The sequence below is a fragment of the Microbacterium paludicola genome, from assembly GCF_039529675.1.
In the GTDB taxonomy this organism is placed as follows: domain Bacteria; phylum Actinomycetota; class Actinomycetes; order Actinomycetales; family Microbacteriaceae; genus Microbacterium; species Microbacterium paludicola.
The window spans coordinates 1-54,235 of the sequence record NZ_BAAANG010000006.1; the positions used below are offsets into that span (position 1 = coordinate 1).

Consider the following 54,235-nt stretch of genomic DNA (forward strand, 5'->3'; position numbering starts at 1 on the left):
CACAGCCTGACCACGACACGAAGGATCACACGATCACCGATACACCACGTCCCAGGACTTGACCGCGAGCCGAAGCGACCTACCCCGAGCCGCCCGTCCGTGCGAGCCGGTCATCTTGACTCGCAAGCTCGCTCGATAACCGGGGTGGGGCCCGCGCAAAGGTGCGGCGAACGCACGGAACAAGGGTCGCAAAGGTGCACACGCCGCACGTTTACCCCGCCGGTTGCTGAGTGAGCGCCAGCGAGCCGAAGCGACCGACCCCAAGCGGCTCATCCGTGCGAGCAGGTCATCTCGACTCGCTCCGCTCGCTCGATAACCGGGGTGAGGTCACGGGCCTGTACCCCTGTGTGAGCGAAGCGAACGTGGAGCGAAGCGACCAACGCAGCGCGAAGCGCTGCCGCAACGGAGCGCCAGCGACGGTGCCTCGCTCGCAAGGGCGCCGCTTGCGGCCCCGAAGCGTGCGAGACGCTTCTAAAGGAAACCAACAAGGGCCCGTCCACACCTGGACGGGCCCTTGAGAAGACGATTGAACGCTGGTGCGCTCTGCTTATCGACGCAGACCGAGGCGCTCGATGAGCGAGCGGTAACGGTTGATGTCGACATCCTGGAGGTAGCCCAGGAGGCGGCGGCGCTGGCCGACGAGCAGGAACAGGCCACGACGCGAGTGGTGGTCGTGCTTGTGCTCCTTGAGGTGCTCGGTGAGGTCCTTGATGCGCTGCGTCAGCATCGCGACCTGCACCTCGGGGGATCCGGTGTCACCGGGGTGCGTCGCGTACTCTTCGATGATCGCCTTCTTGACGTCTGCTTCCAGTGCCATAGGTGATCCCCTCTCTCCTCATTGCGCGGCGCCCGACGCCTGATGCGCGAGCTCTCTTTATCCGCGGCCGATCGAACGGCAACCACAAGAGTCTACCAGCGATCCGCGGCCATCCGCACCGTGCGGCGCCCCGGTGCGCGCGGCACCGATTAGGGTCGATCCGTGCAGCACTCCGAGGCAGACGCGTGAGCGAGACCACGACCCGCCGCAGCCACTTCGTCGACCTGCGCCCCCTGCGCGAGAGCCCCGCCTTCGCCCGCCTCTGGGTCGGAACCCTGCTCGGCGGGCTCGGCAGCCAGCTCACGATCACGGCCGTGATGCTGCACATGTACGCGCTGACGGAATCGACCTTCGCGGTGTCGATGATCGCGGTCGCGGGGCTCGTGCCGATGATCGTCGCCGGCCTCTACGGCGGCATGCTCGCCGACCACTTCGATCGCCGCATCGTGGCGCTGACCGCCGCGACGATCGGATGGACGTCGACACTGCTGCTCGCCGTCCTCGCGTGGACCGGGCACATCGATGTGTGGTGGCTGTACGGCCTGTCGATCGTGAACTCCGCGGCGAGCACCGTCGCCGGCGCGACGAAGATGGCGATGACGCCGAAGCTCGTCGGCACGCACCTGATCGCGGCCGCCGCCGCGCTCACCGGCATCACGTCGGGAGTGATGGTGCTTGTCGGGCCGGCGATCGGCGGCGTGCTCGTCGCGCTGTTCAGCTACCCGATCACGTACACGATCGACGCCGTGCTGACCCTGTCGCTGTTCCTCGGCCTGGCGACGCTCCCCCGCCTGCGGCCGGAGGGGCAGACGGAGCGACCCGGTCTCCGGTCGATCGTCGACGGCCTGGCGTTCCTGAAGGTGGCTCCGAACATCCGGATGCAGTTCATCCTCGACGTCGTCGCGATGACCTTCGGCCACCCGATCGCCCTGTTCCCGGCGATCGGCGTCGTGCTGCTCGGCGGCGGCGAGGTGACCTCGGGCCTGCTGATGGCGGCGATCGCCGCCGGTGTGCTGGTGTCGAGCCTGTTCTCGGGGCGGATCGGCACGGTGCGGAGGCAGGGGGTCGGCATCGCGCGCGCGATCCAGGCATTCGGCCTCGCGACCGGCCTGTTCGGGCTCGTCCTGCTCGCCGCGGCGCTGGGGTGGTCGGGCGCGGGACGCATCGACGAAGCGCACCCCGACATCCTGCTCATCGTGCTCGCGTGCGTCTGCCTGGCGTTCACCGGCGCCGCCGACAACATCAGCTCGATCTTCCGGCAGACGATGCTGCAGGCGGCCGTCCCCGACGCGGTGCGCGGCAGGCTGCAGGGGATCTTCATGGTCGTGGTGGCGGGCGGGCCGCGCATCGGCGCGCTCTACACGGGGGTCCTCGCCGGGATCGCGCTGTGGGTGCCGCCGCTGGTCGGCGGCGTAGTGATCATCGCGATCGTCGCGACGATCCTGCGGTTCGCCCACGGCTTCCGCGCGTACGACGCGGAGCATCCGACACCGTAGGCGCCGGACATGCAAGAGGGGCGGGCGCCATCCGGCACCCGCCCCTCTCCCGAAGCGCTTACGCCTGCAGCGCACCCTGCAGGTCGATCGTGATCGTGACGTCCTTGCCGACCAGCACGCCACCCGTCTCGAGCGCGGCGTTCCAGGTCAGGCCGAACTCCTCGCGGTCGATCTTGGTCGAGCCCGTGGCGCCCGCCTTGTAGTTGCCCCACGGGTCGACGCCGAAGCCGCCGAACTCCACCGTGAAGGTGACGGGCTTGGTGATGCCCTTGATGGTCAGGTCGCCGTCGACGAGGAACTCGCCGTCCTGCTCGCGCACGCCGGTCGAGACGAACTCGATCGTGGGGTGGTTCTCGGCGTCGAAGAAGTCCGCCGAGCGGAGGTGCTGGTCGCGACCCTCGTCCTTCGTGTTGATCGAGGCGACGTCGGCCTTGGCCGTCACCTTCGCCTCGAGCGGGTTCTCGGGGGCGACGATGGTGCCCTCGATGACGTGGAAGGCGCCCTTCACCTTGGAGATCATCATGTGGCGGACGGTGAAGCCCACCTCGCTGTGCGCGGGGTCGATGACGTAGGTGCCGGGACGGTAGCCGGGGATCTCGATGGTCATAGCTCTCCTCGAAGGTCGTGCCGTGGGACGGCAGCGGTATACGGATCACAATACGCATTCACGTGCATATATTCCCGATCAGTTCGTGAACGTTGCGGGAACGACGAAGCGCCCTCCCGCCGAGGAGGGCGCTCCGTGTGGTTCGGGGTGCGTCAGGCGACGTCGATCAGGTCGATGATGAAGATCAGCGTCTTGCCGCTGAGGAAGTGACCGGCGCCGGCCGGGCCGTAGGCGAGGTGCGGCGGGATGACCAGCTCGCGGCGGCCGCCGACCTTCATGCCGGGGATGCCGTCCTGCCAGCCCTGGATCAGGCCGCGCAGCGGGAACTGGATGCTCTCGCCGCGGTTCCAGGACGAGTCGAACTCCTCGCCGGTCTCGTACTCGACGCCCGCGTAGTGGACGGTGACGGTGTCGCCGGGCTTCGCCTCGGCGCCGTCGCCCTCGATGATGTCGCGGGTGACGAGCTCGGTGGGCGCGGGGCCCTGGGGTGCGTCGAACTCGGGCTTGGTGCGATCTGCGCTCATGCGTTCAATCGAACCATGAACCCCTCGGCCACGGGGATGAGGTGCCGATGATTACGCCGAGAGCTGAGGTCTCGACCGCAGGACCGCCGCACGTCCGGGAAAGCACTCAGCGCCCGGGCTGCGGCGATGCCTGCGAGTCTTCCGGGCGCTGAGTTGATCTTCATTCAGGATGCGCCTGCCCCGCCGGGGGTGTCAAGACCCCCGGCGCGTCATCCGGATCAGCGGGAGAGCAGCGCCTGGCGGGTGGTCGTGATCCGGGCGAGCAGCACGTGCTCGTCGTGCGCCGCCTGCGGGTCGCGTCCCGAGATAGCGCGCTGCCGGGCGGCGGCGAGCGCGGCCGCATCCCGGATGAACGTCGTCATCAGCTTGCTGCGCCCGCCCGGGAGGGTTGCCGCCCACGCACGCCCGGTGCGGCGTCCCGCGGGGGTCGCGAGCATGTCGACCTCCTGCGGCGTGAACCAGCCGGCCGCCGCGTAGTCGCCGAGTCGCTCGCGGGTCAGGCGCGCCTCCTCGCGGCGCAGCATGACGATCCCCCACACGAACAGCGCGAAGATCGGCACCTGCAGCACGAAGTAGTACCCCAGGAACTCGAAGAGCCCGCCGCCGACGACGAAGGACGCGCCGTTCCAGAGCGCGTGAAGGAGCACGGCGGCGATGTAGCCGACGGCGGCGAGGCCGATCGCCGGTCCCGCCTTCATTCCGCGCCGCGCCGCGAGCCCGAGCGCGAAGCCCGTGCAGGCGGTGAACATCGCGTGCGCGAAGGGCGACAGGATCGCGCGCAGGAAGAACGTGAAGCCGAGGGAGGCGGCGCCGCCCTCGATGGTCGAGATCGCGAAGTACTGGATGTTCTCGGTGAAGGCGAAGCCGGCGCCGATCATGGCGCCGTAGACGACGCCGTCGACGGGCCCGTCGAACGCGCGGCGGCCCATCCAGAACACGAGCAGCAGGCCGAGTCCCTTGAACCCCTCCTCGACGAGGGGCGCCTGGATCACCGCGCTGAAGAAGTCGTTGCGCTCGGGGAGCACGAACGTGAGCGCGAGGTCGAACAGCAGCGTGAACGCGATGGAGGCGATGCCGCCCCATGCGAGCGCGAAGAACACGAGCCCCTTCGGCTCGGGCTCCCACCGGTCGATGAGCACGACCGTGGCGATCACGACCGCATACGGGATGAGCGCGGCGACCAGGCCGACGAGCGACGCGAACGGACCGAGGAACGTCACGAAGTAGGCGATCAGCAGCAGGAGGAGCAGCCCGAGGACGGGCCACAGCCACACCCAGGCGCGCCGCCCGCGGGGCGACGCGACGGGAAGAGCCTGGACAGCGGGAGGCGCCGGAGCGATCGCCGCGCCCATCCCGTAGGTCGGCTGGGCCAGCGCCGTCGGGAACGGCTGCTGGTGAGGTGGCGTCAGGCCGGTCCCGTAGGTCATGAGTCTCTCCCCGCACGTCTCGCGGCGCCGGCGGCGCCGTGATCACGGTCATCATATTGGCCGCGCGCTCCGGCGCCATCGAGGCGACGGCCGGTGCCGGTAGCCTGAGGGCATGCGTTTCGCCCACGTCGTGCTGCCCGGGGGCGACGGCCCCGTCCTCGTCCTCGTCGAGGACGGCGAGGCACTCCCGGTGCACACGCTGGTGCCCGACGGCCCTCGCACGCTCGAGCAGCTGATCGCCGGCGGCGGTCCCCTGCGCGACGCCGTGCGGCATGCGGCCTCGGCCTACCGGGGCGAGCGCACCCCGATCGACGAGGCGACGTTCGCGCCCGCCGTGCTCACGCCGCCGTCGATCATGGCCGTCGGGCTGAACTACGCCGCGCACTCGGGCGAGCTGAACCTCAAGACCGACGACACGCCCACGGTGTTCACGCTGTGGCCGAACTCCCTCGCGCCGCACGAGGGCACCACGTCGTGGTCGCGCTCGCTGAGCGAGGCGGTCGACTACGAGGCCGAGCTGGGCGTCATCATCGGCCGGCCCGCACGCGACGTGACCGAGGACGAGGCGCTCGACTATGTCTTCGGCTACACGGTCGTCAACGACATCACCGCCCGCAACGTGCAGTACTCCGAGTCGCAGTGGTGCCGCGCGAAGTCGTTCGACGGGTTCACGCCGGTGGGCCCGTACGTCGTGACGGCCGACGAGGTGCCCGACCCGCAGGACCTGCACATCTGGACGGTCCTGGACGGGCACACCATGCAGGACGCCTCGACCGGGACGATGGTGAGATCGGTCGCGAAGCTGATCGCGCACCTCTCGCGCGGCATCACCCTGCTTCCGGGCACGCTCATCTCGACGGGCAGCCCCGGCGGATCCGGCTACTCCCGCACACCGCAGGTGCTGATGCGCGACCGCTCCACCGTCACGGTGGGCATCGACGGCATCGGAGAGCTGACCACGCACTGCCGCGTGGTCGCCTGACCCGACGACGACGCGACGAGGCCGCACCCGGATCGGGTGCGGCCTCGCGGTCTGCGGGCGGGCCAGGCGACGCCCACCGGCTGCCGGTCGCGGACGCGGGGCGCGCCCGGCCGCGCGCGGCGTCACGACGAGGTCGTGAGGTCCTCCGGCGAGATGATCGGAATCGCCGCGGTGATCGCCTCGATGCCCGACAGGCGCGCCGGCGAGAGCTGCTTGTCGACCTCCTCGCGGTCCATGAGCCCGGCCTCGACGACGAGGTCGGCGACGTTGCGGTTCGTCAGCAGGGCGGCCTTCGCGAGCGCGGCCGCCGCGGCGTATCCGATGAAGGGGGTGAGGGCCGTGACGACGCCCACCGACGATCCGACCATGGCGCCGAGGCGCTCGCGGTTCGCGGTGATGCCGTCGACGCAGTTCACGCGCAGCGTCCGCATCGCCTGGCGCATCCAGGTGATCGACTGCAGGATCGAGTGGGCGATCACCGGCTCGAAGGCGTTGAGCTGAAGCTGTCCCGCCTCGGCGGCCATGGTGACGGTCATGTCGGCGCCGGCGACCGAGAACGCCACCTGGTTCACGACCTCGGGGATGACCGGGTTCACCTTGCCCGGCATGATGCTCGACCCCGCCTGGCGGGCGGGAAGGTTGATCTCGCCAAAGCCCGCCTGCGGGCCCGAGGACAGCAGCCGCAGGTCGTTGCAGATCTTCGACAGCTTCATCGCGTTGCGCTTGAGGGACGACGAGAACGACATGAACGCGCCCGTGTCGCTCGTCGCCTCGACGAGGTCGGTCGCGGTCGTGAGCGGCAGCCCGGAGATCTCGGAGAGGTGACGTCGCACCGACTCGGCGTAGCCGGGCGCCGCGGTCACGCCCGTGCCGATCGCGGTGGCGCCGAGGTTGATCTCGGTCAGCAGCGACGAGTTCTCGCCGAGCCGCGCGTGGTCCTCGCCGAGCGTCGTCGCGAAGCCGTGGAACTCCTGCCCGAGGGTCATCGGGACGGCATCCTGCAGCTGCGTGCGCCCGACCTTCAGCACGTCGTGGAACTCGTGCGCCTTCGCGAGGAACGACTTGCGGAGGAGATCGAGCTCCTCGAGCAGCGAGACGTGCACGAGCGAGATCCCCATCTTGATCGCCGTCGGGTAGACGTCGTTCGTCGACTGGCTGCGGTTCGTGTGGTCGATCGGCGACAGGAACTCGTAGTCGCCCTTCCGGCGGCCGGCGAGCTCGAGCGCGATGTTGGTGATGACCTCGTTCGCGTTCATGTTGGTCGACGTGCCGGCGCCGCCCTGGATGACGCCCACGACGAACTGATCGTGGAACTCGCCGTCGATCACGCGCTGCGCTGCGCGGTCGATCAGGTCTGCTTTGGCGGGATCCAGCACGCCGATGTCGCGATTCGCGCGTGCCGCGGCCTGTTTGACCATCGCCAGCGCGACGACGAGGTCTGCGTACACCGAGATCGGTCGTTTCGAGATGTCGAAGTTCTCGAGCGCCCGGGCGGTATGGACCCCCCAGTACACGTCGGACGGGATCTCCAGCGACCCCAGCGAATCTGTCTCGATGCGGGTGGTCGAGTCGTCAGCCATCGTTCTCCTTGTGGGTGCGCGGCCATGCCCTCTCGCCATCGAGAGGGCGTCGTTCTCAGCCTAGGCGACGGTCCTCCGCCCGCCCGTCTCACCCGCGAGGCGGCTTGCGGGAGAACCGTTCGAGGCGCTCCTCGGGGCTCAGCGCCGCCATCGTCGCGTACCACTCGGGGCTGAAGTACCCGCCCGCCTCATCGGCCGCCACGGGCACGACGGTGTGCGTGATCGTGTCGTCGTACACGTGGACGAGGTGGAACGACTGACCGGCATCCATCCCGTTGACGCGCTGCGGCGGGCGGGCGACGTCCATCGTGTAGCAGGACGCGGATGCGACGCTGACCGGAACACCCGCGAACGTGCCGCTCATCGAGTAGTGAAGGTGCCCGGCGAGGATCGCGCGCACGTCGGATCCGCTGATCACGTGGGCGAGCGCGTCCTGATCCCGCAGCTCGAGGATGTCGAACAGGGGAACGTGACTCGGCAGCGGCGGATGATGAAGGGCGAGGATGGTGCCGAGCGGTGTCGGCGTCGCCAGAACCTGCCGCAGCCACTCGCGCTGGGCCTCGTCGATCTCGCCGTGGTGCCAGCCGGGAACCGAGCTGTCCAGCGCGACGAGGCGGAGGCCGCCGAGATCCCAGACACCCGTGACCGGCTGCTCGTCGGCCGAGAGGCCGAGCAGGTCGCGGCGCATCTCAGGGCGCTCGTCGTGGTTGCCGGCGACCCACACGATGGGAGCGCCGAGGCGCTCCGCGACCGGTTCGACCAGCTCGCGCAGGCGGAGGTACGCGTCGGGCTCGCCGAGGTCGGTGAGGTCGCCCGTGAACACGAGCGCGTCGGGCCGGATGGCGCCGTCCGCCGCGTGCTGCTCGAGCCGCTCGAGCGTGCGCGCGAGGTTCGCCTCGGTGTCGTACCGCCCGCCGAGCGGCGCGTTGCCCGCCAGCAGGTGGGTGTCGCTCAGATGGACGATCGTCCTGTGGGCGGGAGCGTGCTGGCCGAGCTGCATGATGCCAGCGTACGACCGGCCCCCGACGCGGCCGCCGGGAGGACCCCCGTCAGCCGAGCACGATCAGCAGGATGCCGACGACCACGGCGAAGCCGCACACCGCGAAGCACGCGTACGCGCCGACGAGCGCGAGCCGCTTCTGGCCGTCCGACAGCGGGCTCTTCGCGGCGGCCTTCGCCGCCGCCTTCTCGGCCCTGGCGATCTGCTTCGCGGAGAGGACGGTGATCGCATCCGTGAAGGCGACGGGCGCGACCACGGGAACGCGGCCGCTGCTGGCGAGCAGGCGCAGCCCGAGGGCGTAGAACCCGACGACGACCACCGCACCGATCAGCGCGGCAATGAACACGAGCAGGAAGGCGCCCCAGTCGATGGTCATCGCTCTCCCCCGCTCTTCTGCTGCTTCTTCGCCGCCTTGCGCTGGGCCCTCTCGGCCTGCGCGCGCCGCTGCCTCGGCGTCGGCGGCGGGTTCTCGTCGACCTTCACCGCGAGGCCCGACTCGGCGACCTCGCTCATCGCGTTGCCCGCGTGCACCTCGTTGCGGCGCGAGCGCAGGAACAGGAACACGATCACCGCGATCGCCAGGACCGCGTCGATCGCGACGCCCAGGACGCCGAGCCCGGCCGCCTGGGTCCACACCACGAGCAGGGCGGCGAGCGCGCCGACCGCACCGGCCGCGGGGAGCGTGAGCAGCCAGCCGACGAAGATCCGCCCGACGGTGCGCCAGCGCACCTCCGATCCGCGTCGTCCGAGACCGGATCCGATCACCGATCCGGAGGCGACCTGCGTGGTCGACAGCGCGAAGCCGAGGTGGCTCGAGGCGAGGATCGTGGCGGCCGTCGACGTCTCGGCCGCGAAGCCCTGTGCCGGCTTGACGTCGGTGAGTCCTTTGCCGAGGGTCCGGATGATCCGCCATCCGCCGACGTAGGTGCCGAGCGCGATCGCCGCGGCCGCCGAGAAGACGACCCACAGCTGCGGCTCGTGGTGCTCGGACGACTGCCAGCCCGCCGCGATGAGCGCGAGGGTGATCACGCCCATCGTCTTCTGGGCGTCGTTCGTTCCGTGCGCGAGCGCGACGAGCGAGGACGTGAAGATCTGGCCCCAGCGGAAGCCGTCGCGGCCGTCGGGCTTGCCGTCGTACCGGCGGGTGAGGGAGTACGCCATCTTGGTCGCGAGGAACGCGATGATGCCCGCGGTGAGCGGTGCAAGCAGCGCCGGCAGCACGACCTTCGACATCACGACGCCGAAGTCGATTCCCTGGACGCCGACGCCGACGAGCGTCGCGCCGATCAGGCCGCCGAACAGCGCGTGCGACGAGCTGGAGGGAAGGCCGAGCAGCCAGGTCAGCATGTTCCAGGTGATCGCGCCGATCAGGCCGGCGAAGATCAGCGAGGGGAACACAGCGCCCGAGATCTGCTCCTCGCGGATCATGCCGCCGGAGATGGTCTTGGCGACCTCGGTCGACAGGAAGGCGCCGACGAGATTCAGGATGGCCGCGAGCGCGACCGCGGTCTTCGGCTTGAGTGCGCCGGTGGCGATCGGCGTCGCCATCGCGTTGGCGGTGTCGTGGAAGCCGTTGGTGAAATCGAAGAAGAGCGCGAGTGCGATGACCAGCGCGACGATGAGGGCTGCGGTTTCCACCGTCCGCCTTCCGTGATGCGGGACCCGAAGGCCGAGAAGCGCGAACGAAGAGTTCGCCAGGTGTTCACGATCTGGCAACCAGGCGGTCACCAATCCTCGCACCCCGGGCAGGGGCGGTCAAACCGTCCGTTCCGCCCGCCCCGGCGCGCCGTCCGCCGCCCGTCGGCGCCGCGGCGTGCACGTCAAACACGGATAGCGTTGACGGATGAGCTCTGCTTCGGTCCCGACCGCCCCCCGCCCCGAGAAGCGCCCCGTCGTCCGCTCGCACCACGGCGACACGTTCGAGGACCCGTACGAGTGGCTGCGCGAGAAGGACTCCCCCGAGGTCGTCGCGCACCTCGAGGCGGAGAACGCCCACACCGACGCGGCGCTCGCGCACCTCGAGCCGCTTCGCGAGCGCATCTTCCAGGAGATCAAGGGCCGGGTCCGCGAGACCGACCTGAGCCTGCCGAGCCGCCGCGGGCAGTGGTGGTACTACGGCCGCACGATCGCCGGCAAGCAGTACGGCGTGCAGTGCCGCGCTCCCATCGCCGGTCCGGACGACTGGACCCCGCCCCAGCTGAGCGCCGAGGTGGAGGTGCCCGGCGAGCAGGTGCTGCTCGACTCGAACGCCGAGGCCGAGGGCCACGAGTTCTTCTCCCTCGGATCGTTCGACGTGTCCAAGGACGGCACGCTGATGCTGTGGGCCGTGGACGTCGCGGGTGACGAGCGCTACACGATCCGGATCAAGGACCTGACGACCGGCGAGATCCTGGCCGACGTGATCGAGGGGACCTTCTCGGGCGCGCACTTCCTTCCCGGCGGCACCCACATCGTCTACACGACGGTGGACGACGCCTGGCGTCCCGACCGCGCGTGGCTTCACCCGGTCGGCACCGCGGGGCGGGACGCCGACCGCGAGATCTACCGCGATGACGACGAGCGGTTCTGGGTGGGCGCGGGAGTGACGCGCAGCGACAGGTTCCTCGTCGTCGAGTCCGGGTCGAGCATCACGAGCGAGGTCGCGCTGCTCGACGCGGCGACCGTGGCGAGCGACCCCGACGCGAAGCCGCAGGTCGTCTGGCCGCGTCGCGAGGGCGTCGAGTACGGCGTGGATCATGCCGTCATCGACGGCGAGGACTGGCTGTACATCCTCCACAACGACGGCGCGCTCGACTTCGAGTTGGTGCGCGCCCGGGTCGGCGCGCCCGACGTGGTCGAGACCGTGATCCCGCACGAGCCGGGCCGCCGCCTCGAGGACGTCGACTGCTTCCGCGACTTCGCGGTCGTCGAGTACCGCCGCGAGGGCCTCACGCGCGTGGCTCTCCTCGACTACCGCACGCACGCACTGACCGAGATCGAGTTCGACGAACCGCTGTTCGCCGTCGGCCTCGGCGGCAACCCCGAGTGGGCTCCCCCGGTGCTGCGCCTCGGGTTCGGGTCGTTCACGACGCCGGGATCGGTGTTCGAGTTCGTCCTCGAAAGCGGCGAGCTCGTGCTGCGCCGGCAGGTCGAGGTGCTCGGCGGATACGACCCCGCCGACTACGACCAGGCCCGCCTGTGGGCGACCGCCCACGACGGCACGCGCATCCCGATCTCCCTTGTGTGGAAGCGCTCGTTCGGCGAGCCCGGCTCCGCGCCGCGCCCCGTGCACCTCTACGGCTACGGCTCGTACGAGCACTCCATCGACCCCGCGTTCTCGGTGGCCCGACTGTCCGAGCTCGACCGCGGCATCGTGTTCGCGGTGGCGCACGTGCGCGGCGGCGGTGAGCTCGGGCGGCAGTGGTACGAGGACGGCAAGCTGCAGGCGAAGCGCAACACGTTCACCGACTTCGTGGATGTCGCGCGTCACCTCGTCGAGCACGGGTACACGACCCCGGATCGCCTGGCGGCGGAGGGCGGATCTGCCGGCGGGCTTCTGATGGGCGCGATCGCGAACCTCGCCCCGGAGCTGTTCGCCGGCGTCCTCGCCGACGTCCCGTTTGTGGACGCGCTCACGACGATCCTGGATCCCTCCCTTCCACTCACGGTGATCGAGTGGGATGAGTGGGGCGACCCGCTTCACGACCCGGCGGTGTACGAGTACATGAAGTCGTACTCGCCGTACGAGAACGTCCGCGAGGGCGTGGCCTACCCGCGGATCCTGGCGATGACGTCGCTGAACGACACGCGCGTGATGTACGTCGAGCCGGCCAAGTGGGTCGCGCGCCTGCGGGACGTCGGCGCCGACGCGCTGTTCAAGTGCGAGATGGTCGCGGGTCACGGCGGCGTCAGCGGCCGCTACAACTCGTGGCGCGAGCGGGCCTTCCAGCTCGCCTGGCTCTTCGACGTTCTCGGGGTCGCCGACGCCTGACCCAGGTGCCCGCGCGGGGGCGGTGCGGCCGCGCGGCTCCGCTGCGGTCAGTAGCGGGCGGAGAACCCGCCGTCGGCCTGCAGCAGCTGGCCCGAGACCCAGCGGCCGGCGGGCGAGACGAGGAAGGCGACGAACTCGCCGATGTCGGCCGGGGTGCCGAGACGGCCGAGCGGATGGGCGTCGCGCAGCGCGGTGCGGGTGTCGTCGTCCATCCACCCCGTGTCGATCGGTCCCGGGTTGAGGACGTTGGCCGAGATCCCTCGCGGGCCGAGCTCGCGCGCCGCGGAGATCACGATGCGGTCAAGGGCGCCCTTCGACGCCCCGTACGGCAGGTTGCCCGTTGTGTGATCGCTCGTCAGGGCGACGATCGCGCCGCCGCCGTCCGGCACCTGACGGGCGAAGGCGGCGATGAGCAGAAGCGAGGCGCGGGCGTTCACGGCCACGTGCGCGTCGAAGCTCTCCGCGGTGGTGTCGAGGATGCCCGTCTCGACATCGTGCGCATGGCTCAGGATGAGCGCGTCGCACGGTCCGTGATCTCGCACGACCGCGGCGATGAGCTCATCCGGCGCCGTCGGATCCGACAGGTCGCGCGGGTAATCGGCCGACGAGAGGTCGCTCGTGACCACGGTCCAGCCGTCCTGCCGCAGCCGAGGCGCGATCCCCGCGGCGATGCTGTCGGCGCGCGCGGCACCCGTGATCAGAGCGAGGGGCATGCCGCCACACTATCGTCGGCGCACCCGCGCCCGACCGCCGTCAGCGCCGCTGGACCGTCACGTCGACCGTGTCGCCGACGTCCTTGCCGAGGCGCTTGCGCACGCCGGCGTTGAGGGAAACCATGTGGCCACCTGTCCCCGTGACCATCGCGCCGACGTTCTCGAGCAGAAGACCGTCGATCTGCGCGTCGACCCGTACCGCTTTGCCCGTGCCGAAGAACTCGACCGAGCCCGGAATCCCCACGCAGCTCCAGGTCTCACCCTTCACCTCAACGCCGATCGTCGTCCGGAAGCTCAGCCGCTCGTCGCTCATGTCCGCGAGCGTATCTGCCGCCGCGGCACGCCGAAAGGCGCCGTCGCACGCGCCGTAGACGCCGAAAGGCTCCCCGGCGCCGCACGCACCGGGGAGCCTTTCGAAGGGACGATCAGCCGAACAGCGCTGCGGCCTCCTCGTAGCGGGACTGCGGGACGGTGTGAAGCTCGCCGAGCGCGTCGGCGAAGGCCACGCGGACGATGTCGGTGCCGCGAAGCGCCACCATCTGACCCCAGGCGCCCTCGACGATGGCGTCGGCGGTGTGCAGGCCGAGGCGCGTGGCGAGGACGCGGTCGAAGCCCGAGGGCGAACCGCCGCGCTGGATGTGACCCAGCACCGTCGCACGGGTCTCGATGCCCGTGATGCGCTCGATCTCCGGGGCGAGCACCTCGCTGATGCCGCCGAGGCGGGGGCGGTTGAACGCATCCAGGCCCTTGTCGCTGTACGCCTCCTCCTGGCCCTTGAGCTTGAAGCCCTCCGACACGACCACCAGCGGCGCGCGGCCGCGCTCGTGGGCCGAGGTCACCTGGGCGGTGATCTCCTCGATGGACAGCGGCACCTCGGGGATGCAGATCACGTGGGCGCCGGCGGCCATTCCCGCGTGAAGCGCGATCCAGCCGACGTGCCGGCCCATCACCTCGGCGACCATGCACCGCTGGTGCGAGTCGCCCGTGGTGCGCAGCCGGTCCATCGCCTCGGTGGCGATGTTCACGGCCGTGTCGAAGCCGAACGAGTAGTCGGTCGCGCCGAGGTCGTTGTCGATGGTCTTGGGCACGCCGAAGACGTTGATGCCGTCCTTCGAGAGGCGCTCGGCGGCCGCGAGGGTGCCCTCTCCGCCGATCGCGACGATCCCGTCGATGCCGTGCTCGGCGAGGGTGGCCTTGATGTTGTCTGCGCCACCATGCTCGCCCTCATACGGGTTCGTGCGGCTCGTGCCGAGGATGGTGCCGCCGACCTTCGCGAGGCCCTTGACCTCGTGCCGGGTGAGCGGGAAGAAGTCCGCTTCGACGACGCCGCGCCAGCCGTCGCGGATGCCCACGAACTCGAGGTCGTACGTGGTGGTGCCCTTGAGGACGATGCCGCGGATGACCGCATTCAGTCCGGGGCAATCACCTCCGGACGTGAGGATTCCGATCTTCATGCTCTCGACACTAGGGGATCCGGATGACCCCCGAAGGGCGTCGCCCGGATCCCCTGGTGACGAGCGGGTGACTCTCTCTTGGCCGCGCGCTGATCGATCCCTCGCCCGACGCTCCGCGCCGGGTCTCGCGCTCGATGGACGTCGCTCCGCTCCGTCCGGGCGCGCTGGTGGGCCGCATCCGCGGCACGCTCACTTCGTTCGCAGAGCGACCCAGCGTGCCAGCGGATACGACAGGCCTGAGGAGCTAGAGAGCCCCTCGCAGGACGTGCATGAGCGCCGCCAGCTGCACCGAGTCGCTCGAGGTCGGGTCGACGGCCTCGCCGTCGAGCGCGCGCGCCGCGAGGCCCTGCTTCTGGTCGATGAGCTCGGCGATCTTGGTGTCGATCGTGTGCGCCGCGATGATGCGCCACGCTGTGACGGGCTCATCCTGTCCGATGCGGTGGACGCGGTCGATCGCCTGCGTCTGCTCGGCTGCGGTCCAGCTGAGCTCGGCGAGGACGACGTTCGATGCGACCTGCAGGTTGACGCCGACGCCGGCGGCGGTGAGCGAGCACACCGCGATGCCGACATCCGGGTCGTTGTTGAACGCGTCGATCGCCGCCTGACGCACCGTGGAGGTCTGCTCGCCGCGGATCGAGACGCTCTTCACGCCCACCGCCTTGAAGTGCGCCTCGGCCTGGTCCATGACGTCGATGTGCTTGGCGAAGAACACCACCTTGCCGACCGAGCGCTGCAGCTGGGCGGCGTAGTCGGCCGCGAGGCCGGCCTTCGCCTGGCCGATGCGTCGCACCATCGTGAAGACGTTGTCCCCCGCGGTGCCGGCGGCCTTCGACTCGTCCAGCTCGCCCTGCGCGACGAGGCGCACGATGTCGTCGTCGATCTCGCCGGGGGCGAGGCCGCGGTCGCCGCGGGCGTCGATGATCCGGCGGTAGCGCGCGACGAGGCGGGCAGCGAGCTCGCGCTCGGCCTCGCGGATGCTGCGGCCGAACTCATCGTCGAGCTGCACGGGCAGGTCGGCGACGAGCTTGTCCGGCAGGTCCTTCGCGACGTCCTTCTTGCGGCGCCGCACGATGCCCATCGAGATGACGGCTTCGCGGGCCTCGGGGTAGAACGCCTTGTCGGCGGGAGTCAGGCCGGTGGCGTCGAGCTTCTCCATCAGCTCGGGGCCGGGCTTGTCGCCGGTGGTCCAGCCGAGGAAGCGCCAGATGGCGTCGAAGTCCTCGACGTCGTTGATCAGCGGCGTTCCCGTGAGCGCCAGGAGGAGCGGATCGCCACCCGGCGTGTTCTCCCGGATGCTCGCCGCGAGCGCGAGCACATTCTGCGAGCGCTGCGAGGTGAGGTTCTTGATGAAGTGCGCCTCGTCGACGACCATGCCGCGCAGGCCGATCTTGGCGAGCCAGCCGAGGTGACGATCCAGGATCTCGTAGTTCACGATGAACACGTCGGCGAAGGCGTCGATGTCGTCGCCGTCGCCGTTGATCACGGTCGCGCGGCGGTGGGGTGTCCAGCGCTCGACCTCGCGCGCCCAGTTCATCTTCACGACGTTCGGGACGATCGCGACGATGGGGTACGCGTTCGCGACGGAGGCGGCGAGCACCGATTCCGCGGTCTTGCCGAGGCCCGGCTCGTCGGCGAGCAGGAAGGTGCGGTGCCCCGCGCGCACGGCCTCGAGGAAGCGCGACTGGTGCGCCATGATCTCGAGCCCCTTGGGCGAGAGGCGGTCGAACTCGGGCACCTCGGGCAGCGGCATGGTGGCGGCGCCCCCGCCCGCACCCTGCTCGAACGCCTTGTACAGCGGGCCCATGAGCTCCCAGCCGTCGAGGCGACGACGCGGAGTCGGGCCGCCGACGCGGTGCGCGAGGTCGGGGGCGAGGAACGGGTTCGACTCGATGCGCGCCTCGATCTGCGGCGGTGTGACCTGACGCTCGGCCGCGGCGGGCGGCACGAGGGACGTCTGCACCAGCGGCTTCACGTCGGCGATCACGAGCTCCTCGGGAGCGAGCTCGGCGCCCGACTCGAGCAGCCAGTCGCGACGCATCCGGCGCGCGACCGGCGACGTGGCCTGGTCGACCTCGAGCAGCTGGATGAGCGACGTGTCGCGCGCGGCCGTTTTGGCGAGGATCGTCGCCACCCCGTCGAGCCGCTTGAGCAGCTCGGCGCGGACGGCGTCGGTGACCTCGGTGTCGGCCTTGACGCGGGCGCGCTCCTCGCGCACGAGGAACGCGATCACCTGGAACTTTGTGCGGTTCGTGGGGCCCAGCTTGCCGCGCTGGGCCTTCGCCTCGACCTCGCGCACCTTGCGGGCGAGGATCGGGATGAGGGGGGCCTCGTCATCGCGGCGAGCGGACGAGGACTTTCTGCGCTGTCGCGCGGGTGCCGTGGTCGGCATGCTCCTCCTGAGCGTAGAGACCATCGTGACCGAGGCGGCTTGGCCGGCGGTCGAAGTCGTGCGTGGCGCCCGCTGCGCCGTCGAGATGACGACAGCGCGGACCGATTCGCTTCCGCGATGCGGTCAGACGGACGCGGTTCCCACCCGGGGCACGTGCACCGGCCTGCGAGAGGATCTCTCGGACGTCGATGGACGCGACGGGCGGTGGGAACCTGTGCGGCCAGTCTAGGGCATGCCCCGCCCCGGGACGACGCGCAATCGCCGATGCGCCTCGACGGAGGTGACGGGAGCGATGCGGCGGATGATCCGGATCAGCCGGGCAGGTGCGCGAGCATGTCGGCGACGGCCTCGTCGACGAGTGCCTCGTCGGCGTTCATCGCGTAGGTCGTGAGCATCATGTCGCCCCGCAGCACCACGCGCTCGAACTCGATCACGCCCTGCTGCTGCTCGCCCTGCCGCTCGCAGTCGACGGTGTCGCCGGTCGCGTCGCAGCCCGGGAAGTTCTGCGTCAGCACGTCGCGGACGAACTGCTTGTGCTGCGCGGGGACGATCGCGGCGTTCGAGACGAGGGCCGTCTCGCCCGGCGGCGTCCAGTAGCAGTTGAGGTTCGGCGCGCCCTGGATCACGTCGAGCAGGTCGACGACCTTCGAGCTCGGCACCTGAGACGCCTCCGCAGGGTTCAGCTGGCCGAACGCGTCGTACAGCCAGTCCTGCGTCTGCGCGGAGTAGGCCTGGCCGCAGTCGGCGGGAAGCCCTCCGGCACCGGCGGTCGCCGTCGGGGTCGGCGTGGCGGACGTGCTCGGCGCGGGGCTCGTGGGCGCGGTGCTCGGCTGCCCACTGGGGGCGGCGCTCGACGTCGGCTGCTCCGAGGCGGCCGGGCTCCCGGTCGGCCCCGGCGTCGGCTGGCATGCCGCGAGGCCGACGGTCGCCAGTGCGAGCGCGCCGATGACGGAGACACGGGCGGCGAGGCGGTGGGAGCGCATTGCCCCATCCTGCCTCACCGCCCGTGGTGTCGACAGCGCCGACCCGTCCCGGGCCCGTGCCGTCAGCGGAACGAGCGCAGGCGCAGGCTGTTCAGCACCACGAACACGCTCGAGAACGCCATCGCGGCTCCGGCGACCATCGGGGTGAGCAGGCCCAGCGCCGCGAGCGGGATCGCCGCGACGTTGTAGCCGAACGCCCAGAACAGGTTGCCGCGGATGATCGCGAGCACGCGGCGCGAGAGCCGCACGGCGTCCCCCGCCGCGGTGAGCGAGTCGCGTACAAGGGTGATGTCGCTGGCGTGCATCGCGGCGTCCGTGCCGCCGCCCATGGCGATGCCGAGGTCGGCGGTGGCGAGAGCCGCGGCGTCGTTCACGCCGTCTCCGACCATCGCGACGCGGCGTCCGCTCTCCTGCAGTCGCCGGATCTCGTCGACCTTCCCCTCGGGCGAGACCCCCGCGATGACGGTCTGGATTCCGACCTCGTCGGCCACCGCCCGCGCGACGCCCTCGCCGTCGCCGGTCAGCAGCACGACGTCGAGCCCGAGGTCGCGCAGGCCCGTGATGGCCTCGCGGCTGTCGTCCCGCACCGTGTCGCCGACGAGGATGGCCGCGCGCGCCGTGGGGCTCATCCCCGCGACCGAGGCCCAGCCGACGATCACCACGGTCGAGGCGGCGTCCCGCGCGACGGCGGCGAGGTCGTCCGGCACACGCGCACCGCGCGCGGCGGCGAGCTTCAGACCCCCGGCGAACGCATCGCGGCCGTCCACCGTTCCCGTCACCCCGTGCCCGGCGTGGTTGCGGAAGCCGGTCACGGCCGGCAGTTCGGCGCCGTCGTCGGCGGCCGCGACGATCGCGCGGGCGATCGGGTGCTCCGATCCCGACTCCAGCGCCGCGGCGATCCGCAGCACCTCGTCGCGGTCGGCGCCGCGCCCGAGCACAACGTCGTGGACGGTCATCCGCCCGCTCGTCACCGTGCCGGTCTTGTCGAGCACGACCGTGTCGATGCGTCCGGCGCTCTCGATCGCCTCGGGACCGGTGATCAGGATGCCACGCTGCGCGCCGCGCCCGGTGCCGACCAGGATCGCGACGGGTGTTGCGAGCCCGAGCGCACAGGGGCATGCGATGATCAGCACCGCGACGGCGGCGACGAAGCCCGCCTCGAGGCCCTGCCCCGCGATCAGCCAGCCGACGAGGGTGAGGACGGCGAGCCCGATCACGACGGGGACGAACACTCCGGAGATCCGGTCGGCGAGCCGCTGGATGCGCGACTTGCCCGCCTGCGCATCCTCGACGAGCGCGGCGATCCGGGCGAGACGCGTCTCGGCTCCGACCGCTGTCGCGCGGACGACCAGCCGACCGTCGGTCGCGATGGTGCCGCCCGTGACCGCCGCGCCTGGGCCCGCCGCGACAGGCACCGACTCGCCGGTCAGCATGCTGGCGTCGATCGCCGCCTCGCCTGCCTCCACGACACCATCCGTGGCGATCGTGCCGCCGGGGCGCACGACGAAGCGGTCACCGGGGTGCAGCCGCTCTACCGGGATCGTCTCCCCGTCGCGGCCGTCGGGCGCGGCGAGCACGACCTCGCGCGCGCCGAGGTCGATCAGCGACCGCAGGGCGGCGCCGGCGCGGCGCTTCGAACGCTGCTCGATGAAGCGTCCGAGCAGCAGGAACGTCGTGACGACCGCCGCGACCTCGAAGTACACGTGCATGCCGCCGGTGACCGTGACCCAGGCGCTCCAGAGCAGCGCCGCCATGGTGCCGAGCGTGATCAGGGTGTCCATCGTCGCGGCCCCGTGGCGCGCGTTGCGCAGCGTGGCGCGGTGGAACGGCCATCCCGCCCAGAGCACAACGGGCAGGCTGAGCGCGAGCATCGCCCACTGCCAGCCCGGGAACTGCAGCGGCATGATCATCGAGACCAGCAGGATCGGCACGCTCAGCACGGCGGCCACGATCAGTCGGGTGCGCAGCGGCGTCTCCCCCGCGACGTCCTCGACGTCGTGCACGTGACCCGAATGATCCTCGTGGCCCTCGTGATCCTCGTGCGCGCCGCCCTCGTGTGCGTGGTGCGCGACCGGGGCCGCGGCACGACGCACGGTGGCGTCGTAGCCCGCGGACTTGACGGCCTCGACCAGCGTCTCGTCGCCGATGCCTGCCGGCGCCTGAACCTTCGCCGACTCGGTCGCGAGGTTCACCGCCGCCTCAACGCCGGGAACGAGCTGCAGCCGCTTCTCGACGCGCGCGACGCAGCTTGCACAGGTCATCCCCTGGATGTCGAGGACGACGTCGCGCCGATCCTGCACCGTGCCGCTCATGACCGGCCTCCGAAGGTGTAGCCCGCCTCCGCGACGGCCGCGGCGACGTCCTCGTCCGCGATCGGGCCGGCCGACTCGACGGCGACCGTGCCCGCCTCGAGATCGACGTCTGCGGCCGTGACGGCGTCGAGCGACTGGATACCGGCGGCGACGGTCTGGGCGCAGTGCCCGCACGTCATGCCCTGGACGAGATAGGTGGTGGTGGTGCTCATGGTGCTTCCTTTCGTCGGTCCTGGACAAGAACCAGCATACCCCCCTGGGGTATTCCCGCAACGCCGGAGACGTAGGCTGGAGGCATGAGCATCGAGCTGACCGAGCGCGCCGTCGCCGCCACCATCGACCACGCGATCCTGAAGCCGGACTTCACCCGCGCCGACGTCGACCGCGAGCTCGACATCGCCGCCGAGTGGGGCGTGTTCAGCGTGTGCGTGCGCCCGTCCGACATCGCCTACGCCGTGCGCCGCCTCGACGGCACGGGCGTCGCGGTGGGCACCGTGATCGGCTTCCCGCACGGCACCACGTCGACGGCCGCGAAGGTCGCCGAGCTCCAGCGCGCGAAGGACGACGGCGCAACCGAGTTCGACATGGTCGTGCACATCGGCGCCCTGCGCTCGGGCGAGGATGATCTGGTCGCGGCCGACATCGCTGCGGTGGTCGAGGCTGCGGGGGGTCGCTCGTCCGAGGGCGGCTTCGTCACCAAGGTGATCCTCGAGACGAGCTACCTCGACCTCGAGCAGATCGCGCGCGGAAGCCGACTCACCGAGACGGCCGGCGCGACGTTCGTGAAGACCTCCACCGGTTTCGCGGGCGGCGGCGCCACGGTCGAGCACGTCACCCTGATGCGCGAGAGCGTCTCCCCCGCCGTCCAGGTGAAGGCCTCCGGCGGCGTGCGCGGCCTCGACTCGGCGATCGCCATGCTGGAGGCGGGCGCGACGCGCCTCGGCACCAGCGCGAGCGCCACGATCCTCGGCGAGCTGCGTGCCCGCGCCGAGGGCCGCGAGGGCACCGCCGCGGAGGACCGCAGCAGTTATTGATCGCTCACGCCTCCCGCATCCGCTCGGGCACCCGCTTCGCGGATGCCACTCGCGGCTGCGGACGCTGTCGCTTCGCTCCATCGAGGGCGTGAGGTGGCGGGCCATGGGCCCGAACGCTCGCGCTGGCGCGCTCGCACGGGGCCAGGGCCCGATCGCATAGCGGCGGCAGGTCGTCTCGACTCGCTTCGCTCGCTCGACAACCGGACTGCAACCCCGTGCGAACGAAGTGAGCGTGCCGCGGATGCGGCCCACCAGCGCGCCCGGATGGAGCGAAGCGACAGCCCATCGATCACGAGCCATGAAAGCCCTCACCGGAGCACCCCATGTGCGAACGAAGTGAGCGTGCCGCCGATGCGGCCCACCAGCGCGCCCGGACGGAGCGAAGCGACGTCACATCGAGCGCGAGCCCCGGCGCGGAGCGTCGGGGCGAGTGATCGATCCGCGCGCGGCCAGAAAAAAACCCGCGATCGATCAGCGCGCGGCCAAGAAATCTAAGTAGACGTCAGCACAAGCCGGGCGCGGGTGACGTCATCCGTCATCTGCTCGATGAGCTTGTCGACGCCTTCGAACGCCACCATGCCGCGGATGCGCGCGACGAATTCGATCTCGACCCGGCGGTCGTAGAGGTCGAGGTCGGTCTCGTCGAGGACGTACGCCTCGACCTGGCGCAGCTCGACGTCGTCGAACGTCGGGTTCGTGCCGATCGAGATCGCCGCGGGATAACGGACGCCGGATCGCAGCACTCCCTCGGGTGAGCGCTCTATGAGCCAGCCCGCGTAGACGCCGTCGGCGGGCACGTAGCCCTCGGCATCGGGCGACAGGTTGGCGGTGGGGAATCCCAGCTGGCGGCCGCGCTCGAGGCCGTGGACGACGTCGCCGGTCACGCTCGGGAAGCGCCCGAGCAGCTTCGCCGCGCGCTCGACGTCGCCCGCGTCCAGCAGCTCGCGGATCCAGGTGGACGACACCCGGCGGCCGTCGCCGGCGCTCACGACGTCGGCGACCTCCTCGACCTCGAACCCGAGATCCTCGCCCATCCGCTGCAGCAGAGCGACGTCGCCGGTCCCGCCGCGCCCGAACCGGAAGTCGCTGCCGACGAGCACGCGGCGCGCGTGCAGCCCGGCGACGATCACGCGTCGGACGAAGGCCTCCGGCTCCTCGGCGGCGAGCTCCTCGTCGAAGCGCAGCATGAGCGTGGCGTCGATTCCTGTGCGCCCGAGCAGGTCGATCTTCTGGTCGACCCCGACGAGGGGGCGGGGGCAGCGTTCGGGCGCGATGATGGCGAGCGGGTTGCGGTCGAACGTCACCGCGACGGTGCGCGCGTCGGTCGACGCGGCATCCACCAGCATCTTCTCGATCAGCGCGCGGTGCCCCGCGTGGACGCCGTCGAACTTGCCGATCGCGATCACGGTCTGGCCGAAGCCGGCCGGGATGTCCTCGACGTTCTCGAACAGGATCATCGGGTCGCCTCGACGAGGGCCGCATCACGCGCGGCCGGCCGGGCGACGCGGTGGGTGATCAGCCACCAGAGGCCGAAGAACGGCAGCACGAGCGGGATGAAGACGTATCCGATGCCGTACTGCGACCACACCGTCGGGTGCTGGAACAGTTCGGGAAGCACAATCGAGAGCGTGCCGATGGCAAGCACGCCGACGAGCTCGAACCCGATCGCGACCCACGCGACCGCGTACCAGCCCGAGCGGCGCGAGAACACCAGCGCGAGCGTGGCGAGCACGTAGACGACGGCGGACGCGGCCGAGAGGGAGTACGCGAGCGGCGCCTCGTGGAAGCGCTCGGCGATCTGGACGAACGAGCGCCCCGTGGCGGCGAGCGCCATGACGGCGTAGACGATGACGAGCACCCGGCCGATGCCGGTCATGCGGCGGGCTGGCGTGGGGTGCGAGGACGTTTCGACGGGCGCGATCATAGCGCTGTCCAGTCTAGGCGCGCCATCCCGGGCGCGAGCCGGGGGTCAGGCGACCTGGATGGTCCAGATCACCTGCATGCGCCACACCATCACTGCCACCGACAGCGCGACGATGCCCATGATCACGGTGCTCCAGCGGCTGCGCTCGATCAGCGCCCATCCGACGCCGGCGGCGGGAAGCAGCACGGCCGAGACGAGGTACGTCCAGAACTCCAGCACGCTGCCCGTGGGCGGGTTCCCGGCGAAGGGCGCCACGATCGCGACGACGACCTGGATGATCAGCAGCAGCTCGACGAGGGCGAGGGCCCCGACGGAGAGGTCGCTCGGGCGCCTGCCGGCGAGCCCGAGCACAACCCCCAGGAGCCCCGCAGCGACCGCCACGACGAGCTGGATGACGGTGAACCACAGGATCACGCCTGCACCTCCGGCATGTTCATTGCGCTCTTCAGCGCGGCGCCCCGCCGCTCGACGATGCCGACCAGCACGCCATCCGGGTCGATGGCGGCCGCGTTCTGCCCCTCGATACGCGCGGCCGCGCCCTCGAGCCGCTTTCCGTGGCGCAGGTCTCGGGCCTCGTCGGCCGTGACGTCGAGGCGCCCGAGGACGCGGGCGGCGACCTCGGCGGGGTCGAGCAGCGCCGGCTGGTCGGCGAGCGCCTCGAGGTCGTGCGCGTCGGCGAGAGCGAACGGGCCGATGCGCGTGCGTCGCAGCATCGTCAGGTGGCCGCCGACGCCGAGACCCGCTCCGAGGTCCCGCGCGAGCGCCCGGATGTACGTGCCGGACGAGCAGTCGACGGTCACATCCAGATCGATGGCGCCATCCCCCCGCCGCGTGCCGTGCACCTCGAACCTGTCGATCGTGACCTCGCGCGCCTTGAGCTCGACGTCCTGGCCCGAGCGGGCGAGGTCGTACGCGCGCTTGCCGTCGACCTTGATGGCCGAGAACGTGCTCGGCACCTGCGAGATCCGGCCCGTCAGAGCGGCCACTCCCGCGGCGATCCGCTCGTCCGTGACCGCGGTCAGCGCATCCGGATTGGCCGTCGAGACGACCTCTCCCTCCGCGTCGTCCGTCGTCGTCGCCGCGCCGAGCCAGATCGTCGCGGCGTAGGTCTTGTCGAGGCCGACGAGGTAGGTCAGCAGGCGGGTCGCGCCCTCGATGCCGAGCACGAGCAGCCCGGTGGCCATCGGGTCGAGCGTGCCGGCATGGCCGATCTTGCGGGTGCCGAACGCGCGGCGCGAGCGGGCGACCACGTCATGGCTGGTGATCCCGCCCGGCTTGTCGACGAGCAGGATGCCGGACGCGGGACGCATACCCTCCAGGGTACGTGCCCCGCGCCGCGGCGCCGATGCAGCTCAGCAGTGCTCGTACGGGACGGTGCCGAGGCTGTTGACAGAGATGAGATCGATGAACTCCCCGTCGGCGGCGACGTACATCGCGTTGCCGGCGGCATCGGCGTCGACCACCAGGTAGGGGTGACCCGCGATCGGCTGCTCACCCTCCATCGCGTCGGGATAGGCCGCGCGCACATCCGCGAACATGCTCTGCACCGTGATCCCCTCCGCGGTGGCAGGTCCGGCCGTCGCCACCTCGGGCAGCGCCGACACCGAGATGTCGGCGGTGACTCCGTCGTAGTTCCACGCGTACATCTCGACCCCGGCCTCCAGGGGCGCGCCGACGAACGCCGCGCAGCCCTCCGTGGCCCCGGCGTTGCTCGTGTCCCAGCCGAGCTCCTCCGCGAGCGCGACGGTCTCCTCCCACGGCATTCCGAGCTCGAACGGCCCGACGGCCTCCTCCGAGATGGTCCACGACTCGACGTCGCCCGGCTCCTGCGGCTGCTGCGATGGCTCGGTGGTCTCGGTCGGCGTCGGCTCCGTGCTCGGTGTCTCGACCGGAGCGCTGGTCTCGGGAGCGGGCGTCGACGTGGCCGTCGCTCCCGGGGCCTCGACCGGCGTGGAGCAGCCGGCGAGGGCCAGCAGACAGATCGCGCCGCCGAGGATCACGGCGGGGCGACGCGTGCGGATGTCGTTCATGGTTTCCCCCTTGGGTGGGCGTCACTTCGTGCGACGATGCTTCATCTGGTCTTGCTCCGCAACCCCTGCGCCCTTCACGCCGGGCCGTCACGGTTGCGTAACGCCCCTAGGCTGAATCGGTGCTCGAGTATCACTCCGCCCCGACCGCCGACCTGCCCGCCCTCACGCTCTACGCCATCCTGCGGCTGCGGGTCGACGTGTTCGTCGTCGAGCAGGAGTGCGCGTATCCCGAGCTCGACGGCCGCGACGTCGAGCCCACCGCGATCCAGTTCTGGGCGACCGACGGCACCGAGGTCGCCGCGACGCTGCGGCTGCTGTCCGACGGTCCGGATCGGCGGATCGGCCGCGTCGCCACGGCTGTCAGCGCACGCGGCAAGGGCGTCGCCGCCGAGCTTATGCGCCGCGCGCTCGACCTCTGCGAGGGTCAGACGGTGCGGCTTGACGCGCAGGCCCACCTCGCCGGCTGGTACGCCCGCTTCGGGTTCGCGACCGACGGACCGGAGTTCCTCGAGGACGGCATCCCGCACGTCCCGATGATCCGGACCGCCTGAGCTTCATCCGCTCGACAAGGGCGCCCGCCTACGCTGGAGGGATGCCCGCTCACCCGCTCGCCGCGCGCCTGATCCCCTGGTACGCGCGCGAGAAGCGCGACCTGCCGTGGCGGGCGCCGGGGTTCGGGGCGTGGGGTGTGCTCGTCAGCGAGTTCATGCTGCAGCAGACGCCTGTCTCCCGCGTCATCCCGCGGCTCGAGGCGTGGCTCGAGCGCTGGCCGACACCCGCAGCGCTTGCCGCGGATGCGCCGGCCGAGGCAGTGAAGCAGTGGGCGAACCTCGGCTACCCGCGGCGCGCGCTGTGGCTTCACCGCGCGGCGGCGGAGATCCGCGACCGGCACGACGGCGTTGTGCCGCGGGACGTCGACGCGCTGCTCGCGCTCACCGGCATCGGCGACTACACCGCGCGTGCCGTGGCGGCATTCGCGTACGGCGACCGCCACCCCGTTGTCGACACGAACACGCGCCGGGTTATCGCGCGCGCCGTGCACGGACGCGCCCAGCCCGCACCCCCGAGCCGGCGGGACCTCGACGACATGGCGGCGCTTCTGCCCGTCGCCGAAGCCGAGGCGGCGGTCGTCAACGCGGCGGCGATGGAGCTCGGCGCCGTGATCTGCACGGCCCGGTCACCGCGGTGCGACGAGTGCCCCGTGCAGGACCTGTGCGCCTGGCTGAACGCCGGACGGCCGGAGACCCCGGACCTGCGGCGCCGCCAGGCGAAGTACGAGGGAAGCGATCGCCAGGCCCGCGGCGCCGTCCTGCGCGCGCTGCGGGAGGGCGGAGCGCTCCCCCAGGAGGCGGTGCTGCCCGACTGGCCGGATGCGCTCCAGCGCGACCGGGCGATCCTGAGCCTGCTGGACGACGGCCTCGTGGAGGCCGAGGACGGCGTGCTTCACCTGCCGCGGAGCTGACGCCCCGCGTCAGTCCTCGTCGTCGTCGGCCTCGCGCGGCTTGACGTAGGGGTCCGCGTCGCCGGCGTACTGTGCCGCCGCGGCGATCCCCGCCACCGCCTCGTCGCGCTCGCGCGCCTGACGCAGCAGGTCGTCGAGGTGCCCGGCCGTCTCGGGAAGCGCATCCGGGATGAACTCCAGTGTGGGCGTCAGGCGCGTGTTGAGCTGGCGCCCCACCTCGGTGCGGAGCATCCCGGTCGCGGCCTTCAGCGCGGCTGCGCTCGACTCGCGCTCCTCGTCGGAGCCGTACACCGTGTAGAACACCGACGCGTGCTGCAGGTCGCCCGTCACGCGCACCTCGGTGATCGTCACGAAGCCGAGCCGCGGGTCGCGCAGTCCCTTGTCGAGCCGCTCCGCCAGGATCACCCGGATCCGGTCCGAGAGCCTCGCCTGTCGTTCGTGACCAGCCATGGTGTCCTCCTCCTACGTGCCCCCGTCGAGGACGAGGTGCGTTGCTTCGTAACGAAGTGGCCCCGGTGGGCGGCCGGGGCCACCCACCAGGGCCAGTTTCTCAGAGCCCGCTCCGTCAGGAGCGCGGCTTCTCGACCATCTCGGTCGTCTCGATCTCGTCGCCGATCTGGATGTCGTTGAACTTACCGAGGCCGATACCGGCCTCGTAGTCCGTGCGCACCTCGGTGACGTCGTCCTTGAAGCGACGCAGCGACTCGATCGCCAGGCCGTCGGCCACCACGACGCCGTCGCGGATGACCCGCGCCTTGGCGTTGCGGGTGATCGTGCCCGAGCGGACGATGACACCGGCGATGTTGCCGAACTTGGAGGAGCGGAAGACCTCGCGGATCTCCGCGACGCCCGACTGCTTCTCCTCGAACTCCGGCTTGAGCATGCCCTTGAGGGACTGCTCGACGTCGTCGATCGCGTTGTAGATGACCGAGTAGAACCGGATGTCCACGCCCTCACGGGACGCGGCCTCGCGGGCCTTCGCATCGGGACGGACGTTGAAGCCGATGACGATCGCGTTGTCGATCGTCGCCAGGTTCACATCCGACTCGGTGACGGCACCCACACCGCGGTGGATGATGCGCAGCTGGACGCTGTCGTCGACCTCGATCTTGAGCAGCGACTCCTCGAGCGCCTCGACGGCACCCGACACGTCGCCCTTGATGATGAGGTTGAGCGACTCGACCTTGCCCTCTTCGAGAGCGCGGGTGAAGTCCTCGAGCGACATGCGCTTGCGGGCCTTGGCCAGCTGGGCGTTGCGCTCGGCGGCCTCACGCTTCTCGGCGATCTGGCGGGCGGTGCGGTCCTCTTCGGTCACGATGAACGTGTCGCCGGCGCGCGGCACCGAGTTCAGACCCTGCACCTGCACGGGACGCGAAGGCCAGGCCTCCTCGACGTGGTCGCCGTTCTCGTCGATCATGGCGCGCACACGGCCGTAGGCAGTGCCCGCGACGATCGCGTCGCCGACGCGCAGCGTTCCCGACTGGATGAGCACCGTGGCAACCGAACCGCGGCCCTTGTCGAGCTTCGCCTCGATCGCGACACCGCGCGCGGCCTTGTTCGGGTTGGCCGTGAGGTCCAGACCCGCGTCGGCCGTGAGCAGCACGGCGTCGAGCAGGTCCTGGATGCCGGTGCCCTGGCGGGCCGACACGTCGACGAACATGACGTCGCCGCCGTACTCCTCGGCGACGAGGCCGTACTCGGTGAGCTGCTGACGCACCTTGGCGGGGTTCGCCTCCGGCTTGTCGACCTTGTTCACCGCGACGACGATCGGCACACCGGCGGCCTGGGCGTGGTTCAGCGCCTCGACCGTCTGCGGCATGATGCCGTCGTCAGCCGCGACCACGAGGATCGCGATGTCGGTCACCTGCGCACCACGGGCACGCATGGCGGTGAACGCCTCGTGACCCGGGGTGTCGATGAAGGTGATCGCGCGCTCGATCTCCTCGTGCTCCGTCCAGATCTGGTACGCACCGATGTGCTGGGTGATGCCACCGGCCTCACCCTCGACCACATTGGTCTTCCGGATCGCGTCGAGCAGTCGCGTCTTACCGTGATCGACGTGGCCCATGACGGTCACGACCGGCGGACGGATCTCGAGGTCGTCCTCGTCCTCATCCAGCAGCTCCTGCTCGAGGTCGAGACCGAAGCCCTCGAGGAGCTCCTTGTCCTCGTCCTCGGGCGAGACCATCTGGATCTTGTAGCCGAGCTCCTCGCCCAGCACCTCGAACGTTGCCTCGTCGAGCGACTCGGTCGCGGTCGCCATCTCACCCAGGTTGAACAGGATGGTGACGAGCGTTCCGGGCTGCACGACGTAGCCGCGCAGGGCCTCGAGCTTGTCGGCGAAGTCCGAGATGGACGCGCCGCGGCGGAGACGGATGACCTCGCCGTTGCCCTTCTGGACGTTGACGCCGCCGACGACGGGCGCCGACCGCATCTCGAATTCCTGGCGCTTCGCGCGACGCGACTTGCGCTGCTTCGACTTGCCGCCGCCCTTGCCGAACGCGCCGGCCGTGCCGCCGCGTCCGCGGCCACCGGGGCCGGGACGACCGGGGAAGCCGCCGCCGGGCGCGCCACCGGGCGCACCGCCGGGACGGAAGCCGCCGCCACCACCGGGACGACCGGGACCACCCGGACGCTGCTGGAACGGCGCGCCGGGACGACCGCCGCCGCCACCGGGACGACCCGGACGACCGGCGCCGCCGGGACCACCGGGGCGCGGGGCACCCGGACGGGGTGCACCGGGACGCGGCGGCTGGGGCTTCGGGATGTTGCCGGGCGACGGGCGCTGGCCCATGCCCTGCGCGGAAGCGAAGGGGTTGTTGCCGGGACGCGGGCCGGCGGGGCGCTGCCCCATGCCCTGCGCCGAGGCGAACGGGTTGTTGCCGGGACGCGGGCCACCGGGCTTGGGCGCGGGGCGCGGGCCACCGGGCTTGGGCGCGTCGGACGGCGCAGCCGCGGCCGGCTTCTCCGCCGCCGGGGTCGGAGCCGGAGCCGGGGTGGAAGCCGGGGCCGGAGCCGGAGCCGGCGCGGGCGCGGCAGGCGCCTGCTCGGCCTTGGGTGCCGCCGGCTTGGCCGGGGCGCCGGGCTTCGCGGAGGTCGCGCGGGCCGGACCGGGGCGACCGGCGGGCTTCGCCGGAGCCGCGGGCTTGTCGGCCGAGGGCTTCGCCCCATCGGCCTCGAAGGCGGCGCGCAGCTTGCGCGCGACCGGCGGCTCGATCGTCGACGACGGGCTCTTCACGAACTCGCCGAGCTCCTTGAGCTTCGCCAGGGCGACCTTGCTGTCGACGCCGATCTCCGCAGCGATCTCATGTACGCGTGGTTTTGCCACAATTCTCCTGTCTGGGCGGCCTGCCCCGGACAGGGCAGACCTCTAAAGGCGGACGGGTCTCATTTCGAGCCGTTCACTTTGTTTCCATAGCCGTTCAGCCATTCCTCGAAGGTCTGCGTGTCAAGCGGGCCCGACACACGCAATGCTCGTCCGAAGGCGCGGCGCCTGAGGGCGTTCTCCGCGCACTCGCGAGAGGGATGAAGCCACGCGCCCCGCCCGGGAGCCGCCTTCCGCTCATCGATGACAAGCTCGAGACCGCGCGAAACAACTCTGATCAGAGCGGTTCGGGGGGCACGCGTGCGACAGCCGACGCACGTCCGTACGGGTTCCATGTTACACCTCCCTTTCTGCTCGCTTCGCTCGCCGTCCCACACACTCGGGCACCCGCTTCGCGGATGTTCTCATAGCTCGCTCCGCTCGCGCGTCCCACGCGCTCGGGCACCCGCTTCGCGGATGCCACTCGGCGAGGCACACCACGTCGCTACGCTCCGCGGGAGGCAGCGCTTCGCGCTGCGGGGTCGCTTCGCTCCACGCTCGCTGCGCTCGCACAAGGGTAGAACCCGCGGACGTCACTACAGAGTCGCTCCGCGGGTCGCTGCGGTCGGACGACCCTGTCTCCACCCCGGTCGTTGAGCGGAGCGAAGCGGAGTCGAAACGGGCTGACCGAGCGAAGCGAGTCGAAGCCGTCAGGCCTCTTCGAGGATGCTGTCCGGCTGGATGTCGATCTTGGCGCCCGTGAGCTTCGCGGCGAGGCGGGCGTTCTGGCCCTCCTTGCCGATCGCGAGCGACAGCTGGTAGTCGGGCACCAGCGCACGCACGGCCTTGGTGTTCGCGTCGAGCACGAAGCTCGACGTGACCTTCGCCGGCGACAGCGCGTTGGCGACGAACTTCGCCAGCTCGGCATCGAAGTCGACGATGTCGATCTTCTCGCCGCTGAGCTCCTCGGTCACCGCGCGAACGCGACGGCCGAGCTCGCCGATGCACGCGCCCTTGGCGTTGATCGACGGGTCCTTGGCGATGACGGCGATCTTCGTGCGGTGACCGGCCTCGCGGGCGAGCGCCACGATCTCGACGAGACCGCCGGCGATCTCGGGCACCTCGAGCGCGAACAGCTTCCGGACGAGACCCGGGTGAGTGCGCGAGACAGTGATCTGCGGGCCCTTCGTCCCCTTCGAGACGCTCGTCACGTACACGCGCAGGCGCGAACCGTGGCGGTACTCCTCGCCCGGAACCTGCTCCTCGGGGGGCAGGATCGCCTCGACCGAGCCGAGGTCGACGTGGATCATGCGGGGGTTCGGCCCCTGCTGGATCACGCCGGCCACGATGTCGCCCTCCTTGCCGCGGAACTCGCCGAGCACCGCGTCGTCGGCGATGTCGCGCAGGCGCTGGCTGATGACCTGCTTCGCGGCGTAGGCCGCGATGCGACCGAAGTTCTCGGGAGTCGTCTCCTCCTCGCCGATCACCGCGCCCTCATCGTCATGGACGGGCAGGAAGATGCCGACGTGACCGGTCTTGCGGTCGAGCTGAGCGCGAGCGCCCTCGGGCACCTCGCCGCTCTGCGAAGTGTGCTTGCCGTATGCGGTCAGAATCGCCTGCTCGATGATCCGAACGAGTTCCTCGAACGGGATCTCCTTCTCGCGCTCGACCGTCCGCAGCAGCCCCAGATCGATATCCACAGCGACCTCCCTATTCAGCTCTCACCAGCGCACTTCCGCCGGTATCCCCCCGACATTACCGGACCCGATCCGGCGCACGCTGTGAGTCGCACGACGACGGATCCGGGTCCGGTGCGGATCACGAACCGCGCGTGTGCAGGTGGTCGCGATGCTTCTCCGACTGACGGCGGCGCGTGACGACGTCCAACGGACCGGTCACCGACAGCGAATCCTCCCAGCAGGTGATCCCCTTCACGTCGGGAAGCAGGTCTCGCGTGAAGACGGGGAACCTGGTTGAAGCCGAAGGCCTGCGTGAAGATCGACGCGAAGGCGCCCGGCAGCTGCTCGATGTTGACGACCGCGACGGCAAGCCCCAGCAGCAGATAGGCGAGCGCCATGACCGGGACGAGGACCTGCGTCACCTCCGCGATGCGCCGCACGCCGCCGAACACGACCAGCGCCGTCAGCGCGGCCGTCACCAGACCGATGATCAGCGGCAGCCACTCGCCGCCCACCCCTGTCATCGTCTCGATCGCGCTCGCAGAGGTGATCGCGATCGTGTTCGCCTGCAGCGCGCTGAACGCGAACGGGAAGCAGAAGATCAGGATGACAGCGAAGACGACGCCCATCCAGCGCGCACCGAGTCCCTTCGCCATGTAGTACGCGGGACCGCCCCGGAAGCCCTGGCTGTCGCGCACCTTGAACAGCTGGGCGAGGGAGGACTCCGCGAAGGCGGAGGCGGCGCCGATCGCGGCCATCAGCCACATCCAGAACACCGCCCCAGGGCCGCCGATCGCGATGGCCGTCGCGACGCCGGCGATGTTGCCGGTGCCGACGCGCGACGCGGCCGACATGGTGAACGCCTGGAACGACGACACCGACTGCGGCTTTCCGTCCGCGTCGCGCGGTGTCTTATCCGAGAGCGTCCGGAACATCTCCGGGAGGAGCCGGATCTGCACGACGCCGGAGCGGACCGTGAGGTACAGGCCAAGCGCGGCGACGATCGGCAGCACGATTCAGGTCCAGAGGTGATCGCCCCACGTCCCAAGCCACGTCTCGAGTTCTACCATCCCGACAGTCTGGCGGGACGGCGACGGCCCCGCCACTCCGGAGGAATGGCGGGGCCGTCGGCGCGGGCGGGTCGCGTCAGATCCTGACGCCCTCCGAGACCGCGGTGGCGGGCTCGTGGCCCTCGAGCGTGCCGGTCACCCGGACGGTGATCGTCTTGCCCTTGTACTTGCCGGTGAGGTGGAACTGCTCGCCGGTCGCTCCCGCGATCGGCTCGCCGTCGGCCAGCCACTGGAAGCTCAGCTCGGCGCCCTCGGTCCACTGGCCGGGATCGACGGTGAGCTTGGCGCCCGGCTTGATGCCCTGCTTGCCGGCCTCGATGACCGGGTCGCCCGCCTCGACGACCGGCGTCTCGGCGGCCTCCACCGTGAGCGGAGCGCGCACCGTGGTGCCGGACGGCGCAACGACGATCTCGAGCGTGTGCGCGCCCGGCGTCACCGTGGACGGGACCGTCACCGCACCCGACACGGCGCCGTTCGTCACCGGGAGGGTGCCGATCGCCGCACCGTCGAGGCGCACCTCGGCGGTGGTGTTCTGCGGTGCACCGAGCGAGGTGAGGTCGAGGCCGGCGACGGAGACCGTCGCCTCCTCGCCGGCGACGACCGACGTCGAGGTGCCGGCAGACACCGCGCCCTTCCGGGCGAACGACGGCGACAGCGGCGAGTTCTGGTCGAGGTAGTCGATCCACGCGTCGCGGTCGACGAGGCCCGAGTCGCGCGCACCCGTGCCCTCGGTGAAGACGCGGAAGTTGTCGCCGCCCGTCGCGAGGAACGAGAACGTGCCGACCGTGATCTCATCCTGCGGCTGGACGAGCTCGCCGTCGATGTAGATCGCCGAGACGTTCTCCCCCGGGGTCGCGTTCGGGTCGTTCGTCGTTGTCGTGTACGACACGTTGTCCGACAGGCCCAGCGCGAGGAACGGACGCGACGGGCGGTTGCCGTCCTTGTCCGTCTGCCACTGCTGCTCGAGCAGCTCGTCGAGCTGCTCACCCGTCAGGGTGACGGTCCAGAGGTTGTTCACGAAGGGCAGCACCGCGTTCGCCTCGGCGTACGTGATGACGCCGTCGGCGCCGTAGTACAGCTCGTTGCGCAGGCCGCCCGGGTTCACGACGCCGATCTCGGCGCCGCCGCGCGACTCGTCAGCGAGGCTGCTGCGCAGCGAGTCCGCCACGAGGTTGCCCAGGGCCGACTCGGCAGCGCGGTTGTCGCGCGAACCCCCGGTCCAGACGCCGTCGACGTACGAGCCACCCGCGAACGCCGTGGTGATGTCGCCGGTGACCGACGCGACCGGCTGGTCGCCGATCTCGGCCGCCTTGGCGAGGGCCGCATCCACGATCGCGTCGACCTCGGTCAGCACCGCGCTGGCGTCGATCTCGGCCTGGGTCGGCGCGGCGCCGCGCTGGACGTTCTCCACCGCGTAGTCGAGCACCTCGAAGGTCTGCGGGTCGACCGTGAACGACACGTGGCCGAGGAACTCGCCGTAGTTTCCGGTCTGGATGATCGGCCGGGTCTCGTCGGTGCCGGTGATCGGCGCGTCCCACGCGTACTGCTTGTGGGTGTGTCCGGTCAGGATGGCGGCGACGCGGGGGTCGGTCTCGGTCACGATCGAGACGAACGGACCGCCGGCGGCGATCTCCTCCTCGATCGTCGAGCCGTCGGGCGTGCCCGCTCCGGCGCCGTCGTGCACGAGGGCGACGACCAGGTCGGCCTCGCCGTTCGCCTCGTCGCCGTCGAGCAGCTTCTCGGTGACGCGGTTCAGCGCGGGCACCGGCGCCCCGAAGTCGAGGTCGGCGACGCCGGCCGGCGACACGAGCGTGCGCGTCTCCTGCGTCACGACGCCGACGAAGCCGATGTCGATGCCGTCGACCGTCACGATGTCGTACTCGTCGAGCGCGGGGGTCTCCGTGCCCTTCAGGTAGACGTTCGCGCCGAGGTCGCTGTACTCCGTGGCCGGGGCGACCCGGTCGACGAGGTCGGCGTAGCCCTGGTCGAACTCGTGGTTGCCCACGGCCGAGGCCTGCAGGCCGAGCGCGTTGAGCACGTCGATCGTCGGCTGGTCCTGCTGCACCGAGGAGGCGAACAGCGAGGCGCCGATGTTGTCGCCCGCGGAGACGAAGGCCGTCCCCTCCGGGTTCTGCGCCTTGAGGTCCTCGACGGTCTTGGCGAAGGCGAGCGTGTTGGCGTCGATCCGGCCGTGGAAGTCGTTGATGTTGACCAGATCGAGCTCCACCGGCGCCGAGGAGTCCGGCAGCTCGATGCCGACGATCTCCGGGCTGTGGTCGCTCGAGCGGAACACCGACTCGTCGTAGAGCAGCGTCGCGTTGTAGTTGTGACGGCTGTACTCGAAGCCGACCTGCTCCTGCGCGTTGATCTGCCAGACGTCGACGCCGGTGACCATCTCGAAGGCGGCCTGGTTCGCGAAGACGTGGTCGAGCGAGCCCTCCATGCCGTCGTAGCTGTAGGTCGCCTCGCCGCCGTTCAGCGCGATGTTGACATCCGTGTAGCCGGCCGCCTCGATCAGCTGCACCGGGTCCTCCATCGCGTAGGCGTTGAAGTCACCCGCGAGGAAGACCGCCTCGATGCCGGTCTCCGTCTGCAGCTGAGCCGTGAAGTCGACGAGCGCCTGCGCCTGGCCGACGCGGTCGGGGTTGGCGTTGCCCTGGCCCGTGCCGTCGTCGAAGCCCGATCCCTTCGACTTGAAGTGGTTCACCGAGACGAGGAACGCGTCCTCGTCGGCGGCCCCGGCGCCCTTGAACGCCTGGAACAGCGGCTCACGCGCGTTGTCGAAGTTCTCCTCGTCGATCAGGATGCGCGACTCGCCGACCAGCGAGACGTCGGCCGGCTTGTAGATGAAGGCCGTGCGGATGACGTCCTCCTGCGCGACGGCGGGACGCGTCGCGGGCGAGGGGACATACTCCCAGACATCCGCGCCGGCGTTCTCGTTCAGCGCATCCACCAGCGTCGCGACGGCGAAGTCGCGGTCCTTGCCGAAGTGCGCCGAGTTCTCGATCTCCTCGAGCGAGACGATCGAGGCGTCGAGCGCGTTGATCGCCTTGACGATCTTGATCTCCTGGCGCTCGAAGTCCTCGGGCTCGGCGGCGCCGCGCGGGCCGGTGTCGCCGCAGCTGTTCGCGGTGACGGGGTCGCCCGCCCGGTCGTTGTAGGTGGTGCAGGATCCGCCGAGCTGCGTCTCGTACTCCTCGACGGTGGTCGGGAAGTAGTTGAGCACGTTGAACGTGGCGAGACGGATATCGCCGCCCACGTCCTGGGGCTGCAGGTTCGGCGTGCGCTCGTCGCTGAAGGTGACGACATCCGTGCCGTCGCCCGTGACGGGCGTCGTGGGCTGGAAGGACCACGCGTTGAATCGGTACTCGAGCACAACCGGCTTGTGGAACGTCGCCGTCGAACCGATCCGCACCGGGTTGGTCGGCGTCAGGTACGGAAGCGGCTTCGCCTTGTTCGCCGTGCTGTTGTAGTTCGTGCTGGAGCCGTCATCGAGCGTGATGCGGCGCGCGTCGTTCTCGGCGACCACGGCGGCGAGGCCGGCGGTGTCGTCGGCGTCGGCGATCTCGGTCGGCGTCTTCAGCGCGCCCTCGCCGTGCGCGAGCACAAACGATCCGTAGTAGTTCGCGTCGTAATTGTCGGACACGGTGAAGGAGGAGGCGGGCTGGATGAGCTCGCCCTCGTGCGCCTCCTTCTTCGCCTCGGTGTCGAGGAGGGCCCAGTCGCTGAGCGGAGTCACGGTGCCGAGCGAAGCGGGAAGCACCGTCACGCCGCCCGCGGCGGGGGTGATCTCCGTCATTCCCTCGTGCTCGCTCACGACGCCGGTGACGCGCACGCTCTGGCCGATCTCGGCGCGGGCGTTGGCGCCGTAGATGAACAGGCCGTCCGACTTGCCGTCGGCGGGGTCGCCCGCGGGGTCCTGGATGTTGAAGCCGTTGAAGCCGCCGTCGCGGTAGTCGGCGGTGACGACGCCCTCGACCGTGACCGTCTGGCCGTTCACGGGGGAGGTGTCCCCCGCGCCCTGCACGTCGCGGATCGGCAGCACCGTCGCGGGGGCCGTCGGCGTCGGAGTCGGCGTCGGGGTGCCGGTGGGCTCGGGGTCGGGCGTGGTGCCGCCCGAGTTCTGCGGCGTCGGCGCGCCGACGACGAAGTCGGCCGCGTTGCTGTCGGTGTCGGCGCCGGCGGTGGCGCGCGCGGCGGCCGTGGAGTTGCTGAGCGCGGGGGTCGCGGCGGTCTCGAACGTGTTCGCCGTGCCGAAGCCCACCGCGTCGATCGCGCCGGCGTTGCCGGCGACATCCCCGGTGCCGCTGAAGCGGGCCGTCGTGGGCAGCAGGAGCACCTGGCCGTTGGTGCCGCCCATGTTCAGCGAGCCGACCTGATCCGGCGTCGGCAGGGCGGTGGTGCCACCGGTGCCCTTCGCCTGCTGGACGAGGAAGTACCCGCGGGCCGGGATGCTGCCGGTGAGCGCGGTCACGCCACCGGATCCGCCCGTCGCCGACCGGTACTCGAGCCCGAGACCGTCGAGCGCGATGGGCGCGTCGGTCGGGTTGAAGAGTTCGACGAAGTCGTGGGTGTACGTGGCGCCGCTGTTGCCGCCGCCGCCGTAGACCTCGTTGATCACGACGGCGGTGCCGCCGGGAGCGGCGAACGCCGCCGTGGGGACGAATGATGCGAGGCAGCCTGCCGCGAGAGCGGCGCTTGCCGTGGCCGCGACGCGTCGACGCGTCGTGGCCGGACCGAAAAGGGACATTCAGGTCTCCGGCTCGAGAGGGGGGTGGGTGGGGGGACGTCAGAGCATCAGGGAAACATGCTTCGGGCGACGTTCCGCGGGGTAGAACTCCCCAACTCTGCAGGGCCTCTGTTTCCGCACCCTGGCACGAAGGTTACGCGCAGGAGAACAAGCCGATATAAAGCACGGCCCCCACCCGCTCAGCGGGTGGGGGTCGGTGTCAGGTGAGCCGGATCAGCGCGCCGTGAGGCGGGCGACGGCGTCGGCCGCGGGAACGACCTCGCGCTCCCCCGTGCGGCGGTCCCAGAGCTCGACCTCGCCGTCCGCGGCACCGCGGCCGACGACCAGCAGCTGCGGCACGCCGATGAGCTCGGCGTCGCCGAACTTCACGCCGGGCGACACCTTGGGACGGTCGTCGAACAGCACGTCGAGACCGGCGGCCTCGAGCTGCGCGACGACGTCCTCGCCCAGGTTCAGCGCGTCGTCGCCCTTGCCCGTGGCGACCACGTGCACGTCGAACGGCGAGACCGAGGCGGGCCAGATGAGGCCCTTCTCGTCATTGTTCAGCTCGGCGATCGCGGCGAGGATGCGCGTCACGCCGATTCCGTACGAGCCCATGGTGACAGTGACGAGCTTGCCGTTCTGATCCAAGACCTTCAGGCCCAGCGCCTCGGCGTACTTGCGGCCGAGCTGGAACACGTGGCCGATCTCCATGCCGCGCTCGAGCGTGATCGGGGTGCCGTCGGGGGCGATGTCGCCCTCGCGGACCGTGGCGACATCCACGACGCCGTCGGCCGTGAAGTCACGGCCGTAGACGAGCGAGTGAAGGTGCTTCTCGTGCTCGTTCGCGCCGGTGACCCACGAGCTGCCCTCGACCACGCGCGGGTCGACGAGGTAGCGGATGCCGCTGGTGGACTCCTCCCCCAGCACGGCGCCCTGCGCCGACCAGGGGCCGATGTAGCCCTTCACCAGCGCGGGGTTGCGGGCGAAGTCGGCCTCGGTCGCGGGCTCGACCTCCGCCGGGGCGAAGGCCGCCTCGGCGCGCTTGCCGTCCACATCGCGGTCGCCCGGGACGCCGATGACGACGAGTTCGCGCGTCTTGTCGGGGTGCACGAGCGCGAGCACGACGTTCTTCAGCGTGTGCCCGGCGGTCCACTCACCCCCGGCAGGCGCCTCGAGGTGCAAGTTCAGGTGGTCGACGAGGGTCTGGATCGTCGGGGTCTGCGGCGAATCGAACACGACGGGAGCGCCATCCGGGATCGGCAGCGCCTCGGGAGCCGTGGTCTCGAACGCCTCGACGTTGGCGGTGTAGCCGCCGGCCGAGCGGACGAACGTGTCCTCGCCGATGGGCGTGGGGTGCAGGAACTCCTCCGACTTCGAGCCGCCCATGGCGCCCGCGTCGGCCTTGACGATGACGTACTCCATGCCGAGCCGCTGGAAGATCCGCTCGTATGCGTCGCGCTGCGCCTGGTACGACGCGTCGAGCCCCTCGTCGGTGTAGTCGAACGAGTAGGCGTCCTTCATCGTGAACTCGCGGCCGCGCAGGAGGCCCGCGCGGGGACGCGCCTCATCCCGGTACTTGTCCTGGATCTGGAAGATCGTCAGCGGCAGGTCCTTGTACGACGAGTACAGGTCCTTCACCAGCAGGGTGAAGGCCTCCTCGTGCGTGGGGGCGAGCAGGTAGTCGGCGCCGTGGCGGTCCTTCAGCCGGAAGATGCCGTCGCCGTACTCGGTCCAGCGGCCCGTCGCCTCGTAGGGCTCGCGCGGCATCAGCGCCGGGAAGTGCACCTCCTGGGCGCCCGCCGCCGCCATCTCCTCGCGGACGATCTGCTCGACCTTCGCCTTGACCCGCAGGCCCAGCGGCAGCCACGCGAAGATGCCCGGCGCCTGACGCCGGATGTACGACGCGCGCACCAGCAGCCGGTGGCTGTTGACCTCCGCGTCGGCGGGGTCCTCCCGGAGGGAGCGGAAGAAGAAGGAAGAGAGCCGCGTGACCATAGGTGACCAGTCTAGGGATCCGCGGACTCCGCGCTGGATCGATCGGCCGCGGTCATAGGCTGGCCGCATGCCGGCCCGCTACGCGCACCTGTCGCCGTCCGCCGTCCAGACCGCCCTGGCGGAGTCCCTCGCGGAGCTCCGCCGGGAGCTCGAGCTGCCAGAGGAGATGCCTGCCGACGTGATCTCCGAGGCGGAGGCGGTCGTGTCCTCCGGTGAGGCCGTGGACGGATCGGATGCGGATCGCGCGGACCTGCGCGATCTCGAGTTCCACACGATCGACCCCGAGGGATCGCGCGACCTGGATCAGGCGCTGTGCATCGAGCACAGCGGATCGGGTTTCGTCGTCCACTATGCGATCGCCGATCTGGCGGCCTTCGTGCGCCCCGGCGGTGCGATCGACGCCGAGACCCGCGAGCGCGGGCAGACGCTGTACGCGCCGGACGGCTCGGTGCCGCTGCATCCGAAGGTGCTCTCGCACGGCGCCGCCTCGCTGCTGGCGGAGCAGGATCGCCGGGCGTACGTGTGGCGGTTCGCCCTCGACGCCGAGGGCGCCCAGCACGAAGCGGCGCGGCCGCCGGTGCGCGCCTGGGTGAGGTCGCGCCGACAGTGGACGTACGTCGAGGCCCAGACGGCCGTCGACGACGGCACGGCCCCTGCCCCGATCGCCCTCCTCGCCGAAGTCGGCCCCGCGCTCATCACCCAGGAGGCCGCGCGCGGAGGCGCCAGCCTGAACTCGCCGGAGGAGGAGATCGTCGCCACCCCCGACGGCTACGACCTGCGGGCGCGGGTCACGCTTCCCATCGAGGACTGGAACGCGCAGATCTCGCTGATGACCGGAATGGCCGCCGCGGCGATCATGCTCGAGCGGGGCGCCGGCATCCTGCGCACACTGCCCCCGGCGGACGCCGAGGCGATCGCGGAGTTCCGTCGCCGGGTCGACGTGATCGGGCACCCCTGGCCCGAGGACATGCCGTACGGCGAGTATCTGCGCCGGGTGGACCACGCCGATCCCGCCGCGCCCGCGATCATGCAGGCCGCGAGCGGGCTGTTCCGCGGCGCCGACTACGTCGCGTTCGACGGTGAGCCGCCCGCGCAGCTCGAGCAGGCGGCGATCGCCGCGCCCTACGCGCACACCACCGCTCCCCTGCGTCGGCTCGTCGACCGGTTCGTGCTCGCCATGTGCACGGACGCGCCCACCTGGGCGCGGGAGGCGCTTCCCACGCTCCCCGACATCATGCGCCGCACCGGGTCGCTGGCCAACCGCCTGGAGGCAGGCGCCGTCGACCGCGTCGAGGCGGCCGTCCTCCACTCGCGCGTCGGCGACGAGTTCGATGTCGTAGTGGTCTCGCAGACGAAGGGCGGCTCGCGCATCCAGCTCGCCGACCCGTTCGTCACCGCGACGGTCTCCGGATCGCACGAGCCGGGATCCCGGATCCGCGTGCGCGTCACCGAGGCGGACATCGCCGGCGGCCGCGTGACGTTCGCGGTCGCCTGAGGCCGATCAGAAGCGAGCGGCCGCCTCGACGCCGAGCATCGCCAGCACGCCGAACACGATCCCCCACAGGATGATCGAGATCACCTGCCAGAAGATCACGGCGTTGCGCGACGCACCGAAGCCGACGATCGCCGCCGAGGTGATCTGGCTGGGAAGCACCAGCTGACCCAGCAGGCTCACTCCGGGGACGCCGAAGCGCTCGAACCGCTCCTTGAGCTTCGCCCGGCGGGGTGACAGCGGCTTCGCCTCGCGGTTCTTCGTCGCCGCGTGGCGGACGCCGTGCGCGCTGAAGACGAAGATCAGCATCGAGATCACATTGCCGACGATCGCGGCGGGCACCGCCACCCACGGCGACAGCCCGGCCACAACGCCGATGAACGAGCCGAAGTACGACTCGACGAACGGGATCGCGCCCAGCAGGATCACCCCCAGCCACTGCAGCGCGGGCGGAAGGGACTCGGTGAAGGACTGCAGGCTGTCGAGCACGGGGATTCTCCTCTGTTCGGCGGTCTGCTTCGACGCTAGGGACGCGGCCGCGGCGCCGCCTCCCCCGAGCGACGGATCCTGCTGCATCGCTCGGCTGATCCCGTGTCCGCGCTGGGTACGCTCGGGAACATGAAGTTCAGTCTCTGGCTCCCCGCGAACCTGCCCTGGAACGACCTGCGCGCCGCCGCCACTCACGCGGCCGGCGCCACGTCCGGGGCGGCGAGCTGGCGCGGGCTCTGGCTCGAGGACCATTTCATGGACAACACCGCCGAGCCGAACGACGGCGCGCGCGGCGAGTGCCTGACGCAGCTGACCGCCCTCGCGGCGACGGTGCCGGACGTGCGGATCGGATCGCTCGTGCTCGGCAACACCTACCGCCATCCGGCGGTCGTCGCGAAGCAGGCGGCCGCGCTCAGCGACATCTCCGACGGGCGATTCGTGCTCGGTGTGGGTGCGGGGTGGCAGGAGAACGAGCACCGCGCGTTCGGACTCGAGTTCGGGGATGTGCCGAGTCGGATCCGCTGGTTCCGCGAGGCCCTGCAGGTGTGGACGTCGCTGCGCGACAGTGCGCTCGACGGCAGCGGGTTCGCGGACTTCGACGGCGAGCGCTACCGGCTCGAGCACGCGTCGCTGAACCCGAAGCCGCACGCGACCCTGCCGATCCTGATCGGCGGCAAGGGCGAGAAGGTCATGCCGAAGCTCGTCGCGCGCTACGCCGACGAGTGGAACATGTGGTCGACGCCGGACGTCTTCGCGCAGAAGAACCGGATCTTCACCGCCGCCCTCGAGGACGCCGGGCGCGAGCCGGAATCGCTCTGGCGCACCACACAGGCGCTCGTCTTCTTCGACGACAAGGCCCGGGCCGCGGAGATGGCCGAGAAGGGCCGTCCGGCGATCGGCGGCAGCGCCGGGGAGCTCGTCGAGTTGATGGGCGAGTACGCCGAGGCCGGCGTGGACGAGTTCATCCTGCCGCTCACGACGATCCGCGACGTCGCGAAGCTCAACGACCTCGGCGACCGGTTCCTCACCGAAGTCGCAGCGCTGGTTCCCTGACGTCTGACCCCGAAGTGCCGGATCGATGCGGCAACTTGGGGACACACCCGACGCCGTGACCCCGACGTGCCGGATGGAAGCGGCACCTCGGGGACAAGGCGGAGAGTCAGAGCTCGAACGTCGCGACGATCGCCGCCTCGACCTCGATCTCGGGTGTCGTGAAACCCGCGACACCGGCGGCATCCGCGCGCGCGAACATCGGGATGCCGGGGCCTCCCCCGTGCACCTGCCGCTCGACGACGACGCGCAGCTCGGGCTGCGCGTGCACACCGGGACGGATCGCCGCGGCGTACGAGCTCGCGCGCCGCACGGCATCCTGCACAGCGAGAACGCGCGCGGCATCGAGGAGACCCTCGCGGCTCTCGTCCGACAGCTCCCAGCGCACCTGCTGCACCCCCACGTCGGCCCGCGTGGCGAACGCCGACACATCCGCGGTCAACGCCTCGAGGTTGGTGAAGGTGAGCGTGATCGTCGACGTCAGGTGATGGATCGGCGCGCCCCGCTGATCCGGCCCGGCGGAGGGAGAGTCGGTCCACGCCCACGGACTGCCGACCTCGAAGACGACGATGGCGCCCGACTCGCGGCGCTCGCGCGCGATCGCGGCGAGCTCGTTGTGGATCTCGGCGTGGCGGCGGACGACGTCGTCGCGGTCGGTGCCGTGGATCGCGACGTCGAGAGCGAGGGCGCCGCGCTCGGCCTGCTGGGTGAGGCGGTGCGTCCCCTCGACCGTGATGGTGACCATGGCCGGAGCCTAGTCTCGCGGTGCGCGTCAGGCGGTGATGACCTGCGCCGTGCCGAGCTGGGCATCCGGGCCCATCTCGTCGGCGATGCGGCGGGCCTCCTGGATGAGCGTCTCGACGATCTCCGCCTCGGGCACCGTCTTGATGACCTCGCCCTTGACGAAGATCTGGCCCTTGCCGTTGCCGCTCGCGACGCCGAGGTCTGCCTCGCGCGCCTCACCCGGGCCGTTCACGACGCAGCCCATGACGGCGACGCGGAGCGGGACGGTGACGTCCTTCAGACCCTCGGTGACGTTCTCGGCGAGCGAGTAGACGTCGACCTGGGCGCGACCGCAGGACGGGCACGAGACGATCTCGAGCTTGCGCTCACGCAGGTTCAGCGACTGCAGGATCTGGTGGCCGACCTTGACCTCCTCGACCGGAGGCGCCGAGAGCGAGACGCGGATCGTGTCGCCGATGCCCTCGGACAGCAGGATGCCGAACGCGGTGGCGCTCTTGATCGTTCCCTGGAAGGCGGGGCCCGCCTCGGTGACGCCGAGGTGAAGCGGCCAGTCGCCCCGCTCGGCGAGCTGCCGGTAGGCCTTGACCATCACGATCGGGTCGTTGTGCTTCACCGAGATCTTGAAGTCGTGGAAGTCGTGCTCCTCGAACAGGCTCGCCTCCCACACGGCCGACTCGACGAGCGCCTCGGGCGTCGCCTTGCCGTACTTCTCGAGCAGGCGGCGGTCGAGGGATCCGGCGTTCACACCGATCCGCAGGGACACGCCGGCGGCCTTCGCGGCCTGCGCGATCGCGCCGACCTGGTCGTCGAACTTGCGGATGTTGCCGGGGTTCACGCGCACCGCGGCACAGCCGGCGTCGATCGCCTGGAAGACGTACTTCGGCTGGAAGTGGATGTCGGCGATGACCGGGATCTGGCTCTTCTTCGCGATGATGTGCAGCACATCCGCGTCGTCCTGGCTCGGCACCGCGACGCGCACGATCTCGCAGCCGGACGCCGTGAGCTCGGCGATCTGCTGCAGCGTTGCGTTGATGTCCGTCGTCGGCGTCGTGGTCATCGACTGGACGCTGACGGGAGCGTCGCCGCCCACGAGCACCTTGCCCACCCGGATCTGGCGGGACTTGCGACGGGGGGCGAGCGTTACGGGGACGCGGGGCATCCCGAGGTTCACGGCTGGCACGCCTCAAGGTTACGCCGCGCGGATGAAGCGAGGCTGGACGTGGCGACGGCGGCCGATATCGGGGTCGCGGGGGCGGGTCTGTCGTCCACAGGATCGGCCCAGAGGGACTTATCCACCGTTTCCGGGGTTTTGCCTACTGACCTGGGGATAGCGCGACGGAATGTCGGTGGCCCCGAGCAGGATGGGGGCATGGACTTCCTCACCGAGCTGCGTGGCCGCGTAGACGCTGTGACGTCCTTCTCGCGGCTCGACGCGGAGGCGGCCTCGGCCCTGCGCGACGACGACGTGGTCGGCGTGCTGCAGGCGGCAGCGGAGCTTGTGCGGGCGGGGCAGACGCTGCAGGCCCTGGTGGCGGTGGTGGCCGCGGCACGCTCGCGACGGGAGGCCGGGCACGACGGGCTTGCCCAGTCGCGCGGGCACCGCAACACGGTCGAGATGGTGCAGGAGCTGTCGGGCGGGTCGAAGGCCGACGCCGCGCGACAGGTGCGGCTGGGGCAGGTGCTTCTCGAGGGGCTGCCCGGTTCGGCAGCGCCGGACGCGGAGGCCGACGTGCCGGTGGCGACGTGGCATGACCCGTTGGATCGGGCGCTCTTGGACGGCGCGATCACGGCGCCGCAGTCGGACGCGATCCTGCGCGGGCTGGGGGTTCCGCCCGAGGACGGCGCGGAAGTGTGGCGCGTCGCGTGTGAGCAGCTGCTGCGGGAGGTGCCGCACCGGACGGTCGAGGAGCTGCGGCTGGCCGCGCAGTGTGTGCGGGACGAGCTGGACCCGGAGGGGGCAGAGGAGCGGTTCCTGGCGCGGTTCGAGCGGCGGGCGTTTCGGATGTGGACGGATGCCGACGGGGTGCAGCGGGCGAGTCTGGTCTGCGATGACGAAGGCGGCGCATTCCTCCGCGCCGTGATCGATGCGGCGATGCGACCCCGGCGCGGCGGGCCCCGGTTCGTGGACTCCGCCGAGCGGGAGCGGGCCAAGGCGCTGGTGGATGACCCTCGCTCGAACGACCAGCTCGCCTACGACATGATGATGGACGTGCTCCGAGCCGGGGCGGTCGCGGACGCCGAGAAGGTGTTCGGCACCCGGCAGCCCGGGGTGCGGGTGGTGGTCGTGAAGGACGCACCCGTCGGGCACACGGAGGACGGCGGGCACCCGCTGCCGGCGCCCGCGATCGAGCAGGCGATCTGCACCACGGGTGTGCTTGAGGTCACCGTCGACTCGTGCGGCAACCCGCTGGACGTCGGGCGAGAGCAGCGGCTGTTCACGCCGAAGCAGCGCATCGCCCTGGCAGTGCGGGACGGTGGATGCATGTGGCCCGGGTGCGCGACGGTCGCCTCGTACTGCGAGGCCCACCACATCGACGAGTGGGCAGCGCACGGCGGGCGGACCGATGTCGGACGCGGGGTGCTGCTGTGCCGGTTCCACCACATGAACCTCCACCACCGCAGGCACCGGATCACACGTACCGGAGCGGGCGCGTTCATGCTGCACCCGCCCGACGGACCGCCGGTCGAGCTGCGACCGAACTCGCCGCGCCGGTGGATGTGGAACCCACCGCCCCGGGCCGCATGAGGCGGAGGCGGGGCGGAGCGGGGCGGGTCGACGCGCGACGGAAACGCGCCGCGCCGCATACGGAAGGGGACGCTGCGCCGCGGCGCGCGACGCCCCCCCATCCGCTGGCCGTCAGATCGGGCACCGGGGCGCAGCCGATCCGGGCGCTGTGGTACGTTTCGTGGCATGTCCGCGAACCTCACCTCCTGGTGGCCCGCCTCCTAAGGCGGTGCTTTCGCGAACTCGAGAACAGACCGCCGCTCCAGGCGGTCTTTCTGCATGTCAGGCCGCCGTACCGCTGAGGAGAACCCGATGACCGGGCCCGCCACCGCCGACCTGATCGCCCGTCTCGCCGACGATCCCACCGCGTCCTTCGCGCTGATCGCGCGCGCGGGCGCATCCGGATCCGTCGAATCGGTCGAGGTGCTGACCGGCCCGATCCAGGACGTCGACCTGCTCGCCGACATCCCGCTCCACTACCCCGACGGCGCTGCCCGCGAGGTGCTCGCCCTGGTGCCGTACCGGCAGGTGCGCGAGCGCGGCTTCGAGGCGCACGACGACGGCGCTCCGCTGCGCTGCCTGATCGTCGACTCCCGGGCGCGGGTCGACCTCGCCGACGCGATGGCGGCGCTGCCGACCGAGCCCGTGCCGCTCACGGACGCCGGGTTCGACATCCCGGACGACGAGTACGCCGAGATCGTGCGCCGCGTCATCACCGACGAGATCGGCCGCGGCGAGGGCGCGAACTTCGTCATCCGGCGCGACTACACCGCCGGCGTCGACGCCGACCCGCGGGTCGCGGCGCTCACCTGGTTCCGCGCGCTGCTGCAGCACGAGCGGGGCGCGTACTGGACATTCGCGATCGTCACGCCCGGCCACGTCGCGGTCGGCGCGAGCCCCGAGGCGCACGTCACGGCGCACGCCGGCGCACCCGGCGAGCCGAGCGTCGTCACGATGAATCCCATCTCCGGCACGTTCCGCCACCCCGCGGGCGGCGCCACGGCCGACACGCTCGCGGCGTTCCTCACCGACACCAAGGAGACCGAGGAGCTCTTCATGGTGGTCGACGAGGAGCTCAAGATGATGAGCGCCGTGTGCAGCGACGGCGGGCGGATCACCGGCCCGCACCTCAAGGAGATGTCGCGGCTGACGCACACGGAGTACATGCTGCGCGGCGTCAGCCGGCTCGACCCCCGCGACATCCTGCGCGAGACGATGTTCGCCCCCACAGTGACCGGCTCCCCCATGCAGAACGCGTGCGCGGTCATCCGGCGGCACGAGCTCACGCCGCGCGGGTACTACTCCGGCGTCGCGGCGCTGTTCACGCCGCGCGCCGACGGCGGGCACGACCTCGACGCGCCCATCCTGATCCGCACCGCCTACCTCGTCGACGGGCGCCTCCGCGTGCCCGCCGGCGCGACGCTCGTGCGGCACTCCAACCCCGACGGCGAGGTGTCCGAGACCCACGGCAAGGCCGCCGGCGTGCTCGGCGCGATCGGGGCCGTCCCCCGCGACGTCCCGGCACCGGATCCGGATCAGCCGACGCCCGTCAGGCGACCGCTCGCGGAGGACCCGCGGATCGCGGATCTGCTCGCCTCGCGCAACGCGCGCCTCGCGCCGTTCTGGCTCGAGCCGCAGGGGGCGGAGCCTGGCCCGCTCTCCGGCCGATCGGCACTCGTGGTCGACGCCGAGGACCGCTTCACCACGATGCTCGCGCACCAGCTTCGCCACCTCGGCCTCGACGTGCGCATCGCGCACTGGTCCGACGTGACCGACGCGGAGGTCGACGCCGCCGAGCTCGTCGTCTCGGGCCCCGGCCCCGGCGACCCGCGCGACGTCGCCAGCCGGCGCATCGCCCGGATGCGCGACCTCGTTCAGCGCCGCCTCGACGCCGGAAGACCGCTGCTCGCGGTGTGCCTGAGCCACCAGATCCTCGCGGACCGCATCGGGATCTCCCTCGCGCCGCTCGCGAGCCCCCACCAGGGGCTGCAGAAGACCGTCGACGTGTTCGGCGAGCCGGCGTCGATCGGGTTCTACAACACCTTCACGGCGCGGGTGATGCCCGGGGTCTCGAAGCTCACGCCGAGCGAGACCCGCTGCGGGAAGGTGGGGGTCGTCGAGGTGTCGGCCGAGCCCGCCACGGGAGACGTCTACGCCCTGCGCGGCCGCGGGTTCGCGTCGGTGCAGGGGCACCTCGAGTCGATCCTGTCGCGCGACGGGATGCGCACGCTCGAGCGGCTCGTGCTGCACGCGCTCTCGCTCTAGCCGGCGCGGGCGTCACCCCGCTCGACGACCGGGCGGGTGCGCTCCCGGGGCGTTTCCTGTGCCAGCACGACCCCGGCGAGCACGAGCACGCCGCCGACCACCTGCGGCACCGTGACCGCCACTCCCAGCAGCACCGTGGCGATGGCGGTGAACACCGTGATGAGGTTCAGCGAGACCCCGGCCTGCGCCGGCGGCACGCGCTGCAGCGCGTAGTTCCACAGCACGTACGACGCGATCGAGGGGAACACCGCGATGTACGCGAGCGACCAGCCGCCCGCGGCGGTCTCCGGCAGCCGCAGCCCCTGCACCAGCACGACCGGCGTCAGCGCGGCCACCACGAACGCCCCCTGGACGGCGACCGCAGAGATGGGCGGAAGCCGCGGGCCGGTCCGGCCGATGATCGTGTAGGCGGTCCACGCGACGATCGCGCCGACCATCACGAGGCTGCCGATCTTCGGCGGATGCTCCAGGATCGTCAGCGGCCGGCCGCCGGAGATGATCCAGAACACGCCCGCGAAGGCGAGCAGGATGCCGGCGACGCCGCGCCATCCGAGCCGCGCCCCGAGGAACAGCACAGCCGCGATCGCGATGAGCGCGGGGTTGAAGGCGTTGATCAGCGACAGCTGGAACGGCGTCTCCGTGCCGAGCGCGGCGTAGAGCAGCAGGTTGTACCCCGCGACGCCGATCAGACCGAGCAGCAGCAGCCTCGGCCACTGCCGCAGCACGTCGCGCCACCGGGGGCGCTCGATCAACTGAGCGATCACAAACAGCGGCACCACGGCGAGCGCCCAGCGCAGCCAGGTGAGGCTGACCGGATCCGTCTCGCCGACGGCGATCACGCCGAGCAGGTAGTTGCCCGCCCACGCGAGGGTCGCGCCGACGAGCGCGAGGTACCCGAGGCCCCTCCCCCGCATCAGCCGGCGATGCTGATCGGGTTGAAGATGTCGGCGGCGAACAGCAGCGCCCCCATGCCGATCATCAGCACAACGACCAGCAGCGCCACCGGCACAAAACGCGTCGCGTCGGCGGGCGCGGGCTCGGGGGCGCCGCGCAGACGCGCCCAGGCGCGCTTGATCCCGTCCCACAGCGCGATCGCGACGTGGCCGCCGTCGAGCGGCAGCAGCGGGATGAGGTTGAACACAAACAGGGCGATGTTGACCGAGGCCAGAAGGCCCACCATCGCCGACACGCGATCCAGGATGGGCGCCTCCGCCGCGGCCACCTCGCCCGCGAGCCGGCCGACCCCGACCACGCTCAGCGGGCCGTCAGGGTCGCGCTCCTGGCCCGTGAACAGGTCGACGGCGGTGTCCCAGAGGCGCACCGGGAGCTGCAGGATGATGCCCGCCACGCGGCCGAGCCCGTCGATGGTCGCCTCGGCGCCGGTCCAGATCGGCTGCTGCACGCGCTCGACGGCCGAGGTCATGCCCGCGAAGCCGACCTCCTGCGTGGTGACGGTGCCGTCCTCGCCGGCGAGCTCGCGCTCGGCGAGCACGGGCGTGATCGTCAGGTCCACCTCGGCACCGTCGCGCATCACCTCGAGCGACAGCGGCTCGCCGGGGTTCGCCTGGATGATCTTCGACGCCTCGGCGAACGTGGCGATGTCCGTGCCGCCGACCGAGAGCAGCCGGTCACCCGGCCGCAGGCCCGCCGCGTATGCCGGCGCGGGCGGATCGTCCTCGCCGCACTCCGTGGCGGCCGAGCCGGCGGGCACCACGCACTCGCTGACCGCGTCGATCGTGGTCGTCGTCTGGTTCATCCCGATGCCCGAATAGAGGACGGTGAACAGGATGAGGGCGAGCAGCAGGTTCATGAACGGGCCGCCCAGCATCACGACGATCCGCTTCCACACGGGGAGCCGGTAGAACGCCCGGGAGTCGTCGACGCCGACGAGGGTCTCGTGGTTCGCGTCTCGCGCATCCTGCACGAGGGTCGCCAGCACGCCGCGGGCGCGGGTCTTCTTGCGCACCGGAGCGTACATGCCCGCCATCGAGATGTAGCCGCCGATGGGAAGCAGCTTGACGCCGTACTCGGTCTCGCCGATCTGCTTCGACCAGACGACCGGTCCGAGGCCGACCATGTACCGGCTCGTCTGCACGCCGAAGCGCTTGGCCGGCACCAGATGACCGATCTCGTGCAGGGCGATCGACACGGCCAGCCCGATCACCACAACGAGCACACCGATCACGAACGCGAGGACAGCCACGCGTCAACGGTACTGCCGGCTTGCTTTGAGAACGGTCCGACCGCCGCACGGGCGGGCGCCCGGACCGCGCCGGGTAGATTCGAGGATGTGACAACCCGGCAGCAGCGCGTCCTCCGCGGCGCCGTCGCCGCCGCGGTCGCCACGCTCCTCGCCGCAACCTCGCACACGATCGCCGGTGCGCCCGCGCCCGCGCCGCTGCTCATCGGGCTGATGATGGCCCTGCTCACTCCGGTCGCCGGTTCTCTGGCGGGGCCGCGACCGAGTCTCGTCCGCCTCGCCGCCGCGGTGATCGTCAGCCAGGTCGCCTTCCACGGCGCGTTCCAGCTGCTGGGGTCGCCGACGGGCGTCGGGATGTCCCCCGCCACGGCACACGCGCACGCCCACGGCGCCGTCGACCCGACGATGCTGCAGGTGACCGCGGCCGCACCGGAGGGCGTCGGCATGTACGTGGCGCACGCGATCGCCGCCGTGCTGACGATCGCACTGCTGTGGCGCGGCGAACGGGTGGTGCATGCGATCGCCCGCGAGACCCTGCGGGTGCTCCGTCGCGCCGAGGCTCCCCGGCCCGCGCTCATCCCGGATCCGCCGGCCGCCTTCGCCTCGCCGGTGCGCCCGTCCGCGCCCCGGCTCCTCCTCTCCGTCTCCTGGCGCGGACCGCCGGCGTCGCTCCGCGCCTGACACCCGCACGCCCCTTGGGCGCGCGGTGATCGGCGCATGCGATTCCCCACCTCTTCGCGAGCGCAGTCCGCACCGCCGGCGCGCGCGTCCGTCGCGCACGCTCGCATCCGATCCAGGAGACATCACCATGACCACCACCCGCACCCGCATCGCCGCCGGCTTCACCCTCGCCGCCGGCCTCGTCCTCGCCGCCCCGCTCGCCGCCAGCGCGCACGTCACCGTCACACCGGATGCCCCGGTCGCCGGCGGCTACGACGTGCTGACGTTCGCGTTCGGCCACGGCTGCGACGGCTCCCCCACGACGGCGCTGCAGATCGACATGCCCGACGGCCTCGACTCGGTCACCCCGACGATCGAGCCCGGCTGGAGCATCGACGTCCAGCGCGACGAGCAGAACGGGCTCGTGTCGCAGGTGACCTACACCGCCGACGAGCCGGTGGCGGACGACCGCCGCGCGACGATCGAGCTCAGCGTGAAGTACGCCGAGGACGTCGCGGACACCCTGGCCTTCCCGGTCGAGCAGGTCTGCGCCGAGGGCTCCACCTCGTGGTCCGAGCTCGTGGCCGAGGGCGAGGACCCGCACAGCGTCGACCACCCCGCGCCGACCGTGACGCTCGGCGTCGCGGCAGCGGGACACGACGCGGAGGCGGCCGCTGCCCCCGAGGCGTCTGCCGAGACGGAGCCGGCGGCCGACCCGCTGCCCCTCGCGCTCGGCGGCGCCGGGCTCGCCGCGGGCCTCGCCGCCCTCGTCGTGGCGGTGCTCGCGCTGCGCCGCACCTCGCGCCGCAGCTGACGCACACCCGCCCCGGCGTCACCCCGTCACGGGGTGCCGCTGGGGCGGTGCCGCCCGGCGTGAGAAACTGGTCGGGCCATGACGAAGCCTGCCTCGAACATCCCGCCGGTCCTGCGTCCGGAGAACCCGCCGAAGCGGACTCTGTCCGAGCTCGCCGAGCGCTTCGGGCGCGACAGCCGCGGCTCGCTCGAGGGCGTCGAGGTGCGCGGCGTCACCCTCGCAACCAGCGACCTCCACCCCGGCGAGGTGTTCGTCGCCATCAACGGGCGCAACCGCCACGGAGCGGAATTCGCCCAGGCCGCGGCCGACGCCGGAGCGGTGGCGATCGTCACCGACGCGGCCGGTGCGGACATCGCCGAGCCCGCCGGCCTGCCCATCGTGATCGTCGACGATCCGCGCGGCATGCTCGGCGAGCTGTCGAAATGGGCCTTCGGGACCGACCACGACCTGCCCATCCTGCTCGGCACCACCGGCACCGACGGCAAGACGAGCATCACGCACATCCTCGACGGCATCCTGACGCAGATGGGCGTTGTGGCGGGCATCTCGTCGTCGGCGCTGCGCACCATCGCCGGCGAATCGGTCCAGGCGCGCCTGACCACGCCCGAGGCCTATGAGATGCACGCCCTCCTCGCCGTGATGCGCGAGCGCCACGTGGAGGCCGCCGCGATCGAGGTCAGCGTCCAGGCGATCATGCGGCACCGCGTCGACGCCATCGTCTTCGACGTGAGCGCGTTCACCAACCTCAGCCACGACCACATGGACGACTTCTCCGGCATGGAGGAGTACCTCGAGGCGAAGCTGCCCCTGTTCCGCCCGGATCGCGCGCGCCGCTCGGTGGTCTCGCTCGACACGCCCGCGGGCGCCACCGTCGTCGAGCGCGCCGAGGTGCCCGTCGTCACGATCGCGACGCCCGCGATCGCCGTGGATCAGGATCTCGCCGCGACCGCGGAGTGGACCGTCACCGTGCACGAGGAGACCCTCGACGGCACCGGCTTCACGCTCGCGAACAACAAGGACGGCCGCACGTTCACCACGTTCGTGCCCGTGATCGGCCCGCACATGGCCGCGAACGCGGGCATGGCGATCGTGATGCTGCTCGAGGCCGGCTACTCGTGGGAGCGGATCACCGGCGCGATCGAGAAGGACGGCGCCATCAGGGCGCACCTGCCCGGCCGCGCCGAGCGCATCCACGGCGAGGGAGACGGCCCCGCCGTCTACGTCGACTTCGGCCACACCCCCGTCGGCATCGAGAAGACGCTCGAGGCGGTGCGCCGCGTCACGACCGGCAAGCTCGTCGTGATGATGGGCGCCGACGGCAGCCGCGACACCACCAAGCGCTTCGCGATGGGCAAGGCCGCCGCCCAGTACGGCGACGTGGTCATCATCACCGACCACAACCCGCGCTGGGAGGACCCGGCCGTCGTGCGCCGGATGCTGCTCGAGGGCGCCTGGTCGCTGAAGTCGGAGGACGAGGCCTACGAGGTCGTCCCACCCGAGAAGGCGATCGTCGACGCCGTCGGCCTCGTCGGTCCCGGCGACGCCATCATGTGGTTCGGCCCCGGCCACCAGGACCACCGCGAGGTGCAGGGAGTCCGGCTGTTCTACTCGGGCCGCGAGCTCGCGCGCCGCGCGCTCATCGACGCCGGCTGGCCGGTGGGCGAGCGGAGCTGGCGGGACCCGTACGAGGCACAGGAAGCCGCCGAGGCATAGCCCGCGCGTTCTTCTCTCCGCTTCGCGGGGTAGTGGATCGTGCGTGCGCGATCCTTCACCCGCGTTCTCTTGTCCGCTTCGCGGGTAGTGCATCGTACGTGCGCGATCCTTCACCCGCGTTCTTTCCTCCGCTTCGCGGGTAGTGCATCGTGCGTGCGCGATCACTCGTGCCAACGCTTCGCGCCGGCACTCATGATCGCGGGCTGTCGCTGCGCTCCATCCCTTGACGGACGTCACCTTCTCGAGGTGGTCGGCAGTCGCTGCGCTCCACGCTCGCCGCGCTCGCACAGGGATATATGTCGGTTCCCTTTCCGGCTTCGCGGGTAGTGGATCGCACATGCCTGATCTCTCGCCCGCGTTCTGTTCTCCGCTTCGCGGTGTAGTGCGTGGCGTCTGCACGAGCTCCGTTCGGGAAAGGGCCGGGAGTCGTTGCACCGACCGTCGACCACACTCGCAACGGCAATTACAGGGCGCGGTCGGCGGGCCTGCGGCCGGTCATCTCGACTCGCTTCGCTCGCTCGACAACCGGTGGTGTGTTATGTCTCAGGACATCGGTGACAGTTCTGCATCAGGACATCGGTGACACTTCGGGTTGGTTT

The 54,235-nt window shown here is 71.0% G+C and carries 45 protein-coding genes; 13 read left to right on the forward strand and 32 right to left on the reverse strand.

Going from position 1 to position 54,235, the window contains the following annotated elements; genetic code table 11:
• Window positions 1–547: 547 nt before the first annotated feature.
• Window positions 548–817 carry a 30S ribosomal protein S15 gene (rpsO, locus tag ABD161_RS06200; protein ID WP_018187174.1) on the reverse strand — a complete coding sequence of 90 codons (270 nt, stop codon included), beginning with the start codon at window positions 815–817 and terminating at the stop codon, window positions 548–550.
• A 185-nt stretch (window positions 818–1,002) separates the two neighbouring features.
• Between rpsO and ABD161_RS06205 the strand changes: the two genes are divergently transcribed.
• Entirely contained in the window at window positions 1,003–2,313 is a 1,311-nt protein-coding gene (locus ABD161_RS06205; RefSeq protein ID WP_344000711.1) for an MFS transporter, read from the forward strand.
• A 58-nt stretch (window positions 2,314–2,371) separates the two neighbouring features.
• On the opposite strand, the gene ABD161_RS06210 is transcribed toward ABD161_RS06205, so the two are convergent.
• From ABD161_RS06210 to ABD161_RS06220, 3 genes are all read right to left on the reverse strand, one after another.
• Window positions 2,372–2,920, reverse strand: coding sequence for a YceI family protein (locus tag ABD161_RS06210; protein ID WP_135113806.1), 549 nt, complete (start codon window positions 2,918–2,920; stop codon window positions 2,372–2,374).
• A gap of 152 nt (window positions 2,921–3,072) precedes the next feature.
• Window positions 3,073–3,444 (reverse strand): FKBP-type peptidyl-prolyl cis-trans isomerase, encoded by a 372-nt coding sequence (locus ABD161_RS06215; protein ID WP_135113807.1) that lies wholly within the window; start codon window positions 3,442–3,444, stop codon window positions 3,073–3,075.
• 218 nt (window positions 3,445–3,662) lie between these two features.
• Window positions 3,663–4,871, reverse strand: coding sequence for a PrsW family intramembrane metalloprotease (locus ABD161_RS06220; RefSeq protein ID WP_344000714.1), 1,209 nt, complete (start codon window positions 4,869–4,871; stop codon window positions 3,663–3,665).
• Between the two features lie 112 nt (window positions 4,872–4,983).
• Here ABD161_RS06220 and ABD161_RS06225 point away from each other — a divergent pair, with 112 nt between their 5' ends.
• A complete protein-coding gene (locus ABD161_RS06225; protein ID WP_135113808.1) occupies window positions 4,984–5,853 on the forward strand; it encodes a fumarylacetoacetate hydrolase family protein in 870 nt (289 codons plus the stop codon).
• 122 nt (window positions 5,854–5,975) lie between these two features.
• Here ABD161_RS06225 and ABD161_RS06230 read toward each other — a convergent pair whose 3' ends face one another.
• The 4 genes from ABD161_RS06230 to ABD161_RS06245 all read right to left on the reverse strand — a co-directional run bounded on the left by ABD161_RS06230 (window position 5,976) and on the right by ABD161_RS06245 (window position 10,071).
• Window positions 5,976–7,433, reverse strand: a complete 1,458-nt coding sequence (locus ABD161_RS06230) for an aspartate ammonia-lyase (RefSeq protein WP_344000716.1) — start codon at window positions 7,431–7,433, stop codon at window positions 5,976–5,978.
• Between the two features lie 88 nt (window positions 7,434–7,521).
• Entirely contained in the window at window positions 7,522–8,433 is a 912-nt protein-coding gene (locus ABD161_RS06235) for a phosphodiesterase (protein ID WP_344000718.1), read from the reverse strand.
• A 49-nt stretch (window positions 8,434–8,482) separates the two neighbouring features.
• Complete coding sequence (locus ABD161_RS06240; protein WP_344000720.1) at window positions 8,483–8,809, reverse strand: peptidase; 327 nt, start codon at window positions 8,807–8,809, stop codon at window positions 8,483–8,485.
• Entirely contained in the window at window positions 8,806–10,071 is a 1,266-nt protein-coding gene (locus ABD161_RS06245) for an inorganic phosphate transporter (protein ID WP_135113812.1), read from the reverse strand. Before ABD161_RS06245 ends, ABD161_RS06240 begins: the two co-directional genes overlap by 4 nt.
• A 205-nt stretch (window positions 10,072–10,276) precedes the next feature.
• On the opposite strand from ABD161_RS06245, the gene ABD161_RS06250 reads away from it, so the two are divergent.
• On the forward strand, window positions 10,277–12,403 hold the full coding sequence (locus ABD161_RS06250; protein WP_344000722.1) for a S9 family peptidase: 2,127 nt from the start codon (window positions 10,277–10,279) through the stop codon (window positions 12,401–12,403).
• A gap of 47 nt (window positions 12,404–12,450) precedes the next feature.
• Here the strand turns inward: ABD161_RS06250 and ABD161_RS06255 are convergent, their stop codons facing one another.
• The 7 genes from ABD161_RS06255 to ABD161_RS06285 form a co-directional block, all read right to left on the reverse strand.
• On the reverse strand, window positions 12,451–13,116 hold the full coding sequence (locus ABD161_RS06255; RefSeq protein WP_344000724.1) for an SDR family oxidoreductase: 666 nt from the start codon (window positions 13,114–13,116) through the stop codon (window positions 12,451–12,453).
• A gap of 40 nt (window positions 13,117–13,156) precedes the next feature.
• Window positions 13,157–13,429 (reverse strand): DUF1905 domain-containing protein, encoded by a 273-nt coding sequence (locus tag ABD161_RS06260; RefSeq protein ID WP_344000726.1) that lies wholly within the window; start codon window positions 13,427–13,429, stop codon window positions 13,157–13,159.
• A 112-nt stretch (window positions 13,430–13,541) separates the two neighbouring features.
• Window positions 13,542–14,570, reverse strand: a complete 1,029-nt coding sequence (locus ABD161_RS06265) for a 6-phosphofructokinase (protein ID WP_344000728.1) — start codon at window positions 14,568–14,570, stop codon at window positions 13,542–13,544.
• 244 nt (window positions 14,571–14,814) lie between these two features.
• A complete protein-coding gene (locus tag ABD161_RS06270) occupies window positions 14,815–16,959 on the reverse strand; it encodes a DEAD/DEAH box helicase (protein WP_344000730.1) in 2,145 nt (714 codons plus the stop codon).
• A 311-nt stretch (window positions 16,960–17,270) separates the two neighbouring features.
• Entirely contained in the window at window positions 17,271–17,942 is a 672-nt protein-coding gene (locus ABD161_RS06275) for a hypothetical protein (protein WP_344000732.1), read from the reverse strand.
• Window positions 17,943–18,004: 62 nt separating this feature from the next.
• Window positions 18,005–20,254 (reverse strand): heavy metal translocating P-type ATPase, encoded by a 2,250-nt coding sequence (locus ABD161_RS06280; protein ID WP_344000734.1) that lies wholly within the window; start codon window positions 20,252–20,254, stop codon window positions 18,005–18,007.
• Window positions 20,251–20,466: a cation transporter gene (locus ABD161_RS06285; RefSeq protein WP_344000735.1), complete on the reverse strand. Its 216-nt coding sequence runs from the start codon at window positions 20,464–20,466 to the stop codon at window positions 20,251–20,253. The genes ABD161_RS06280 and ABD161_RS06285 overlap by 4 nt, the downstream gene beginning before the upstream one ends.
• 84 nt (window positions 20,467–20,550) lie before the next feature.
• On the opposite strand from ABD161_RS06285, the gene deoC reads away from it, so the two are divergent.
• Window positions 20,551–21,288 carry a deoxyribose-phosphate aldolase gene (gene deoC / locus ABD161_RS06290; protein WP_344000737.1) on the forward strand — a complete coding sequence of 246 codons (738 nt, stop codon included), beginning with the start codon at window positions 20,551–20,553 and terminating at the stop codon, window positions 21,286–21,288.
• 491 nt (window positions 21,289–21,779) lie between these two features.
• On the opposite strand, the gene ABD161_RS06295 is transcribed toward deoC, so the two are convergent.
• Genes ABD161_RS06295 through ABD161_RS06315 form a run of 5 tightly spaced genes read right to left on the reverse strand, consistent with a single transcriptional unit; the run spans window position 21,780 to window position 25,242 of the window.
• Complete coding sequence (locus tag ABD161_RS06295) at window positions 21,780–22,745, reverse strand: bifunctional riboflavin kinase/FAD synthetase (protein WP_344000739.1); 966 nt, start codon at window positions 22,743–22,745, stop codon at window positions 21,780–21,782.
• Complete coding sequence (locus ABD161_RS06300; RefSeq protein ID WP_344000740.1) at window positions 22,742–23,212, reverse strand: hypothetical protein; 471 nt, start codon at window positions 23,210–23,212, stop codon at window positions 22,742–22,744. The genes ABD161_RS06295 and ABD161_RS06300 overlap by 4 nt, the downstream gene beginning before the upstream one ends.
• A 45-nt stretch (window positions 23,213–23,257) precedes the next feature.
• A complete protein-coding gene (locus ABD161_RS06305) occupies window positions 23,258–23,626 on the reverse strand; it encodes a hypothetical protein (RefSeq protein WP_344000742.1) in 369 nt (122 codons plus the stop codon).
• The gene (truB, locus tag ABD161_RS06310; RefSeq protein WP_344000745.1) at window positions 23,623–24,522 is read right to left on the reverse strand and encodes a tRNA pseudouridine(55) synthase TruB; all 900 of its coding nucleotides are present in this window, start codon (window positions 24,520–24,522) and stop codon (window positions 23,623–23,625) included. Before truB ends, ABD161_RS06305 begins: the two co-directional genes overlap by 4 nt.
• A gap of 42 nt (window positions 24,523–24,564) precedes the next feature.
• Window positions 24,565–25,242, reverse strand: coding sequence for a hypothetical protein (locus tag ABD161_RS06315; RefSeq protein ID WP_344000747.1), 678 nt, complete (start codon window positions 25,240–25,242; stop codon window positions 24,565–24,567).
• Window positions 25,243–25,361: 119 nt separating this feature from the next.
• Here ABD161_RS06315 and ABD161_RS06320 point away from each other — a divergent pair, with 119 nt between their 5' ends.
• A complete protein-coding gene (locus ABD161_RS06320) occupies window positions 25,362–25,793 on the forward strand; it encodes a GNAT family N-acetyltransferase (protein WP_344000749.1) in 432 nt (143 codons plus the stop codon).
• Between the two features lie 41 nt (window positions 25,794–25,834).
• A complete protein-coding gene (locus tag ABD161_RS06325; protein ID WP_344000750.1) occupies window positions 25,835–26,704 on the forward strand; it encodes an HhH-GPD family protein in 870 nt (289 codons plus the stop codon).
• 9 nt (window positions 26,705–26,713) lie between these two features.
• On the opposite strand, the gene rbfA is transcribed toward ABD161_RS06325, so the two are convergent.
• The 7 genes from rbfA to ABD161_RS06360 form a co-directional block, all read right to left on the reverse strand.
• Window positions 26,714–27,154 (reverse strand): 30S ribosome-binding factor RbfA, encoded by a 441-nt coding sequence (gene rbfA, locus ABD161_RS06330; RefSeq protein WP_135113829.1) that lies wholly within the window; start codon window positions 27,152–27,154, stop codon window positions 26,714–26,716.
• Window positions 27,155–27,269: 115 nt separating this feature from the next.
• Entirely contained in the window at window positions 27,270–30,032 is a 2,763-nt protein-coding gene (gene infB, locus ABD161_RS06335) for a translation initiation factor IF-2 (RefSeq protein WP_344000752.1), read from the reverse strand.
• Window positions 30,033–30,091: 59 nt separating this feature from the next.
• Window positions 30,092–30,364, reverse strand: coding sequence for a YlxR family protein (locus tag ABD161_RS06340; RefSeq protein ID WP_135113831.1), 273 nt, complete (start codon window positions 30,362–30,364; stop codon window positions 30,092–30,094).
• Window positions 30,365–30,718: 354 nt separating this feature from the next.
• On the reverse strand, window positions 30,719–31,708 hold the full coding sequence (gene nusA / locus ABD161_RS06345) for a transcription termination factor NusA (RefSeq protein WP_344000753.1): 990 nt from the start codon (window positions 31,706–31,708) through the stop codon (window positions 30,719–30,721).
• 14 nt (window positions 31,709–31,722) lie between these two features.
• On the reverse strand, window positions 31,723–32,700 hold the full coding sequence (locus ABD161_RS06350) for an alanine:cation symporter family protein (RefSeq protein ID WP_344000755.1): 978 nt from the start codon (window positions 32,698–32,700) through the stop codon (window positions 31,723–31,725).
• Window positions 32,701–32,833: 133 nt separating this feature from the next.
• Window positions 32,834–37,507 (reverse strand): ExeM/NucH family extracellular endonuclease, encoded by a 4,674-nt coding sequence (locus ABD161_RS06355; RefSeq protein WP_344000757.1) that lies wholly within the window; start codon window positions 37,505–37,507, stop codon window positions 32,834–32,836.
• Between the two features lie 213 nt (window positions 37,508–37,720).
• A complete protein-coding gene (locus ABD161_RS06360; RefSeq protein WP_344000759.1) occupies window positions 37,721–39,484 on the reverse strand; it encodes a proline--tRNA ligase in 1,764 nt (587 codons plus the stop codon).
• A 67-nt stretch (window positions 39,485–39,551) separates the two neighbouring features.
• On the opposite strand from ABD161_RS06360, the gene ABD161_RS06365 reads away from it, so the two are divergent.
• On the forward strand, window positions 39,552–40,979 hold the full coding sequence (locus ABD161_RS06365) for an RNB domain-containing ribonuclease (RefSeq protein WP_344000761.1): 1,428 nt from the start codon (window positions 39,552–39,554) through the stop codon (window positions 40,977–40,979).
• Between the two features lie 6 nt (window positions 40,980–40,985).
• Here ABD161_RS06365 and ABD161_RS06370 read toward each other — a convergent pair whose 3' ends face one another.
• Window positions 40,986–41,465: a hypothetical protein gene (locus ABD161_RS06370; protein WP_344000763.1), complete on the reverse strand. Its 480-nt coding sequence runs from the start codon at window positions 41,463–41,465 to the stop codon at window positions 40,986–40,988.
• A gap of 129 nt (window positions 41,466–41,594) precedes the next feature.
• Here ABD161_RS06370 and ABD161_RS06375 point away from each other — a divergent pair, with 129 nt between their 5' ends.
• The gene (locus tag ABD161_RS06375; RefSeq protein ID WP_344000765.1) at window positions 41,595–42,518 is read left to right on the forward strand and encodes an LLM class flavin-dependent oxidoreductase; all 924 of its coding nucleotides are present in this window, start codon (window positions 41,595–41,597) and stop codon (window positions 42,516–42,518) included.
• 106 nt (window positions 42,519–42,624) lie between these two features.
• Here ABD161_RS06375 and ABD161_RS06380 read toward each other — a convergent pair whose 3' ends face one another.
• Window positions 42,625–43,260, reverse strand: coding sequence for an SIMPL domain-containing protein (locus tag ABD161_RS06380; RefSeq protein WP_344000767.1), 636 nt, complete (start codon window positions 43,258–43,260; stop codon window positions 42,625–42,627).
• Between the two features lie 27 nt (window positions 43,261–43,287).
• Window positions 43,288–44,418 (reverse strand): flavodoxin-dependent (E)-4-hydroxy-3-methylbut-2-enyl-diphosphate synthase, encoded by a 1,131-nt coding sequence (gene ispG, locus ABD161_RS06385; protein WP_344000784.1) that lies wholly within the window; start codon window positions 44,416–44,418, stop codon window positions 43,288–43,290.
• 210 nt (window positions 44,419–44,628) lie between these two features.
• Here ispG and ABD161_RS06390 point away from each other — a divergent pair, with 210 nt between their 5' ends.
• Window positions 44,629–46,005: an HNH endonuclease signature motif containing protein gene (locus ABD161_RS06390; protein ID WP_344000769.1), complete on the forward strand. Its 1,377-nt coding sequence runs from the start codon at window positions 44,629–44,631 to the stop codon at window positions 46,003–46,005.
• Window positions 46,006–46,296: 291 nt separating this feature from the next.
• The gene (locus tag ABD161_RS06395; RefSeq protein WP_344000771.1) at window positions 46,297–48,249 is read left to right on the forward strand and encodes an anthranilate synthase family protein; all 1,953 of its coding nucleotides are present in this window, start codon (window positions 46,297–46,299) and stop codon (window positions 48,247–48,249) included.
• Here ABD161_RS06395 and ABD161_RS06400 read toward each other — a convergent pair.
• Entirely contained in the window at window positions 48,246–49,163 is a 918-nt protein-coding gene (locus tag ABD161_RS06400; protein WP_344000773.1) for a DMT family transporter, read from the reverse strand. The two genes, ABD161_RS06395 and ABD161_RS06400, sit on opposite strands and share 4 nt — an antisense overlap.
• Window positions 49,163–50,452 carry a M50 family metallopeptidase gene (locus tag ABD161_RS06405; RefSeq protein WP_344000775.1) on the reverse strand — a complete coding sequence of 430 codons (1,290 nt, stop codon included), beginning with the start codon at window positions 50,450–50,452 and terminating at the stop codon, window positions 49,163–49,165. The genes ABD161_RS06400 and ABD161_RS06405 overlap by 1 nt, the downstream gene beginning before the upstream one ends.
• Before the next feature lie 87 nt (window positions 50,453–50,539).
• Between ABD161_RS06405 and ABD161_RS06410 the strand changes: the two genes are divergently transcribed.
• The 3 genes from ABD161_RS06410 to ABD161_RS06420 all read left to right on the forward strand — a co-directional run bounded on the left by ABD161_RS06410 (window position 50,540) and on the right by ABD161_RS06420 (window position 53,636).
• Window positions 50,540–51,130, forward strand: a complete 591-nt coding sequence (locus ABD161_RS06410) for a hypothetical protein (protein WP_344000778.1) — start codon at window positions 50,540–50,542, stop codon at window positions 51,128–51,130.
• A gap of 127 nt (window positions 51,131–51,257) precedes the next feature.
• On the forward strand, window positions 51,258–51,923 hold the full coding sequence (locus ABD161_RS06415) for a YcnI family copper-binding membrane protein (protein WP_344000780.1): 666 nt from the start codon (window positions 51,258–51,260) through the stop codon (window positions 51,921–51,923).
• A 78-nt stretch (window positions 51,924–52,001) separates the two neighbouring features.
• Window positions 52,002–53,636, forward strand: a complete 1,635-nt coding sequence (locus tag ABD161_RS06420) for a Mur ligase family protein (RefSeq protein ID WP_344000782.1) — start codon at window positions 52,002–52,004, stop codon at window positions 53,634–53,636.
• The last annotated feature ends 599 nt before the right edge of the window (window positions 53,637–54,235 follow it).

Coding starts and splice junctions, on each gene's coding strand:
- ABD161_RS06265 (WP_344000728.1), bottom strand. CDS start 14,570: ATGAAGATCGGAATCCTCACGTCCGGAGGTGATTGCCCCGGACTGAAT.
- ABD161_RS06365 (WP_344000761.1), top strand. CDS start 39,552: ATGCCGGCCCGCTACGCGCACCTGTCGCCGTCCGCCGTCCAGACCGCC.
- ispG (WP_344000784.1), bottom strand. CDS start 44,418: ATGCCCCGCGTCCCCGTAACGCTCGCCCCCCGTCGCAAGTCCCGCCAG.
- ABD161_RS06255 (WP_344000724.1), bottom strand. CDS start 13,116: ATGCCCCTCGCTCTGATCACGGGTGCCGCGCGCGCCGACAGCATCGCC.
- ABD161_RS06420 (WP_344000782.1), top strand. CDS start 52,002: ATGACGAAGCCTGCCTCGAACATCCCGCCGGTCCTGCGTCCGGAGAAC.
- ABD161_RS06355 (WP_344000757.1), bottom strand. CDS start 37,507: ATGTCCCTTTTCGGTCCGGCCACGACGCGTCGACGCGTCGCGGCCACG.
- ABD161_RS06250 (WP_344000722.1), top strand. CDS start 10,277: ATGAGCTCTGCTTCGGTCCCGACCGCCCCCCGCCCCGAGAAGCGCCCC.
- ABD161_RS06210 (WP_135113806.1), bottom strand. CDS start 2,920: ATGACCATCGAGATCCCCGGCTACCGTCCCGGCACCTACGTCATCGAC.
- rpsO (WP_018187174.1), bottom strand. CDS start 817: ATGGCACTGGAAGCAGACGTCAAGAAGGCGATCATCGAAGAGTACGCG.
- ABD161_RS06225 (WP_135113808.1), top strand. CDS start 4,984: ATGCGTTTCGCCCACGTCGTGCTGCCCGGGGGCGACGGCCCCGTCCTC.
- ABD161_RS06215 (WP_135113807.1), bottom strand. CDS start 3,444: ATGAGCGCAGATCGCACCAAGCCCGAGTTCGACGCACCCCAGGGCCCC.
- ABD161_RS06285 (WP_344000735.1), bottom strand. CDS start 20,466: ATGAGCACCACCACCACCTATCTCGTCCAGGGCATGACGTGCGGGCAC.
- ABD161_RS06270 (WP_344000730.1), bottom strand. CDS start 16,959: ATGCCGACCACGGCACCCGCGCGACAGCGCAGAAAGTCCTCGTCCGCT.
- ABD161_RS06395 (WP_344000771.1), top strand. CDS start 46,297: ATGACCGGGCCCGCCACCGCCGACCTGATCGCCCGTCTCGCCGACGAT.
- rbfA (WP_135113829.1), bottom strand. CDS start 27,154: ATGGCTGGTCACGAACGACAGGCGAGGCTCTCGGACCGGATCCGGGTG.
- ABD161_RS06295 (WP_344000739.1), bottom strand. CDS start 22,745: ATGATCCTGTTCGAGAACGTCGAGGACATCCCGGCCGGCTTCGGCCAG.
- ABD161_RS06280 (WP_344000734.1), bottom strand. CDS start 20,254: ATGAGCGGCACGGTGCAGGATCGGCGCGACGTCGTCCTCGACATCCAG.
- ABD161_RS06375 (WP_344000765.1), top strand. CDS start 41,595: ATGAAGTTCAGTCTCTGGCTCCCCGCGAACCTGCCCTGGAACGACCTG.
- ABD161_RS06315 (WP_344000747.1), bottom strand. CDS start 25,242: ATGAACGACATCCGCACGCGTCGCCCCGCCGTGATCCTCGGCGGCGCG.
- ABD161_RS06325 (WP_344000750.1), top strand. CDS start 25,835: ATGCCCGCTCACCCGCTCGCCGCGCGCCTGATCCCCTGGTACGCGCGC.
- ABD161_RS06220 (WP_344000714.1), bottom strand. CDS start 4,871: ATGACCTACGGGACCGGCCTGACGCCACCTCACCAGCAGCCGTTCCCG.
- ABD161_RS06240 (WP_344000720.1), bottom strand. CDS start 8,809: ATGACCATCGACTGGGGCGCCTTCCTGCTCGTGTTCATTGCCGCGCTG.
- ABD161_RS06360 (WP_344000759.1), bottom strand. CDS start 39,484: ATGGTCACGCGGCTCTCTTCCTTCTTCTTCCGCTCCCTCCGGGAGGAC.
- ABD161_RS06390 (WP_344000769.1), top strand. CDS start 44,629: ATGGACTTCCTCACCGAGCTGCGTGGCCGCGTAGACGCTGTGACGTCC.
- ABD161_RS06400 (WP_344000773.1), bottom strand. CDS start 49,163: ATGCGGGGGAGGGGCCTCGGGTACCTCGCGCTCGTCGGCGCGACCCTC.
- ABD161_RS06235 (WP_344000718.1), bottom strand. CDS start 8,433: ATGCAGCTCGGCCAGCACGCTCCCGCCCACAGGACGATCGTCCATCTG.
- ABD161_RS06275 (WP_344000732.1), bottom strand. CDS start 17,942: ATGCGCTCCCACCGCCTCGCCGCCCGTGTCTCCGTCATCGGCGCGCTC.
- deoC (WP_344000737.1), top strand. CDS start 20,551: ATGAGCATCGAGCTGACCGAGCGCGCCGTCGCCGCCACCATCGACCAC.
- ABD161_RS06380 (WP_344000767.1), bottom strand. CDS start 43,260: ATGGTCACCATCACGGTCGAGGGGACGCACCGCCTCACCCAGCAGGCC.
- truB (WP_344000745.1), bottom strand. CDS start 24,522: ATGCGTCCCGCGTCCGGCATCCTGCTCGTCGACAAGCCGGGCGGGATC.
- ABD161_RS06260 (WP_344000726.1), bottom strand. CDS start 13,429: ATGAGCGACGAGCGGCTGAGCTTCCGGACGACGATCGGCGTTGAGGTG.
- ABD161_RS06300 (WP_344000740.1), bottom strand. CDS start 23,212: ATGATCGCGCCCGTCGAAACGTCCTCGCACCCCACGCCAGCCCGCCGC.
- ABD161_RS06230 (WP_344000716.1), bottom strand. CDS start 7,433: ATGGCTGACGACTCGACCACCCGCATCGAGACAGATTCGCTGGGGTCG.
- ABD161_RS06415 (WP_344000780.1), top strand. CDS start 51,258: ATGACCACCACCCGCACCCGCATCGCCGCCGGCTTCACCCTCGCCGCC.
- ABD161_RS06340 (WP_135113831.1), bottom strand. CDS start 30,364: ATGGAACCCGTACGGACGTGCGTCGGCTGTCGCACGCGTGCCCCCCGA.